This is a genomic window from Peribacillus sp. NPDC055009 (assembly GCF_053608705.1).
The window spans coordinates 1-57,671 of sequence record NZ_JBSGVZ010000003.1; the positions used below are offsets into that span (position 1 = coordinate 1).

General features: G+C 39.4%; 63 protein-coding genes, 1 tRNA gene and 1 pseudogene (1 of these 65 running past the window's edge). 17 read left to right on the top strand and 48 right to left on the bottom strand.

The annotated features are described in order from the left end of the window. Positions 1–359: 359 nt before the first annotated feature. From ACWF5P_RS06155 to ACWF5P_RS06170, 4 genes and pseudogenes are all read right to left on the bottom strand, one after another. On the bottom strand, positions 360–992 hold the full coding sequence (locus ACWF5P_RS06155) for a hypothetical protein (RefSeq protein WP_230177415.1): 633 nt from the start codon (positions 990–992) through the stop codon (positions 360–362). 1 nt (position 993) lies between these two features. Further along, positions 994–1,410, bottom strand: a complete 417-nt coding sequence (locus tag ACWF5P_RS06160) for a permease prefix domain 1-containing protein (RefSeq protein ID WP_230177413.1) — start codon at positions 1,408–1,410, stop codon at positions 994–996. Further along, entirely contained in the window at positions 1,407–1,736 is a 330-nt protein-coding gene (locus tag ACWF5P_RS06165; RefSeq protein WP_202315495.1) for a PadR family transcriptional regulator, read from the bottom strand. Before ACWF5P_RS06165 ends, ACWF5P_RS06160 begins: the two co-directional genes overlap by 4 nt. 972 nt (positions 1,737–2,708) lie before the next feature. Then, positions 2,709–2,934: pseudogene (locus ACWF5P_RS06170) on the bottom strand (flavodoxin-dependent (E)-4-hydroxy-3-methylbut-2-enyl-diphosphate synthase); the annotation flags it as partial. 155 nt (positions 2,935–3,089) lie between these two features. Here ACWF5P_RS06170 and ACWF5P_RS06175 point away from each other — a divergent pair. Beyond that, positions 3,090–4,226, top strand: coding sequence for a site-2 protease family protein (locus ACWF5P_RS06175; protein WP_230177411.1), 1,137 nt, complete (start codon positions 3,090–3,092; stop codon positions 4,224–4,226). Positions 4,227–4,699: 473 nt separating this feature from the next. Here the strand turns inward: ACWF5P_RS06175 and ACWF5P_RS06180 are convergent, their stop codons facing one another. The 9 genes from ACWF5P_RS06180 to ACWF5P_RS06220 all read right to left on the bottom strand — a co-directional run bounded on the left by ACWF5P_RS06180 (position 4,700) and on the right by ACWF5P_RS06220 (position 11,044). Next, the gene (locus ACWF5P_RS06180; protein ID WP_434168910.1) at positions 4,700–5,527 is read right to left on the bottom strand and encodes a hypothetical protein; all 828 of its coding nucleotides are present in this window, start codon (positions 5,525–5,527) and stop codon (positions 4,700–4,702) included. Between the two features lie 665 nt (positions 5,528–6,192). Then, positions 6,193–6,750, bottom strand: a complete 558-nt coding sequence (locus ACWF5P_RS06185) for a DUF5381 family protein (protein ID WP_434168908.1) — start codon at positions 6,748–6,750, stop codon at positions 6,193–6,195. A gap of 13 nt (positions 6,751–6,763) precedes the next feature. After that, positions 6,764–7,561, bottom strand: coding sequence for a hypothetical protein (locus tag ACWF5P_RS06190; protein WP_434168906.1), 798 nt, complete (start codon positions 7,559–7,561; stop codon positions 6,764–6,766). 9 nt (positions 7,562–7,570) lie between these two features. After that, positions 7,571–8,818, bottom strand: coding sequence for a glycine zipper domain-containing protein (locus tag ACWF5P_RS06195; RefSeq protein WP_434168904.1), 1,248 nt, complete (start codon positions 8,816–8,818; stop codon positions 7,571–7,573). 260 nt (positions 8,819–9,078) lie between these two features. Then, positions 9,079–9,246, bottom strand: coding sequence for a hypothetical protein (locus ACWF5P_RS06200; RefSeq protein WP_157831085.1), 168 nt, complete (start codon positions 9,244–9,246; stop codon positions 9,079–9,081). A 35-nt stretch (positions 9,247–9,281) separates the two neighbouring features. Continuing rightward, positions 9,282–9,584: a WXG100 family type VII secretion target gene (locus tag ACWF5P_RS06205; RefSeq protein ID WP_230177407.1), complete on the bottom strand. Its 303-nt coding sequence runs from the start codon at positions 9,582–9,584 to the stop codon at positions 9,282–9,284. A gap of 287 nt (positions 9,585–9,871) precedes the next feature. Then, on the bottom strand, positions 9,872–10,288 hold the full coding sequence (locus ACWF5P_RS06210; RefSeq protein WP_054397148.1) for a hypothetical protein: 417 nt from the start codon (positions 10,286–10,288) through the stop codon (positions 9,872–9,874). Positions 10,289–10,531: 243 nt separating this feature from the next. Then, complete coding sequence (locus tag ACWF5P_RS06215) at positions 10,532–10,795, bottom strand: hypothetical protein (protein WP_434168901.1); 264 nt, start codon at positions 10,793–10,795, stop codon at positions 10,532–10,534. Between the two features lie 177 nt (positions 10,796–10,972). Then, a tRNA-Val gene (locus ACWF5P_RS06220) sits at positions 10,973–11,044 on the bottom strand. 211 nt (positions 11,045–11,255) lie between these two features. Here ACWF5P_RS06220 and ACWF5P_RS06225 point away from each other — a divergent pair. Then, positions 11,256–11,477 carry a hypothetical protein gene (locus ACWF5P_RS06225; RefSeq protein ID WP_101224088.1) on the top strand — a complete coding sequence of 74 codons (222 nt, stop codon included), beginning with the start codon at positions 11,256–11,258 and terminating at the stop codon, positions 11,475–11,477. A gap of 17 nt (positions 11,478–11,494) precedes the next feature. Here the strand turns inward: ACWF5P_RS06225 and ACWF5P_RS06230 are convergent, their stop codons facing one another. After that, positions 11,495–12,052: a phosphatidylglycerophosphatase A family protein gene (locus tag ACWF5P_RS06230; protein WP_101224089.1), complete on the bottom strand. Its 558-nt coding sequence runs from the start codon at positions 12,050–12,052 to the stop codon at positions 11,495–11,497. 191 nt (positions 12,053–12,243) lie between these two features. Between ACWF5P_RS06230 and ACWF5P_RS06235 the strand changes: the two genes are divergently transcribed. The 5 genes from ACWF5P_RS06235 to ACWF5P_RS06255 all read left to right on the top strand — a co-directional run bounded on the left by ACWF5P_RS06235 (position 12,244) and on the right by ACWF5P_RS06255 (position 15,140). Next, positions 12,244–12,966, top strand: coding sequence for an alpha/beta hydrolase (locus tag ACWF5P_RS06235; protein WP_101224090.1), 723 nt, complete (start codon positions 12,244–12,246; stop codon positions 12,964–12,966). A gap of 80 nt (positions 12,967–13,046) precedes the next feature. Further along, entirely contained in the window at positions 13,047–13,562 is a 516-nt protein-coding gene (locus tag ACWF5P_RS06240; protein ID WP_101224091.1) for a YjcG family protein, read from the top strand. A gap of 4 nt (positions 13,563–13,566) precedes the next feature. Further along, the gene (locus ACWF5P_RS06245) at positions 13,567–13,995 is read left to right on the top strand and encodes a GNAT family N-acetyltransferase (protein ID WP_434168898.1); all 429 of its coding nucleotides are present in this window, start codon (positions 13,567–13,569) and stop codon (positions 13,993–13,995) included. Between the two features lie 159 nt (positions 13,996–14,154). Continuing rightward, positions 14,155–14,418, top strand: a complete 264-nt coding sequence (locus tag ACWF5P_RS06250; RefSeq protein WP_101224093.1) for a hypothetical protein — start codon at positions 14,155–14,157, stop codon at positions 14,416–14,418. A gap of 233 nt (positions 14,419–14,651) precedes the next feature. After that, positions 14,652–15,140, top strand: a complete 489-nt coding sequence (locus tag ACWF5P_RS06255) for a spore coat protein (RefSeq protein ID WP_101224094.1) — start codon at positions 14,652–14,654, stop codon at positions 15,138–15,140. 55 nt (positions 15,141–15,195) lie between these two features. Here the strand turns inward: ACWF5P_RS06255 and ACWF5P_RS06260 are convergent, their stop codons facing one another. After that, positions 15,196–15,492 (bottom strand): hypothetical protein, encoded by a 297-nt coding sequence (locus ACWF5P_RS06260; RefSeq protein WP_101224095.1) that lies wholly within the window; start codon positions 15,490–15,492, stop codon positions 15,196–15,198. 152 nt (positions 15,493–15,644) lie between these two features. On the opposite strand from ACWF5P_RS06260, the gene ACWF5P_RS06265 reads away from it, so the two are divergent. Continuing rightward, positions 15,645–17,918, top strand: a complete 2,274-nt coding sequence (locus ACWF5P_RS06265; RefSeq protein WP_434168895.1) for a UvrD-helicase domain-containing protein — start codon at positions 15,645–15,647, stop codon at positions 17,916–17,918. 138 nt (positions 17,919–18,056) lie between these two features. On the opposite strand, the gene ACWF5P_RS06270 is transcribed toward ACWF5P_RS06265, so the two are convergent. The 11 genes from ACWF5P_RS06270 to mgtE all read right to left on the bottom strand — a co-directional run bounded on the left by ACWF5P_RS06270 (position 18,057) and on the right by mgtE (position 25,221). Beyond that, a complete protein-coding gene (locus tag ACWF5P_RS06270) occupies positions 18,057–18,311 on the bottom strand; it encodes a stage VI sporulation protein F (protein ID WP_034314458.1) in 255 nt (84 codons plus the stop codon). A gap of 113 nt (positions 18,312–18,424) precedes the next feature. Next, on the bottom strand, positions 18,425–18,577 hold the full coding sequence (locus tag ACWF5P_RS06275; protein WP_072272578.1) for a YjcZ family sporulation protein: 153 nt from the start codon (positions 18,575–18,577) through the stop codon (positions 18,425–18,427). A 102-nt stretch (positions 18,578–18,679) separates the two neighbouring features. Beyond that, positions 18,680–19,036 carry a stage V sporulation protein AE gene (spoVAE, locus tag ACWF5P_RS06280; protein WP_063577046.1) on the bottom strand — a complete coding sequence of 119 codons (357 nt, stop codon included), beginning with the start codon at positions 19,034–19,036 and terminating at the stop codon, positions 18,680–18,682. A gap of 16 nt (positions 19,037–19,052) precedes the next feature. Then, a complete protein-coding gene (gene spoVAD, locus ACWF5P_RS06285; protein WP_230177402.1) occupies positions 19,053–20,078 on the bottom strand; it encodes a stage V sporulation protein AD in 1,026 nt (341 codons plus the stop codon). A gap of 3 nt (positions 20,079–20,081) precedes the next feature. Beyond that, positions 20,082–20,552, bottom strand: a complete 471-nt coding sequence (gene spoVAC / locus ACWF5P_RS06290) for a stage V sporulation protein AC (RefSeq protein ID WP_434168892.1) — start codon at positions 20,550–20,552, stop codon at positions 20,082–20,084. Between the two features lie 17 nt (positions 20,553–20,569). Then, a complete protein-coding gene (locus ACWF5P_RS06295) occupies positions 20,570–20,956 on the bottom strand; it encodes a YhcN/YlaJ family sporulation lipoprotein (protein WP_260356942.1) in 387 nt (128 codons plus the stop codon). Between the two features lie 402 nt (positions 20,957–21,358). Further along, positions 21,359–21,724: a DUF1360 domain-containing protein gene (locus tag ACWF5P_RS06300; protein ID WP_402941406.1), complete on the bottom strand. Its 366-nt coding sequence runs from the start codon at positions 21,722–21,724 to the stop codon at positions 21,359–21,361. A 14-nt stretch (positions 21,725–21,738) separates the two neighbouring features. Beyond that, positions 21,739–22,311, bottom strand: coding sequence for a hypothetical protein (locus tag ACWF5P_RS06305; protein ID WP_434168888.1), 573 nt, complete (start codon positions 22,309–22,311; stop codon positions 21,739–21,741). A gap of 11 nt (positions 22,312–22,322) precedes the next feature. Next, complete coding sequence (locus ACWF5P_RS06310) at positions 22,323–22,637, bottom strand: hypothetical protein (RefSeq protein WP_434168886.1); 315 nt, start codon at positions 22,635–22,637, stop codon at positions 22,323–22,325. Positions 22,638–22,943: 306 nt separating this feature from the next. After that, positions 22,944–23,717 carry an enoyl-ACP reductase FabI gene (gene fabI, locus ACWF5P_RS06315; protein WP_101224102.1) on the bottom strand — a complete coding sequence of 258 codons (774 nt, stop codon included), beginning with the start codon at positions 23,715–23,717 and terminating at the stop codon, positions 22,944–22,946. Positions 23,718–23,850: 133 nt separating this feature from the next. Continuing rightward, positions 23,851–25,221: a magnesium transporter gene (mgtE, locus tag ACWF5P_RS06320; protein WP_230177446.1), complete on the bottom strand. Its 1,371-nt coding sequence runs from the start codon at positions 25,219–25,221 to the stop codon at positions 23,851–23,853. 122 nt (positions 25,222–25,343) lie between these two features. Here mgtE and prpE point away from each other — a divergent pair, with 122 nt between their 5' ends. Beyond that, a complete protein-coding gene (gene prpE / locus ACWF5P_RS06325; RefSeq protein WP_137017228.1) occupies positions 25,344–26,087 on the top strand; it encodes a bis(5'-nucleosyl)-tetraphosphatase PrpE in 744 nt (247 codons plus the stop codon). Between the two features lie 95 nt (positions 26,088–26,182). Here the strand turns inward: prpE and ACWF5P_RS06330 are convergent, their stop codons facing one another. Genes ACWF5P_RS06330 through ACWF5P_RS06340 form a run of 3 tightly spaced genes read right to left on the bottom strand, consistent with a single transcriptional unit; the run spans position 26,183 to position 28,558 of the window. Then, positions 26,183–27,076 (bottom strand): RluA family pseudouridine synthase, encoded by an 894-nt coding sequence (locus ACWF5P_RS06330; protein ID WP_452444720.1) that lies wholly within the window; start codon positions 27,074–27,076, stop codon positions 26,183–26,185. Between the two features lie 17 nt (positions 27,077–27,093). Continuing rightward, entirely contained in the window at positions 27,094–27,888 is a 795-nt protein-coding gene (locus ACWF5P_RS06335) for an NAD kinase (RefSeq protein ID WP_053534153.1), read from the bottom strand. A gap of 49 nt (positions 27,889–27,937) precedes the next feature. Continuing rightward, positions 27,938–28,558, bottom strand: coding sequence for a GTP pyrophosphokinase (locus tag ACWF5P_RS06340; RefSeq protein WP_034314484.1), 621 nt, complete (start codon positions 28,556–28,558; stop codon positions 27,938–27,940). A 318-nt stretch (positions 28,559–28,876) separates the two neighbouring features. Between ACWF5P_RS06340 and ACWF5P_RS06345 the strand changes: the two genes are divergently transcribed. From ACWF5P_RS06345 to ACWF5P_RS06360, 4 genes are all read left to right on the top strand, one after another. Next, positions 28,877–29,455, top strand: coding sequence for a CYTH domain-containing protein (locus ACWF5P_RS06345; RefSeq protein ID WP_434168882.1), 579 nt, complete (start codon positions 28,877–28,879; stop codon positions 29,453–29,455). A 30-nt stretch (positions 29,456–29,485) separates the two neighbouring features. Beyond that, entirely contained in the window at positions 29,486–30,142 is a 657-nt protein-coding gene (locus tag ACWF5P_RS06350; RefSeq protein WP_311735920.1) for a lytic transglycosylase domain-containing protein, read from the top strand. 234 nt (positions 30,143–30,376) lie between these two features. Then, positions 30,377–30,781, top strand: a complete 405-nt coding sequence (locus ACWF5P_RS06355) for a globin domain-containing protein (RefSeq protein ID WP_048686552.1) — start codon at positions 30,377–30,379, stop codon at positions 30,779–30,781. Further along, positions 30,778–31,671: a ClpXP adapter SpxH family protein gene (locus tag ACWF5P_RS06360; RefSeq protein ID WP_434168879.1), complete on the top strand. Its 894-nt coding sequence runs from the start codon at positions 30,778–30,780 to the stop codon at positions 31,669–31,671. Before ACWF5P_RS06355 ends, ACWF5P_RS06360 begins: the two co-directional genes overlap by 4 nt. Before the next feature lie 928 nt (positions 31,672–32,599). Here the strand turns inward: ACWF5P_RS06360 and pepF are convergent. The 6 genes from pepF to ACWF5P_RS06390 form a co-directional block, all read right to left on the bottom strand. Then, a complete protein-coding gene (gene pepF / locus ACWF5P_RS06365; protein WP_101224107.1) occupies positions 32,600–34,417 on the bottom strand; it encodes an oligoendopeptidase F in 1,818 nt (605 codons plus the stop codon). 187 nt (positions 34,418–34,604) lie between these two features. Continuing rightward, on the bottom strand, positions 34,605–35,816 hold the full coding sequence (locus ACWF5P_RS06370) for a competence protein CoiA (RefSeq protein ID WP_452444721.1): 1,212 nt from the start codon (positions 35,814–35,816) through the stop codon (positions 34,605–34,607). Positions 35,817–35,914: 98 nt separating this feature from the next. Next, entirely contained in the window at positions 35,915–37,423 is a 1,509-nt protein-coding gene (gene cls / locus ACWF5P_RS06375) for a cardiolipin synthase (protein ID WP_434168877.1), read from the bottom strand. 113 nt (positions 37,424–37,536) lie between these two features. Next, positions 37,537–38,205, bottom strand: a complete 669-nt coding sequence (mecA, locus tag ACWF5P_RS06380) for an adaptor protein MecA (protein ID WP_034314498.1) — start codon at positions 38,203–38,205, stop codon at positions 37,537–37,539. 494 nt (positions 38,206–38,699) lie between these two features. After that, positions 38,700–39,095, bottom strand: a complete 396-nt coding sequence (spxA, locus tag ACWF5P_RS06385; RefSeq protein WP_034314502.1) for a transcriptional regulator SpxA — start codon at positions 39,093–39,095, stop codon at positions 38,700–38,702. 1,153 nt (positions 39,096–40,248) lie between these two features. Continuing rightward, positions 40,249–40,830 (bottom strand): GNAT family N-acetyltransferase, encoded by a 582-nt coding sequence (locus ACWF5P_RS06390; protein WP_402941375.1) that lies wholly within the window; start codon positions 40,828–40,830, stop codon positions 40,249–40,251. A gap of 96 nt (positions 40,831–40,926) precedes the next feature. Here ACWF5P_RS06390 and ACWF5P_RS06395 point away from each other — a divergent pair, with 96 nt between their 5' ends. Further along, positions 40,927–41,115 carry a hypothetical protein gene (locus ACWF5P_RS06395; RefSeq protein ID WP_101224111.1) on the top strand — a complete coding sequence of 63 codons (189 nt, stop codon included), beginning with the start codon at positions 40,927–40,929 and terminating at the stop codon, positions 41,113–41,115. Positions 41,116–41,165: 50 nt separating this feature from the next. Here ACWF5P_RS06395 and ACWF5P_RS06400 read toward each other — a convergent pair whose 3' ends face one another. Further along, on the bottom strand, positions 41,166–42,311 hold the full coding sequence (locus ACWF5P_RS06400) for a putative glycoside hydrolase (RefSeq protein WP_230177444.1): 1,146 nt from the start codon (positions 42,309–42,311) through the stop codon (positions 41,166–41,168). A gap of 565 nt (positions 42,312–42,876) precedes the next feature. Between ACWF5P_RS06400 and trpS the strand changes: the two genes are divergently transcribed. Continuing rightward, entirely contained in the window at positions 42,877–43,863 is a 987-nt protein-coding gene (gene trpS, locus ACWF5P_RS06405) for a tryptophan--tRNA ligase (protein WP_101224113.1), read from the top strand. A gap of 33 nt (positions 43,864–43,896) precedes the next feature. Here the strand turns inward: trpS and ACWF5P_RS06410 are convergent, their stop codons facing one another. The 4 genes from ACWF5P_RS06410 to ACWF5P_RS06425 all read right to left on the bottom strand — a co-directional run bounded on the left by ACWF5P_RS06410 (position 43,897) and on the right by ACWF5P_RS06425 (position 47,894). Further along, complete coding sequence (locus ACWF5P_RS06410) at positions 43,897–44,652, bottom strand: YjbA family protein (RefSeq protein WP_034314514.1); 756 nt, start codon at positions 44,650–44,652, stop codon at positions 43,897–43,899. Between the two features lie 108 nt (positions 44,653–44,760). Continuing rightward, on the bottom strand, positions 44,761–45,531 hold the full coding sequence (locus ACWF5P_RS06415) for a DUF2268 domain-containing protein (protein ID WP_260356932.1): 771 nt from the start codon (positions 45,529–45,531) through the stop codon (positions 44,761–44,763). Between the two features lie 137 nt (positions 45,532–45,668). Continuing rightward, positions 45,669–46,907: a beta-ketoacyl-ACP synthase II gene (gene fabF, locus ACWF5P_RS06420; RefSeq protein WP_101224115.1), complete on the bottom strand. Its 1,239-nt coding sequence runs from the start codon at positions 46,905–46,907 to the stop codon at positions 45,669–45,671. A 51-nt stretch (positions 46,908–46,958) separates the two neighbouring features. Beyond that, complete coding sequence (locus ACWF5P_RS06425) at positions 46,959–47,894, bottom strand: beta-ketoacyl-ACP synthase III (RefSeq protein ID WP_101224116.1); 936 nt, start codon at positions 47,892–47,894, stop codon at positions 46,959–46,961. A gap of 202 nt (positions 47,895–48,096) precedes the next feature. Here ACWF5P_RS06425 and ACWF5P_RS06430 point away from each other — a divergent pair, with 202 nt between their 5' ends. After that, positions 48,097–48,321 carry a hypothetical protein gene (locus ACWF5P_RS06430; protein WP_101224117.1) on the top strand — a complete coding sequence of 75 codons (225 nt, stop codon included), beginning with the start codon at positions 48,097–48,099 and terminating at the stop codon, positions 48,319–48,321. A 43-nt stretch (positions 48,322–48,364) separates the two neighbouring features. On the opposite strand, the gene ACWF5P_RS06435 is transcribed toward ACWF5P_RS06430, so the two are convergent. The 3 genes from ACWF5P_RS06435 to ACWF5P_RS06445 all read right to left on the bottom strand — a co-directional run bounded on the left by ACWF5P_RS06435 (position 48,365) and on the right by ACWF5P_RS06445 (position 50,423). Further along, entirely contained in the window at positions 48,365–48,547 is a 183-nt protein-coding gene (locus tag ACWF5P_RS06435; protein WP_034314525.1) for a ComZ family protein, read from the bottom strand. A 217-nt stretch (positions 48,548–48,764) separates the two neighbouring features. Then, on the bottom strand, positions 48,765–49,598 hold the full coding sequence (locus tag ACWF5P_RS06440) for a hypothetical protein (protein WP_452444722.1): 834 nt from the start codon (positions 49,596–49,598) through the stop codon (positions 48,765–48,767). A 102-nt stretch (positions 49,599–49,700) separates the two neighbouring features. Continuing rightward, positions 49,701–50,423 carry a hydrolase gene (locus ACWF5P_RS06445; protein WP_434168872.1) on the bottom strand — a complete coding sequence of 241 codons (723 nt, stop codon included), beginning with the start codon at positions 50,421–50,423 and terminating at the stop codon, positions 49,701–49,703. A gap of 295 nt (positions 50,424–50,718) precedes the next feature. Here ACWF5P_RS06445 and ACWF5P_RS06450 point away from each other — a divergent pair, with 295 nt between their 5' ends. Beyond that, positions 50,719–50,910, top strand: a complete 192-nt coding sequence (locus ACWF5P_RS06450; RefSeq protein WP_048686917.1) for a YjzD family protein — start codon at positions 50,719–50,721, stop codon at positions 50,908–50,910. Between the two features lie 82 nt (positions 50,911–50,992). On the opposite strand, the gene clpB is transcribed toward ACWF5P_RS06450, so the two are convergent. From clpB to ACWF5P_RS06475, 5 genes are all read right to left on the bottom strand, one after another. Next, entirely contained in the window at positions 50,993–53,581 is a 2,589-nt protein-coding gene (gene clpB, locus ACWF5P_RS06455; RefSeq protein ID WP_452444723.1) for an ATP-dependent chaperone ClpB, read from the bottom strand. A 331-nt stretch (positions 53,582–53,912) separates the two neighbouring features. Continuing rightward, positions 53,913–55,112 carry an FAD-dependent monooxygenase gene (locus ACWF5P_RS06460; protein ID WP_101224121.1) on the bottom strand — a complete coding sequence of 400 codons (1,200 nt, stop codon included), beginning with the start codon at positions 55,110–55,112 and terminating at the stop codon, positions 53,913–53,915. A 126-nt stretch (positions 55,113–55,238) separates the two neighbouring features. Beyond that, a complete protein-coding gene (locus tag ACWF5P_RS06465; RefSeq protein ID WP_452444724.1) occupies positions 55,239–56,351 on the bottom strand; it encodes a cupin domain-containing protein in 1,113 nt (370 codons plus the stop codon). 30 nt (positions 56,352–56,381) lie between these two features. After that, a complete protein-coding gene (locus ACWF5P_RS06470) occupies positions 56,382–56,873 on the bottom strand; it encodes a DinB family protein (protein WP_101224123.1) in 492 nt (163 codons plus the stop codon). Between the two features lies 1 nt (position 56,874). After that, positions 56,875–57,671, bottom strand: partial view of a fumarylacetoacetate hydrolase family protein gene (locus ACWF5P_RS06475; protein ID WP_101224124.1) — the 3' portion only. It continues 151 nt past the right edge of the window; the window shows 797 of its 948 coding nt (coding positions 152–948); its start codon lies beyond the right edge, outside the window; the stop codon is at positions 56,875–56,877.

Sequence of the window (57,671 nt, forward strand, 5' to 3'; positions counted from 1 at the left end):
AATGATAGTTTATTCGTTCTAATTTTCTTCTTCCACATGATTACTGTTCCCCTTAAAAATAGTAGAATGACGTTTATTATATGGTTATTAAACTAACTGTAAATTCGAATTTCCCAATACTTTATTACCAGGTTTATCTTCTAATACTTCGATAGACATGATTAATTTATACTTGATTATTTATAATCAAGCGAATAAATTCCTCCCTCGATTATGAGAAGGACCATTAAAACGAGTACCTCAGTATTTTCATACTAAAATGAATATTAGTGTGCTTGAACCGAAAAACTTGTCATGAGTTTTCTATTTATAGCCTTGGCGTTTTGGAATATTTAGTCTTTCAAAATACATTAAATGATTTATTTTTTTTGCCTGTAGCTAAAATAATACATGCTTAACGGCCACCAAAGCACCGCGAAGATTGGATAAACAGCCCAGACTTCCTGTGGTGAAAAGATAGCATTGACGCTGATAAAAAAGACACTGATAAACAAAGATGCGTAGATAGAGAATCCAAAATAGGATTTTTGTTGTACGTGGTAAAGTGAAAGCGGCCACCAAAGAATAACGAAAGCAGGAAAAATAATCCACGGAACTTGAGGGGCTAAAAAGATATTTAATAGTATGTAGTATAAAATAAATGAAATACTTCCAATGAGAGCTGTAGTCATGGTTTTAGCCCTCTGTCCTTGTATCACAAGAGCCGGCCACATGACGATGGGGGCCACCGTATAGGAAAACCACGGATAACCAGGTGTATTGATATAGTTCACTATAATAAGACAAAGCAAAAGCAGGAAACTTCCCAGCACGGAGAATAGTGTGTATTTCTTTGCGCGTACGCAGTATAGCCCCAGAGAAAACAGTAATACAGCCAAGACTGGATAAATAAACCAAGGATATTGAGCGCTTGTTAAAAAATTAATCAGGATTAAAAAGACAATCGTCATGACACTGCCTGTAACAACAAAACCAATTTCATATTTCTTCATATTACTCTCCCTTTTTCACTTTCTTCCACCTGAAATACATTGTTAACGGCCACCAAAGCACTGCAAAGGTAGGATAGACAAACCAAATCACATGGGGTGAATAATAGAAATTGATGAAGACGAGCAAGGAAATAATTAATACACTTCCCCAGATTGAATACTCTAGGTTTAATTTCGTATTATTTTTCTTGGTTGGCTTACCTAGCTGTTTGACTCCAAGCTCATTTTTTAAATCCTCTGCATCGCCAAATTCAATAATTGCTTTATTAATCGCATCTTCTTCGCCTTTCCCCTGCTCCATTAAGTCCCACACCTTTTCCTCGAGGTTTTGCAGCACTTCCTGTATAACCGTTTCTTTTTGCTCACTTTCCGGAACGTCTTTAAATAACTCGTTCACACGCTTCATTAATTGCTTCAATTGAATTCCTCCATAAATAGATTAATAATTTTCTTTGTTTCTTTCCATTCTTCAACTGTTTCTTTAAAAAATGCCTTCCCCAGCGTAGTTATTCGGTAATACTTTCTTTTTCCTCCCCTTGAAACACTCCCGTAATAAGACTCAATTAATTCCTTTTTCTCCAGCCTTTGAAATACGGCATATAATGTTGCCTCTTTGATTTGAAAGCTATTTTCAGTACGCAAACTAATCTCTTGCGATATTTCATAACCGTAGCGGTCCTTTTCCAGAATTAAGCGTAGGATAATCGCATCCAAATGTCCGCGTATAATATCACTTCTAATCAAATTGTCACTCCCTTGCCTGTAAACTATTCCATCTCATAGAGTAATCATAACGAAATGTACTCTATCTGTCAAAGTAATTTTTCAGCTTTTTTAGGAAAACAGAAAAAATAGGTAATTTATCCATTATAAAGATAAAATGGCTGTCCAATCATGTTCGCGATAGGTAAGTATTTTGAGTCATCTTCAACTTTTGTCGGGTAGGTCAGAAAATGGTTATTATACAATTTTCTTTTTTAAATCTTCAAATGGAATACTTTCTAATTCTTGGTTCACGGATTTACTAACATTTACTGTAGACAGCGAAAATTTGTAACACGATTAGTACTTTAGAATCTAAATTCATTTGTACTATTAAGTCATTTGCTGCACTGTTTCTTTTTACTTAAGTACAATAGTAGGATCATTAAAAAATTCATCAATGGTTTTTGTCCGCAGTCTTGATGTGTTTTTATTTTAAGTCCAGCCAATTCGGTCTCATGCTTATTCTTTCAGAAATAGTCAAGATTTTTTTAACCCTGTTACTGTTTAATGACTCACCTTCATATTATCGGTACATTTTTACATAAAAACAAATATAGGTATATTGTACTAATCACTTAATCCCATGTATATCTTAAGAGACTGAACTTACATTTTCTAAATAATAAATTTGAATAATATATTTTGACCGTAAAAGCTATGCTATTAACTTTTATTGCACATATAAGTAGAAAATTAATTTAAAGTTCAAGTACTTTAGGGCGGAAAATCAACTAATTAATATAAAAAAGTAGAAGTCTATCTTTTTACTTACACCTTATATTTTCATTGCTTAATTGAAATAACAGGAGATGAAAGTCCGAGAATCTTTTACCGATCCTCGAACCCAACTGCTTATTATTTAATTTATTCTACCAACGCACAGCACTCCATGTGTATGTATTGTATGGGGCAATACAAGGGATGATGGTGAGATTAAGAAATTGGCTAAGTCCCTGCTAAAGTAGAACCTAGCACAGCTACTTTTATCGGAACTTTAATCGTTTGAATATACTCTTCTTTTTCATTCGTAATACTAATGAGGTCAACTTCTATGCGCCCACAAGTTTGGACACGAAATCAGCGTAGTCGCATTCGATGATAATCCAAACGACTTCAATGATTCTCTTGCTACCTTCACTTCTACTACTGGGTCAGCACTTAAAGAAAAATGCGAAGTTAATATTCTAGAAAAACATTACTAAAATGATAAGAAATGGATTATCAAATACGATATAATAAGGATATTAGCAAAATGATAAATCAAGAAGACGCTCAGATTGACATAGTGTCACTGGGGTCATCTGTTTTCCCATTTACTCTAGGAGGTACATTTTGAAAGAATCTAAATTGAATAAAGGATGGTTAAGTTTGGGGGCAATCGGGTTATTTTTTCTAGGAAAAATAAAATGGTTGTTTGCGCTATTGAAAATAGCAAAAGTAGGTTCCCTGATTTCTATTTTCGTTTCATTAGGAGCGTATGCCTTGGTTTACGGTTGGAAATTTGCCGTGGCCCTAGTCTATCTAATTTACATCCATGAAATGGGGCATTTACTTGCTGCTAAGAGAAAAGGCATCAAAACATCCAATGCCATTTTCATCCCTTTTGTTGGAGCATTAATTGCCCTTAAAGAAGAGCCCAAGAATGCTAACCAAGAAGCTTATCTTGCCTTCGGAGGTCCTTTATTAGGTACATTAGCATTTCTACCAGCCATCCCCCTATTTATGATGACGGAAAATCCATTTTGGCTTTTAGTTATTACACTTGGAGCCATGATTAACCTATTAAATCTAATGCCTGTGCATCCTCTTGATGGAGGACGTATAGTGGGAGTCATCTCCACAAAGCTTTGGGTATTAGGGATTATCGGAATGGTTGTATATTTGTTTCTCCATCCAAATCCATTTTTAATTCTTTTCTTATTATTGGGTATTTCTAAGTGGTGGAAAGAATTTCGTAGCGAGACAACCAGAAATCAAAGAGACATCATCATCGAACTGAATCAATTTGGGTTAGGGCAACTCGAACAATATGCAGGTGCAACAGATGAAGAAAAAATTCGCCTGGTTAATATTTGGAATATGGAATTAAGCCAACTATATGAAAAGTTTAACAACATGAAGAGTTGGCATATCCCGCTATTTGATGATAATAAGCTAAAAGAAAAACAGCTGACCGAGGTAAAATTAAATATTTATAGATCCTTAATGGATGCTGCTAATTCGAATGAATACCAGAACGGACCGACCGATTTTGAAAATATAGGCACGTATGAACGAATAGTAGCAACGTTCTTTAAAGAAGTGCAAGAACAAACTGAAATTAGGGATAAAGAGAAATCCTATTACTCATCGAGTCTCAAAACAAAAGTCATCTGGTTCTCATTATACATTGGGCTTGCCATTTTCTTAATGATAACAAGCTTATATGCAGGTGATTTAATGGAACAATATAAAACTTCATTACCGTAATACATTATGAAAAAGGGAACTCAATTTATGAAGGTCCCCTCAAACTGTAGACAAACTCGATTTTCATCGAGTTTGTCTACAGTTTTTTTGCTTGTACAAATTTGGACGTTGATTTCCATTTCATGCACTCGCTCCAATCAACTATGTTTAAAAATTTAGATAGAACTCCTTTTTCCTACAGTCTTTTTTGTTTTAAAATAGATCTATTAAAACTTGAGGTGATGAGGATGCTTTCGAAACATAATTCTATTCAGTGAGATCAACCGGTGCCGGCGAACCATTTGGTTCGTAAAATGGAGGCTTCCATTGACTTCACCTTCATTTACGACTTGGTGAAAGCCTCCTTAATTAATGTTCCAAATAAGCCCTCGTTTGGATCATTTATGATTAAGTAAATACCCCTACAAGTAACCTTCTAATAATTTTTGGTTCTGTTAAGGGTTATGGTGTTAATTAGACAAGAAAAAGAGGACCTAAAACACGTATAATCTATCGACTTCATCCTGTAAACCTAATTTTATCATTTCATGTATGACCAATTCTTTTAACCCTATCTCATCTGCAATTAAGTAAGTAAATTGGACATCTCTGAAAAAAGCTATTTTACTTTCTGTTGTTGCAGAATTAAAAAAGGCCTTCACTTCTTCCATGTCAATCTTCATATCTTTTTCAAGTTTGTATGGGAGAAAATTGCTTGTAATGTTCTCTACAGGTATTATGCCTAACCCATCAAGAGTTGATAAAATAGTTTGTTTCTCTCTTTCTGTCCTTACTTTTCCTTCCACATAATGATAGACATCTTCTATTCGTTCGCTATTGAATGTGGCTATTATCTTTTCCACTACATAGTTTGCGTCCTCTTCAAATTCCTCATCTTCAGGTTCTACTTGTTTTAGTTCTTTGAGCAAACGAATATACTGTCGCTCTTCTTCCAGGATATTAAAGTTAGAAATAGTTAAGGCATCTTTCATCGTACAAACCAAGTTAAGAAACTCCCTTATATTCCTTGCTACAATCTTTATATGTGAATCAAAATCCATTGGACTAATACATACAACAAAAGCATTCTCTAAATCAGATACTGTTCCGAAGTCAGTTAGAAATCCGAAATGTATGCCGTCAACGCCTGTACTAGCAAATGTAATGACATCATAGGGAGTATTTTCATAAGGGGAGAAGTCAAATTCCAAATAAAGGGATAAATCACTTAAGGAGTGGCCTTCTTTTTCAATTTCCTTCTCAAATTTATGGAGCTTTTCAATTGTTGGTGGCATTTTCAAATACTTTCCGAGATAACTCACTATTTTCTCCTTTAATATTGTGCCTTGTTAGGTGATTTAAGAATAACTCATCTGTTAAATTTTTACAATATTAAACCATCGTAAGTATTATCGACCCTAATTCGGCTGATTTCATCAAACATTAATTTCACTCGGTACAGCTGATAATATTGAACACGAATAAACATAGACTGATTTAACAAATTCACAAATTCACCTATGTTTCGTTCAAAAAAGGAAGACAAATGGATTGCATTTATTGAATGTATGTTGAAGGGACTATCTCTTCGTTAAACAGCCGAAACACCGAATCGGTGATGGTCTTATTTTTAACCTCCATCATTAGCTGAATAAGCAATAAGCTTTACCTACAGTTCCTTGAAATATTAATTATTAAAAATAATTGACCTGTAGTACGTTTAAATCCTTCTCAATCCGCCACCGTTACGCCACCAATTGAGTAAATAATACAAAATGAACTATATTTTATAAACAAAAAAGGCCCAAATCCTTGTGATATCAAGAATTTGAGCCTTTGTCAGTTGATGACCTGTGAGGGATTCGAACCCACGACCCCTTCCCTGTCAGGAAGTGAAAGTAATCGGATTATAACAGATTTATAATGAAAAAGACAATTGGACGCGAATCACCAGCTTTGGACTGAGATCTTTTAATTTGTATGATCGTTAATCAATTTTCTGCTCTTGCCGCTCGTATTTGGCTACTCTTTGCAATTTATCTAAATCCACCTTGCGATCCCATACTTTTTTTGCATTTTCTGTAATATAGGGATAAAGATATTGATCAACGACCACCTGATAATCCAGGTCATCAAGTAAATTATACGTACGAATTTTTATGGTTTTGTCATCAAGGGTGTCAATGACTATATCATTGATTAAATTCAGTGGATTTCTTACTAAATCGATATTCCGGATATTCTTAATATAAACTGTACCTTTCTTCGACTTAATCGTACCATTTTCACCTTGGACAATCGTTAACAGGACCTTTCCTGGAATAAGACCTGGAAGTGACCAAAGCGTTAGGTAAAGGTAAAAAGGAGTAAAGATGAGACCACCACCAAGGTAAAATAAAGAATACTTGGACTCAAATTTCAAACCGTGTATGATTAAGAAAAAACAAGCAATAAAAAAACCTACAGTCGCAAGAAACATCCACCCGTACATGAACTTTGACCCTTTTATCTGAATGGCGTTATTTTCTTTCTTAACGTTTACCAAATAATGCACCTCCTTAATCTGGAAGAATCTTGTTGGTTAATAATAGTTGATTAATAGATGCCTCATTTGCTCTCTGAATACTCAGTTCAAGGTTGTTGTCCCTTGTAGCTAGCCAACATTCATTCTTTCCTGGAATCATAAAATAAAGATCTTTTAGGTCAGGGTTATTCTCTGAATCATACGTTAAGCTTACTAAACTATCCATTTTACCGTTTCTATTCGAAATATCATTTAAAAACTCTAAGATACTAGTAGACTCTCCCTTTTTACTTACCCATTTCTGAACAATTGACTCCGGTAAAGAATGAGATTGACTTACATCTTCTAAAAGTTCTTCAAATTCTTCACTTTTTAACTGAAGAATAACTTCACCTTGCTTTTCTAACGTATGGAAATGGAAAAAACCGCTTATAACTGAAAGGATTTCTTCTTTCGGCAGCTTAGAAATAGAGTGAACTTGATGATCGTACAATACTTTATGTAAATAAACCTCTCCTTTTTTAAAATGAAAGGAAATACTATCTTCTCCATTTAAGTCTGGCTGATGTTTAGAAGCCGTTACGGTACTTTCTGCATTATTCAATGTATGAATATAGGCAGCAAATTCATCTTTTAACTTATATTGATTATTTACTTCCTTTAACATATCTTTTGCTAACAAAGAGCGAGAGGCAATTTCTAGCATTAATTTCAACTCGGCATCTTGAAGCGTTTGAAAATAGGTTTCCTTAATCGACATTCCTTGTTCAAATAAACCTTCACTATAAAATGAAAAAAGTAACTCTTCAATACTTAATTGAACGGTATTCATATATCCTCCTTAAAAAAATGAAAATTTATCCTCAAAAAAATCTTTTGCTCCATCGGCAAGGGAACTCGCTGTTTCTTTTGCTTTAGATAATCCCTTACCAATTTCCCCCACCTTCCCTATTGGGTCAGCAATAGTATCCTTAATTTGATCATTTAAGAAATCAACACCTTTATTAACACCTTCAACAACTTTCCCAGCTTTCTCCAAACCACCTTTAATCAGTTCAAGCCCATCATGTATAGGTTCTTTAATGATAATCGCTGCTTTCTCTGCTATACCTGCCGTAAGCTTAGCCGCTTGCTCTCCAACAAGTCCTCCTACAAATGAACCTGCAGCGGCTCCTACAACCGTACCGACTGGGCCTACTAAACTTCCTAGAGCCCCTCCTACGAATGCTCCCGCAATGGAACCTCCAGAAATCGCTACGGTATTATTCACTGCATTTCCTACCGCTTTTGCATTTTCTCGCTTTAAGACCTCTGGATTATTTCCATATTTCGCATAGTTTTCGGAAATTTTCAGTCCCATTCCGCCTGCTTCCATTACTCCTGTTACCAGTACTGCACTAACAGCGTTGGTTTTGGCAAATTTCGCTCCCGACTGTAGAAATGATTTAAACGTTGTAGAGTCCAATGCTCGATGATTAATCCCTTCAAATAATGCCTTTGAACTATCTGTATACTTAACAACATCACCAGGAAGATATTTGGCAACCTTTTTGTGAACTAAATCAGCAAATGGAACATCTCTATATTTTTTCAATAAAAAGGTTGGATTTAAATAGGCTCTTGCTACATTACGAAATTTGGAATTATCGACTACATCTGTTAGTTTATTTAGGGCATTCATATGTTTATACATATAGACATCATCACTATTTTTGATAAATTGTGTAAAACCCAACCCATAAAATGCCAGCTGCTTTGATACTAAAGCACCCATCGCAGTGAGCGCTCCATATTTCTCATGCAGTTTATAAAGTTGACCGACTAAGTTATCAGCATCGGAAAATTTATTGGCGGTCATTCGAAGGTCGATCTCCATTTCACTGAGAAGGTCAACTATTTGATTTCCTGTTCCCCACGGATCTCCTACTTGATAAAAACAATGACTATACTCTGCTGGAGCACTGCTAATTAGGTTCACTAGTTCCAAATGAAGACTCTTGTATTCTTCTTCAATTTTTGACAAGTGCGAGACAAACTCATTTGCTAAATATTCTAAACGATCTGGGTCTACGGAAATTTTATTCCCCACTGTATCATCCTCTTTTCTTTTCCTTTATGAACTATTTCATCTATATACTATGAAAAAAGTGATGTCCTAATAGAATAATCTGTAAAGGCAGGATAAATGGGTCGACACAACCCGGTACCCAATTTTTATCCATTCCTTGCTTACCGCCATCTTCTTTTTTCTTTCCTTGTCTCTACTTATTACGAGCCATTTTAAACCTTTCAAAACGATTATCATATTGGCAAGTAAAGTTGTAAAACTTTAGCGGACATAAGGTAGACTTAAAAAAGAGTGATTATTTGATGTGCCAAAACACCAAATTGAATGAACAAAATAAAAAAACCGCCGCAGCCGGGGAGTAAACTACCATCTTTATTTTGCTTATTCTTATCCGGGAGGATCCAGCCTTCCTCTTCCAAACTTTTACGATCCCTATTCTTCGGTTTCATATGACACCTCTTTATATCCTTCATTCATTTTGTTTCTACTCATCCTTCATACAAGCTAGGCGCTCTAATTCTCTTTGTCTTTCAATCTCTTCTCTCACTCTGTCAACTTCATTTGCTGCGCTTTCTAATTCTCTACTTATTTGATAAAGATTGTCTGAATGTCTTTGAAATAGGACAGCTGCTTCATCTAGTATTGAATCAAATTTTTTCCGGGCTTCGCCAGCCCATGTCTCCGTATTTGTATGTATACTCTGCATTAATTTTGATTCATCTAATTTTAACTCCTCAGAAGATTCCTGAAACACTTTTGTTAATGCTCTGACTTTATCCGAATTCATCTTTTCACCTCATTATTGAGTCAACGTACTTTTTCTCTATTTATTCTCAAATACCATTTTAATACAACAATTCCCTATTTTAGATAAGTAAATGTTACTATAATTACTAAGTCACTTCCATAGGCCCCCAGTATTGAAATAAGAAATAGATATAGGAGGAATGTTTTATTTTATTAACATAACGAGTGTAGTTGAAAAGTATGCCATGATATAACGAGGAAAACTGCAATTTTCCTCATTCAGAGGAAGAAGGTTTATCCATTTCTGCACCATTTTCTTAGAGTACATTAATTTATTAGCATTTTATCTAATTCACGAACTTTATCATATGACTCCAATAGTTGTTCAGGTATTAATGTTCTCCCATAATCCCAAGCATTAGTTTCTATTTCAGATTTTAGCTTTTCTTTTTCTTCTTCGTGACCATACATTAAAATCCTTAAATCATGTTTGTTTTTCTTAAAATCTAAATAATAACCAATCATACGATAAAGAATAATTTTAACAAAGTCTTCCTCTGTCTCTTTAATTCTAATTTTCCCTTTATAACCGTTAACTTGAAGGTAATTGAATTTTATAGTATTGGTCGATACGTTATAACTCATAGGTGCACTTAGATTATTGTCAAATTCATAAATAATATCCAAATTGTGCTCATTTAATGTGTTATTAATTATCTTTTCGATATCGCTTATATAAAGCATTTAACTATCACTTCCCTTTTAAAGACTTACTTCATTATAGTAGTAGATTAAGTTATTCTTCATTTATCAATATGATAAACTGTTGAGATATTAAAATCACACAGTTAAAACCAGGAAATATTTACCATATAATACTGAAGTGGAGGGTAAGTCATACGAGAAGTATGATTAATCCCCTAATAGAACCCTTAATTGGAAAGGAATTTTACTTTTAATTACTCTTCTATACTTTCCTCCTTCTATTTATTTCACTTTAAAACTTTCTATCATTGGTTGTAATTCTTCTACCATCATTTCAAGTGAAGGGATTGTATTATACTTTTCAAGCCAAGAAACGTAATGAAGTGCTACATTAAGCGCAATATCAAAGTAGGGGACAGGTTCGTTGTAACCACACTTTCTGTGAGATGAAAATTTATCTCTGAAGTCTTTCATCGTTTGCCGATATTTTGCATAGTCTTCATGCGTCATCTTATTTTTAACATCCATCGTGAGCTGAATAAGCATAAGGCTTTACCTACAGTTCCTTGAAATATTAATTATTACAAATAATTGTCCTGTAATGCGTTTTAATCCTTCTCTATCCGCCACCAATTGAGTAAATAATACAAAATGAACTATATTTAAAAATAAAAAAAGGCCCAAATCCCTGTTATATCAAGGATTTGAGCCTTTGGTAGTTGATGACCTGTGAGGGATTCGAACCCACGACCCCTTCCCTGTCAAGGAAGTGCTCTCCCACTGAGCTAACAAGTCGTATGTAATGACTGACTGGTTACTTAAGTACATAATTTATTATAAGTTTTTTTGTTAAAAAGTCAACGCATTATATTAAAAAAGTTTTAATTTTTTCTTATTTTATTTCCCCACTCCGCAAAACACGAACGAACATTCCCTTTTCACTTGCATATAAAACGTACGTTCGCATATAATGATAGCAAGCAAGTCAGCAAAGGAGTGACAGGGAATGAAATATATACTTCGTAAACATATGGAAGGAAATGCTCCATTGGAGATAATTTATCTCTCCGAACAAGGTAAGATCACGCAGCGGAAAATACAGGTGCTTGAAATTTATCCAGGCCATATTCACGCATTCTGTTTTCTAAGGCAGACAAAACGGACATTTAAAGTGGCCAATATCCTTTCTGCCCGCCTCATTAAGGCTAGGTTTGATAGGTCTGGCTGAAGATTGTTAATCAAGGTTCAACCGATTAACTCTTCTTCTTCCTGGATGTCCTTTTCCTGTTCGGTTAACGATTCTTCTTCATCTCTCAGACGGTGAGCTAACCTTGAGGCGGCACTCGCGGCAATGCTAGCAACGATATCATCCAGGAAGGTATGCACGATTCCTTCTTGCTTCTTATCAAGTTCGTGTATGACGCCTATTTTATTTTTATCCAAATGGCCAAAGGTCGTTACAGCAATGCTTCCGTAACCGAGCACTGCACCAAAGGCAATCGTTTCATCCACTCCGAATAGCCCTTCATCAGACTCAACAATCGATTGCAGGGGTTCTGATAGTTTTTTTTGCTCGGCCAGTTTATCCAGCTCCACACCGACTAAAATGGCATGTTGAATTTCCCTTTTCAACAGGACACGCTCAACGCTGTGGATGCATTCCTCCAGCTTTAGATCAGCTTTATACGGGAACTGCAATTCATAAACGATTTTTGCAATTGCCTCCACACTGACACCACGCTCTAATAATGTTCGTTTAGCCGCCTTCGTTACTTCCCTGCTGTGTACTTGTACATCTGCCATTTTATTCGCCACCTTTTTTATTGTATTATTTTTCTATATCCTTTTATTATAGCACCTTATTATTCAAATTTTTAGAAAATACAATGAAAATTTTCTATTCTAAAATCTTGTCACGGGAAAAAGTCGCTAGGCTATGCTAAAATAATCAAGTAAGTTGTTTTTCATTATTATTTATCATGAGGTGCGGGAGAATGAGTTTACGCAAAGGCACAATTAAAGAGTACATGTTTAAAAGCGAAGCTTTAGCAGAAGAATTGGAACTGCTTGTTTACTTACCTGCTAATTTTTCGCCACTGTATAAATATTCGCTTGTGATTGCTCAGGATGGCCGTGATTATTTTCAAATGGGTCGAATTGGTCGGGTAGCAGATGAACTGTTAGGGAACGATGAGATTGAGAATATCATCATTGTCGGCATTCCCTATAAAGACCGCTTTGACCGCAGGCGCAAATATCATCCCGACGGGGAACAGCACATTGCATACATACGTTTTCTTGCCCATGAACTTGTCCCGTTTTTAGATGATGAATTCCCTACCTATCAAATGGGACATGGTCGAACTTTGATCGGTGACTCTCTTGGCGGTACAGTTTCTTTATTGGCCGCACTAAAGTATCCGCATACATTTGGGAAATGCATCATGCAGTCGCCACTTGCCAATGAGGCAGTAATGGATGCTGTACGTAATTTTGAGGATCCGCATCTTCTCGAACTTTACCATGTGATCGGGACTGGGGAAACGGATGTTCCGACGACGGATGGCAAGAAGGCAAACTTCATAGAGCCCAACAGGGAATTGCATAAATTAATAAATCAAAAAGGATTTCCTTACTTCTATGAAGAATTTGAAGGTAATCATACCTGGAAATACTGGCAGGCAGATTTAAAACGAGCACTATTGGAAATGTTCTAACCCTCTCCTTTTGTGAAGGGTTAAAGAAAAGCATGGCCAACTATAATACAACAATAAAAAAATATCAGGAGGTATTATTTATGAAATATGGTGTTGCAATTTTCCCTTCAAAAAAACTTCAAGATTTAGCTAACTCCTATCGCAAACGGTATGATACGAAATATGCTTTCATACCACCGCATCTGACGCTTAAACCAACGTTCGAAGCGACGGATATGGAAATTTCAACAATCGCCGATCAATTAAAAGACATTGCTCGTAAGTGCAGGCCTTTTACGATAAGCGTTACGAAAACGAAGTCTTTCCAACCTGTAAGCAATACCATTTATTTCAAAGTGGAATTATCCGAAGGGCTTCAAGAGCTGCATGATGCACTTAACAATGAGGACTTCATGAAAAGTGAAAGTGAACATGCATTTGTCCCGCATATTACCATCGCTCAAGATTTATCCGATAATGAGCACTCTGATGTTTTAGGCCAATTAAGCATGCTTGACATCAGCCATGAAGAAGAGGTGAAACGAGTTCACTTGCTGTATCAACTTGAAGATGGGGCATGGACCGTTTATGAAACATTTAGATTAGGAGCTGAATGATTTCGTGTTTGTAAAAATCGCAGAAAACAGCCAAGAGCTTGAAAATGCTTATATGATCAGAAAAAAAGTGTTCGTCCAAGAACAAAACGTCCCTCTTGAAGAAGAGATCGATGAATATGAACAAGAGTCTACACATTTCGTTTTATATGATAATCAGCATCAGCCAATCGGTGCCGGCCGTTTCAGGGTCATCGACAACATCGGTAAAGTCCAGCGCATTTGTGTACTATCATCTGGCCGTAAGAATGGTGCCGGTGCCATGATCATGAATGCAATTGAGGAATACGCCATCCAGCAGGAAGTACCTCAATTGAAGCTTGATTCCCAGGTCCATGCCATCCCTTTTTATTCGAAATTAGGGTATGAGGTCGTTTCCGACGAATTCATGGATGCCGGCATTCCTCATAAAACGATGAAGAAAACCGTTTTATAATATACAAAAGCTGTCCTTTCAGTTCTCTGATTGGACAGCTTTTTTTGTTCGTTCATGAACTTAAATTATCGTTTAATAAAAAAAACCATTTCCGTTCAATGGCAATCTCAGCAAAAATACATAGTCTATATATAGAAAGCAAGAAGGAGGGAAAATTTTATGGGTAACAATGATTTTAACCTGGAGGAGTCTCAAAAAAGACTGATGGAACTGCTGGTTTCGAGGACTATGAGAAAACATGGTTTCAAAAAGGAAAAAGTCGATCTGACTGAAAGAGAGAAAAACAACCTTAAAGAAACCATTCGCCATTTACAAGAGCAATCACAAAAAATCATAAACCAAGAAAAGAACATCACTGAACATGATGTTAATCCAGTTACAAATTCCATTCACAACAAATTCACGGATTCCAAAGATAAATGACACACCATATCACCTAATCAAACCTTACTTGCTGGCGAGAATTAAGTAAACCGAGTCATAGCAGCACTTACATTTCATTCCTAAAGCTCCAGCTTCTTTATTATTCATCCCCACACACTAATACTTTCTCTAAGTATTAAAAAATAGACGAATTAACTGATTTATTCGTCCAACCCGATTACCCATCAAAGCATATTTTAATAGGGAATAAAACCTAAGGAGGAAAAAACAACATGAACCAAAATGTATATCGTAGCAACTGTAACACACATGAAGACTCTGAAAGATCATGGTCGGCTCTAGATTCCGCTTCCAGACATCCCCTGTCAGGGTTCTGTAACGACGATGACACACGCATTGACCAAGAGGCAAGACAGGATAATAATCAAGTTCAGCTTTCTGAAGAACTTATTTACATTAAAGATTCTTGTAATGTAAATGTCACTTCAACGGATGTTAAAGCGGCCCTTTCTCTTCAAGCTGCTCTACAAGCTGCAATTGCGGTCATCGTAAGCATTTCAATCGCAGATTCTGATAATGCTGAAAAGATCACTCAAGAATTAATCCAATCTTCTAATGTTAAACAAATCACGCGCCAAAAAACAATTGTTGAAAACAGCCGTGATATCGACATTACAACAACTGATGCACAAATCGCTCTAAACATCCAATTATTATTACAACTATTGTTAGCTCTAATCGTAGAAATTGACATTCTCTAAGGAATCAACACAAAAAGGACACTTCGCGTGTCCTCTTTTGTTTTTGGTGGCATATCTAGACAACTTCGTTGAAGAACCTTCCTTTCCCTGTCATTTCCGCCGTTATTTCTTCACTGACCCTCATGCCCATTTGATATTTATATGTGCCTGCCCCATATGTACTTTCCCGATTATTATCTTTAATTTGATGTAATCCTTCAAAGCTTCCCCTTTCACTTTTAAGCACCTGATCAAAACGGACAGGTTGAATGGGTGTCGTCCCTTTAACAATTCTTACATTCTCTGCAGCTTCGATCGTCCGGTTGGCATATTGAATATAATCAAATTGTGTGACAGGTGCTATGTACCCCATAGTTTTCCCTCCTTATATTTACATAGTTATATTGTCATTTAATTACCCGTCCGAAACAATATTTAATCACGATTTTCCGCATTCTTTTTTCCTAATCTTCTGGTATGATGAGTATTGCCGATATTTTTAATAGATTAGAGGTATCCATTTATATGAATCAAGCAAAATCTGGCACTGAAATCGTACATTTACATACCGTTTCAGCTGGTGAGCTGCAGACACTTTTTGAAAAAGGAAAACGTGATCAGCTTTCTTGTATCATTTGTCATAAACCAGTGAAATTATTTATTGGAATCCATGAAACGCCTTATTTTTATCATAGTGATCCATCGCAGGTACCCTGTGACTTGCCAATTTCAGAAACAATAAATGAGGAAAAGCCATTAGAATATATGGAACAGAATGGATTTAGGATTCCTACATCACGAACCATTACGGAAACAAAAACCATTACAGAACCTTTCCTTAAAAGCCGGCCCATAACCGGCAACCCGAAATATTCAGATAAACCATCCTGTCTGGCACAATCAGAGGAACCATACTTTCAAGAATTATCCTCATCAGGGGTTGTTCTCGATGCAGAGCAACTCAAGGCGGTAACGACAATCGATGGACCAATTCTTGTCCTATCCGGAGCAGGCAGCGGGAAAACCCGCGTATTGACGGTACGTACAGCCTACATGCTTACAGTGAAAAAGATTGATCCTAAAAGTATCATGCTTGTAACATTTACGGCGAAATCAGCAAAGGAAATGCAGCAGCGTCTGCTCGGTTATCCATATATGACTCCTTCCCTTGTTTCTCAAATCGTGAGCGGGACCTTTCATAGCATCTTTTATAAAATCCTCATTTTCCATGAACCATCCAAATGGCAGCGTGATTTCCTATTGAAGTGGGAGTGGGAAAAAGAAAAGGTATTGAAACAGGCTGGCAGGGAATTGGAACTTGATGAAAAGGAATTTGCATATGATCAAGCCCTTCAACAAATTGGGCTTTGGAAAAACTCATTGGCTTTTCCAGAGGATATCCAACCTAAGGACGATTGGGAGAAATCGTGTTTATTTTTATATAAGAAATATGAAGAATATAAACAGCAAACAGGGAAGTATGATTTTGATGATATGCTTATAGGCTGTTATGTATTTTTAAAAAACCACCCCGATTTTTTAAAGAAATATCAGCAAAGGTTTAATTATTTTTTGGTAGATGAGTTTCAGGATATCAATAAAGTTCAATATGAATTGATAAAACTCCTCTCTGCTGAATCAAAAAATGTATGTGCAGTTGGCGATGATGATCAATCGATCTATTCATTCCGGGGAAGCGATCCGAAATATATTTTGAATTTCAATCATGATTTCCCTCGTTCCCAAGTTGTGAAGCTGACGGAGAATTACCGATCTTCCCATGAAATTGTCGCTACAGCGAACCGATTGATCAAGCGCAACCAGAACCGGATGGAGAAAAAGATGAGGGCACAGCATGATTCAGGAAATCCCCCTGTTTTATTTTATCCTTATGATGAGGAATTGGAAGCAACGATGATCGTATCCGATATCCAAGAGAAAATATCCAAGGGAGCAAACCCTGGGGATTTTGCGGTATTGTACAGGACACACACGATGTCCAGGGCCATTTTTGAACGGCTGGCCGCTTCCAACCTGCCATTCGTCATTGAAAAGGATGCGGATTCGTTTTATCAGCGCAAGGTCATTCGCGGCATGCTTGCCTTTATGCGTTTGAGTTTGTTCCCGCATGACAGCAAGGCAGCAGCTGATGTCCTTTCCTCCTTATTCTTAAAGCAAAGTATATTACAGGAATTAAAAGCAATGACAATATTGCAGGATTGTGATTTTATTGATGCATTTGCTTTTGTTAAGACAGGACATGCTTTTCAGGAACGAAGATTAAAAACGATTCCAGGACAGATCCGCTCTTTAAAAATAATGTCGCCTCTCGTAGCTTTAGAAATCATCGAAAAAGATTTAGGATACCAGGAATATGTAAAAAAACGCGGAAGTGATGCGAACCTGGAAAAAGGGTCCGATGACATCCGTGACTTAAAGGTTGCGGCAAATCGTTTTCCCACCGTCGCCGCTTTCCTAGAACATGTAGATCATATGACTGCGATGATCCAAGAGATCAAACAGCTATCGAAACATTTTAAGGATGCCATACAGCTTACCACCATACACCGTTCCAAAGGGCTTGAATACCCAACCGTTTATGTCCTTGCTGCTGTTGATGGCAGCATCCCTCATGATTTCGCACTTGAATCATACCGAAAAGGGGAACTAACCCCTCTTGAAGAGGAAAGACGATTGCTCTATGTAGCGGCAACCAGGGCCAAAAAGGATCTTTACCTTTCCATCCTGCAAACTAGACGCGGACGGACCGCCCATCCATCACGTTTCTTGAAGCTTTGACCAAAGCTCATGCTAACCATATATGGAAATCAAGCTTCAACTTTTTTTAAATAAAAAAACTGCCGGCAAACCCGCTTTCCTCGAGTTTGTCTGCAGTCTGAAGGCCTGCATGATAGCAGGCCTTTTTTCACTTTTTATTTACTTTTTATTTATCATATTGGATATCGTCCCGAAATCGAGTTTATTCCCTTCAGCTACGATGGAATGAACGATTTTATCTTCCGTTTCTTTATTGACCGGTTTATTCGCGATTTTTGAAACGCGCTTAATGACATTTCTAACAGTCGTTTCATCTTTGAAATTGGCTCCTTGGAGCGAGTTTGCCAATTCTAATACATCTTTCATATTTACGCCGGTTTTACCTTCTATGTTTTTAAAAAAGTTATTATCCATACCTAAGCCCCTCCCTTTTCTGTACCTATCTTATGGCATTATCAGAAAAATGGTGCTAGGCCCATACAAATAAAAAAAAATGGAATAGGCTTCTTCTGCCTATTCCATTTTCCTTAGCAGAAAGAAGCCCCTACAATGATCAATAGGATAAACAATACAACGATTATCGCGAAAGTGGAACCGCCGCCACCGTATCCTCCGCCATAACCGCCGCCGTATCCATAACCGCTGCCGCCACAACAACCGTAGCCACCAAAACCGAACATACATATCACCTCGCTCTCGCTAAAGCTTACTGATAACATATGTAGGTCTGGACAAATATGTATAGGCCATGTCCTAGTCCAGGCTGCCTATTTCCGCTTTTTTCATCCTTTTGGCCTGAAAACCAAAGCTCCGATGAAGCCAAAGACGATTGCTGCAGAGATACCGGAACTTGTAATTTCAAACATGCCTGTCAGTACGCCGACGAGACCATGTTTTTCCGATTCCATCATCGCCCCGTTCACCAGCGAGTTCCCGAACGAAACGATCGGTATGGTTGCTCCGGCACCGGCAAAGTCAACAAGCGGCTCATATAAATCAAATCCGCCTAGAACAGCTCCTATTACAACGAATAAGCTTAACGTATGCGCCGGTGTCAGCTTAGCAACATCGAAAAGTAGCTGGCCGACTACACAGATCAAGCCACCGATGACAAACGCCCAAAAAAACATTGCTAACATCGAAATCTCTCCTTTTTCATGAATTCATCCCATATTCAATGGCTACAGCATGGGCAATGCACGGAATCGTATCTTTTTGCTGGACGGAAAGTGGTGACAATAATGCTCCTGTTGCGACCAGCAGGATTTTTTTATATTTGCCGGAAATCATTTCATTCAGTATATGACCGTATAATACCACTGCCGAACATCCCGCACCGCTCCCGCCAGCCAAAACAGGCTGGTCCTTTTTGAAAATCATCAATCCGCAATCCTTGAATTTTTCCTGATTGATGTCACAGCCCTTTTGCTTTAATAAGTCAAGAGCTGTCTCATTCCCTATTTGACCTAAATCACCCGTTATGATGAAATCATAATCATCCGGGGTCAAACCAGTATCTTTGAAATGGGCAAGTATCGTATCGACTGCCGCCGGGGCCATCGCTCCCCCCATATTGAAGGGATCTTTCAATCCCATATCAATGACCTTACCGATAGTGGCGGAGACAATATGAGGAAATTCCCCTTGCTTGCTTCCATCAGGAGCAACAAGCGCCACCCCCGCTCCCGTTATCGTCCATTGAGCTGTAGGTGGTTTTTGCCCGCCATATTCAGTTGGATAGCGAAATTGTTTTTCAACAGCTGCATTGTGGCTCGAGGCGCCTGTCAACACATAATCAGCCCCGCCATAATTAGTGATGAACGCAGCTAGAGCAAGCCCTTCCATCGATGTGGAACAGGCTCCAAACAAGCCGAAATATGGAATTCCATTGGTTCTGGCCGCAAAGCTTGTAGGTGTAATCTGATTGATTAAATCACCCGCCAAGAAAAATTGCACCTGCTCCTTGTCGATCTTACCTTTTTCCAATGCAAGCTCAACCGCTTTTTCCATCAAATGCCGATGAGCTTTTTCATATGAATCCTGCTCCATCCACAAATCGTCGTATAGAATATCGAAATCACCAGCGATTTCTCCATTAGCTTCAAATGGCCCGCCTGTTACCCCCGTTTCCAAGATGACCGGTTTATTTGTGAAGATCCATGTTTGTTTTCCCTTTAACACCGCTTAGCCCCCAATCATTAGGTAAATCGTTTTTATCAACGCCACGACAAAGGCTGAAAATACTCCAAATAAAATGACCGATCCGGCCAATTTAAACATATTGGATCCAACTCCAAGTACAAAACCTTCCGTCCGATGTTCGATGGCTGCCGAAATTACTGCGTTACCGAACCCAGTGACAGGGACGGCACTTCCTGCCCCAGCAAACTGGCCAATGCGATCGTAAAATCCGAAACCGGTCATCAAAAGAGACAGGAACACCATGGTAGCAGTGGTCGGGCCTCCGGCTGTCTGTTCCGTAAAGTTGAAAAAATAAATATAGAAGTAGGAAATGGCTTGTCCCACTATGCAGAAAATGCCACCTACTAAAAAGGCCTTCAAACAATTCTTCACTATCGGTCTTTTAATTTCATGCTTCCCTTGGAGTTCCTGATACGCATCCTGCTGTGGGGTCGTTTTCTCCTTGCCGCTCATAGTGCTGAACCTCTCTTCTAAATTAATTCTTTTTGAAGTTCTTCAATTTCCTTGAACTTCTTCCTTGCCTTTTTTTCGGGTACATCCTTTTCCTTAAGTAACTCGTTCAATCTTACCGATTCCAAAAAGATTTTATAATCGCTAGATACGATAAAATCATTTTTGGGAAACTTCTCTTCCAGATGTTCAGTCACAGTCTTTTCAATTTTCTTCATATGAAAACGTTGTAAGTGCTTAACTTTATAAGCGACGATAATCTTTTTGTCGTTTTTCACGACGATCACGTCATAGATGGTGTCTTCATTAGCAACTGTTTCCTTGACCTTTGAGATCAGTCCTTTTTCATCCTTCTCATCCATCCCATTAATGATATCCATCGGTTCAGGATTCGTACGTTTAATCATTGCTAAATTCTCCGTTTTTCCATCATTCTTATTGCTGCATGCAGTAAGCACACACAAAACAACTATAAAAACCAGAAAGCTGGCCTTAAAATACCTTCCTTGTCTGAACATAGAATCACATCCTAATTTATCGTTCTCTTTTTATTTTCTTGTTTAACTGTTTTTTTATGAATGGTAGGATTAGGAAATAAAAAAAACCTTTCCGAATGGAAAGGTTTTTTTTACTTAATATCCTTTATTTTTATTGTTATTATTACAGCCACAGTCTTTCTTGATTTTGACCGTTTGATCTTTTTTGATCGGTTTGGCATAAGCCCATGGATTTTGTTTCTGATTCAATTTATGACTCCTCCTTTAACATCTATACCATACTATATGAACGAAGAGACAAGTTGTTTCCAATCAAATGTCCATAATTTTGCTGATTATGACTTCAATAATCGCTCCTACTGCTGCTACGGCAAGGATTAATATCAGTACATCACCTATAAACCAATGTTGGATATAAATAAAAACCAGAAAAAGGCTGACCCAGACACCCACGCACCAAAAACAGCTTAGCAATTGGCCAAACCAGCCAAGCAGGCCCTTTTCCTTGGGAATTAAAAATATTTCCACTTCTCCTGCTTCATTTTTTTCCTCTATCTCTTTAAAAAAGGGGCGGCGCAACGGCTCCATAATTTTATCGAAGACGATCAAACGTGTCAGCCTGAAGGAAGCCAAGCCTAATATGATAAATAAAGTAAATTCATTTTGTGGGGGAAACATTTAATATTGCTCCTTCACTTGGATTCTTCAATTATTTTGGCATCGATAATATCAGGCAAACCGACGAAACGGATCTGGTTCCCTCTTTTAATCTTCACTGATTCCCCCTTCATTCCCAACACATGAAATTTAAGCGTTTCTCCGTTAATAACAGCCTCACATAGTGGCTTTGGAAAACCTTGATGATTGGATAGGCGGGAAATGATGTCCCGGGAAGAATCTTTCTTCTCCACCTTTTTCCTTTTTCTCTTAACTGGCTTTTCATTTTCCTGTATTATTTGTTCAGGATGTTTCATTTCTTCAACCGACTTTTGCACAGGGACATATTGTTCGGTGATTTTCCTTAAACCCGTAATCTCCTTTTCAATTTCCTTCATGGCATCATAAACACCAAATTCGCGTTTGACCTGTTCGATTTTTTCCTCTTTATTCTCGTCTTCTTCCTGAAGTTCCGGCTCAACGCTGTCTTGAGGTTTAGCTTTTTTCGTTCGAAAATCACTTTGCATATTCCCACGCAGATCTGATATTTTTGCTTGATCGACATATATAAGTGGTTTCGATTCTTTATCGTCATTTTTCCCTGACATGAAAACCCTCCTTAATATTTCAGAATATCCACGGACTGCAGCTGTTCCATTTGGTATTGGACAACTTTTTTCCCGAATTTATGCCTTATGAACAAACTGGATTCTTTTTTTTGTTCCAATTTCCCGAATAGTGTACGGTCATTGATGATGAACTTACAAACAGGCTTAGGTGCAAAGGCTGGAAGTCGGGACAATAGCTCCACCAATTCCTCGGCGGTATATGAAGTGCTGATATTTTTTTCATGTAAATTGATATGTCTCTTCAGCGAATTTTGTATGGTTTGTTTTCCATCAGCACAAGGCAGACCAACTTTCTTCACGTCCATGATGCCCCTCCTTCTTTTTCACGAATAGGGTTGAAAGCAGGTTTATGCTGATTCACGCAAACAATGAATATCCGCTCTATGTATCATTTATATGAAATTCACCCTTCTTTATGCTGGAGATGTGACACTCCCCAAAAAAAGGACATCAACCAAGCTTAAGGATTTTGGGGATTAGCTGAAAAAACTAAAACATTCGAAGATGAAAAAATCGGAAAGATTTCAATTGAGGATGCAGTTACTAAAAATACCTGCAGAGTGGAGAATCAACAAAAAAAGGGGACCGATATCGGCCCCCCCCTCCTATTGTCATCCAATTATATGATAACCCGAATCCACATGGATATTTTCCCCGGTAATCCCGCGGGACATGTCACTTAATAAAAATACTGCCGTATCCCCTACTTCTTCAGGAGTCGTTGTACGACGAAGCGGTGCTTCTTCCTCAATCTTCTTTAAAATTGTATTGAAGTCACGAACACCTTTAGCGGATAAGGTACGGATAGGTCCAGCTGAAATTGCATTCACTCGAATGTTATCTTTGCCAAGATCACTTGACAGGTAACGGACATTGGCTTCAAGTGAGGCCTTGGCCACTCCCATTACATTATAATTAGGCATGACCCGTTCACCGCCAAGATACGTCATTGTGACAATGCTGCCACCTTCCGACATGATTTCCTTCGCCGCTTTAGCTACAGCCGTTAAAGAAAATGAACTGATATTATGGGCAAGCAAAAACCCTTCACGGCTCGTGTTGACGAATTCACCGTCCAACTCTTCCTTATTAGCGAATGCGACACTGTGTACCACGCCATGAATGATACCTGTTTCTTCCTTAATCGCCGCAAAACATTTTTCAATGCTTTCATCCTTCGTTACATCACATTGTAAAATGATGGAGGGCTCCCCTTCCAATGTAGAAGATAGTTCCCTAACGCTTTTTTCCGTACGGTCTTTTCCGTAAGTGAAGATCAGCTTTGCACCTGCTTTATGTAAGGAACGGGCAACTCCCCATGCAATACTTCTTTTATTCGCAACACCCATTAAGACAAACGTTTTTCCTTCTAATGAAAAAGTCATCGTATGTGACCTCCTATTTTTAATACAAGTTATTAGTACCTGCTACTAATGACAGTATATCAAATTTCCTATGATAAAAACACCGTTTTCTGAAGCCGCTAGGGAATAACACTTCAAAAAAGCCTTCTTTAGCTTATAGTAAATAACCCATGAATAAAGTAGCTAATCCGAAGTAAATCAGGATACTGATAATGTCATTGATGGTTGTGATGAATGGTCCGGAAGCTACTGCCGGGTCGATCTTCATTTTATGCATGAGTAGCGGTACAAGCGATCCCGCGAGTGTGGCGACTATCAATGTAATGAAAATAGATATGCCGACCAATAAACCGAGCATTAAATCCCCCTGCCAAATATATACGATTAAACTGATGGCTATTCCACATGTCAGGCCGGTGATGAGGCCTGTCCCAGCCTCTCGCAAAACTAGCTTCCACTTGCTATCCTGCTCCAAGTCCCCTGTTGCAATTCCCCGTACTGCAACAGCCAATGCTTGAGTTCCTGTGTTGCCAGCCATTCCGCCTATCAATGGAATAAATACAGCAAGAATCGCTTTTTGGCTAAGTGTCTCCTCAAAACGGCCAATCAGGCTGGCGGTCAATAAACCTAAAAACAAAAGGATGATCAACCAAGGCAGCCGTTTCTTGGCAGCAGAAAAGGGACTCTTATCAACATTGTCCAAATTTGATACACCCGCCAATTTGGAATAATCATCAGATGCCTCTTCATCCATGACATCAATGATATCATCAACGGTTATAATCCCTAACAAATGGTTTTGGAAATCGACGACAGGCACGGCAAGGAAGTTATAGTCCCTTATTTTTCGTGCCACCTCTTCCTGGTCTTCAGATACAGGTACGGAAACTACCCTGTCATCCATTAAATCACCGATTAAAGCATCTTCATCAGCTATGATCAATGTCCTGAGCGATAATACACCAAGCAGCTTCTTATCCTGATCGGTAACGAACACATAATATATCGTTTCCGCTTCCGGAGCTTCCCTTTTTAAGATCTGCATGGCTGATCGAGCCGTTTCGTTTGCTTCAATGGCAATGAACTCTGTCGTCATGATGCTTCCTGCCGTAGATTCCTCATAGTTCAGAAGCTCCTGGATTTCACTTGCCGCTTCATCATCCATGATGGTCAAATAGCTGACGGCCTGCTCATCGTTGATTTCATTCAGGACGTCAGCCGCATCATCCGCATACATATTGGAAAGCATATCGGCTGCATAAGAGGGATTCATTTCAGCCAGCAGGCTTTCGTAATCCTCTTCATCTATTTCTATATTTTCAAAAAGGTCCGCCATTTCTTCCGGTGACAAATATGTGTAAACGACGGATCTGATTTCATCTGACAAGCTTGTATAAAATTGAGCCTGATCATATGGATGCATTTCAAGGAACTCCGTACGAAACTGATCCAAATTTTCCGTTTTAAGTGCTTCAAGCAAAAGCTCGTTATTCATTTGACTGCTCTCCCGCTCCCGGTCCTTCATCTCCTCCATAACCATACACCTCCTAAAACATATTTTTTCATTTCCTCGTTTATATTTTATTTTTTTTAATAATACTATACTAATACCATAACCATAGACAAAACAAACAAAGGATGTGTCAAATGAACATCGATATCATCGGGGACATTCATGGATGTTTCGCTGAATTCAGGCAACTGACCGAAAAAATGGGCTATACGTGGGAGACTGGGTTTCCTGTACATCCCTCTGGAAGGATTCTCGGCTTTGTAGGTGATTTAACCGATCGCGGCCCAAATTCCCTTCAAGTAATCGAGATTGTCCATGAATTAGTCATTAACCAAAATATAGCAAGGTATGCCCCAGGTAACCACTGCAATAAATTATATCGTTACTTTTCAGGAAATAAAGTTCAAATATCACACGGTTTAGAGACTACTGTAGCTGAATATGAATCACTGAACATCCGGGAACAGAAGAAGATCCGAAAAAAATTCATGGATCTGTATGAACGATCCCCACTTTACCACCTGATTGATGAAGGGAGATTGATCATTGCCCATGCAGGAATTCGCAGTGACTATATTGGTCAATATAGCAGTAAAGTAAAAACCTTTGTCCTCTATGGTGATATCAATGGCTCCAAACATCCCGATGGGTCTCCCGTCAGGAAGGATTGGGCCCAAACATATAAAGGGGAAACATGGATCGTATATGGACATACACCAGTTCCTGAAGCTAGACGAGTCAATCATACATACAATATTGATACAGGCTGCGTCTTTGGTGGAAAACTGACCGCTGTCCGTTATCCCGAAATGGAGCTTCAAGAGGTGCCTTCAACCATGCCATATATTGCGGAAAAATTCAGGACATCTTTTGATTAACCAAAAAAACTCGCCATCTTGGTGAGTTTTTTTGCGTCTATGGATTTTTTCATAAGTTTGAATTCGTTACAATGCACCGGTTAAAAGGCTCAACTTCACTCGAGCAGACGGGCCATATCTTCTGGTAACCCTTCTTGAAACAACATCATCTTCTTGGTGAAAGGATGTAAAAATTTCAATTCAAAACAATGAAGGGCTTGGCGAGGGATTCCTTTCCTGTTCCCACCATATAAATCATCACCAGCCAGCGGGTGACCTATATGCGCCATATGGACCCTGATTTGATGTGTACGCCCTGTTTGGAGTTCCAAATTAAGGAATGTATGGGACTCTGTGTGTGCCAATACCTTAAATAGGGTACTGGCATACCGGCCATCCTCCCTGACTTCCCGTTCAATGATGCTGGTCGATTTTCGTCCGATTGGCGCCACTATCTCTCCTACAGGACCTTCAACGATTCCTTCAGCTATGGCTTGATATCTCCGTTTAACCTGTCCTGATTTTTGCTGTTCACTCAAAAGGTGATGGATATGCCGGTGCTTGGCAATTAAAACCAGACCGGATGTGTCCCGATCAAGACGTGTAACTATATGGATCGTTGCCTGTATTCCCGTCTTCCTATAATAGCCCGCCAAGCCATTCGCCAAACTGCCGTGGGGATGCTCGCGGGAAGGAATGGTATTCATGGAAGGGGGCTTTGCCACAACCAATACAAACTCATCTTCATACCTGATATTCAGGGGGATGGGTTCCGGCAAAAGGCCTTCGCTTGCCTGCTCCGGCGGAAATATGACGGTGACGATGTCGCCTGTCTCTATCCGTTCCCTTACGGTTACTTCTTCGCCGTTCAACTGGATATATCCACCTTTAAACTTAATATCCGTTAATGCTCGTTTTGAAATATCGCATTTGTTGAGAAACTCTCGCAATAAAGAGCCAGAATCCTCTTCAAAAACCGACCAGGTCAAAGAAAAGTTTTGATTTGACATGAGGTGAGTCTATCTCCTTAATTAGCAATAAATGAATCATGCACTCTTTTCCAGAAAGGAAAAGGGCGGAATCTGGCAAATCGGATCTTCTCATCTGCCACTCGGCACTGTATTGACTTTACATTTTCCTGAAGCAAGGACAAATGGTCGACGGTAATTTGAAAATTGACCGCATTGACCGGCCTGAACATACAAGTATGATGTGCCGGCAGCAGAAGTGGGGATCCTACCGTCCTAAACACCCGGTTATTAATGGATGCCAATTCGGTAATCTGGATGGCATCGATTGATGGATGGACGATGGCCCCTCCAAGCGCCTTATTATACGCCGTGCTTCCAGATGGCGTCGCAATGCATAAACCATCTCCACGGAACGTCTCGAAATGCTGGCCGCGAATTTCAACGTCCATGACGAGCGTCCCTTCAACACTTTTGACTGTCGATTCATTCAAAGCCAAAAATCTGGCTTCCCGTCCACCATGCTGATAACGGACAATCGTTTCGAGCAGTGGATATTCCACAATTTGAAATGGTGTTTTTGCTAAAGCAATCACCAATTTTTCAATTTCATCAGGGGTCCAATCTGCATAGAAACCAAGATGTCCTGTATGTACACCAACAAAGGCGGTTTTATCCAATCGATTCTTATAACGGTGAAAAGCATATAATAAAGTGCCATCACCACCGACAGAAATGACAATATCCGGCTGATCTTCGTCATATTCCAAATGAAAGTCCTGAAGATACGTTCGCATCCTTTGCATTAAAGTATTCGATTTCGCATCTCCTTTTGACGTAATCGCAAATTTCATGTAATCCCACCTTCAATATAGATTTCTTCTCGTTTACCCATTTATGCTTTCAAGAATCTTTCTTCCGGGAAAAAAGACGCTGTGCTTCCTGGATTTCCGTACGGATTTGCGACATCTCAGCATCAAGCAGGAAGGCAGCTTCAGCTGCACGTTTGAGTCGCAGTTGTATATCTTCCGGGAAAATGCCTTTATATTTATAATTTAAAGAATGTTCGATCGTCGCCCAAAAATTCATCGCAAGGGTCCTGATTTGAATTTCGGCAAGGATATTTTTTTCGCCATGGATCGTCTGGACCGGATAGCGGATTACAACATGATAAGAACGGTAGCCGCTTGCTTTTTTATGGGAAATATAATTTCTCTCCTCGACTATCTCGAAGTCATTGCGGCCTCGTAATAGTTCAACTACCTGTTCGATATCATCCACGAACTGGCACATCATCCGAAGCCCTGCAATATCCTGTATTTCCGTTCCCAATTTATCAATGGGAATATCCTTCAGGCTCGCCTTATCCAAAATGCTGACAATCGGCTTTACCCTGCCTGTTACAAATTCGATCGGTGAGTGAATATTCTCTCTCTCAAACTGTTTCCTTAATCCTTTAAGCTTAACCTTTAATTCTTCGACAGCCTGAGTATAAGGCGCCAAGAAATCGTCCCAACTCTCCATTGCCACACCACCTATATCTATCTAAAAAGCGCCTGTTCAACTCTGGTATGGGCAGAACGCTCTCCTAAATCCAGCAGTCACATGACCTTATGCCAATTCACCACTGGATCCTATTAAATCTTTCTAGCAAAAAGTATGTATTAAATTCCTATATATACGATATACCAATTTCTCATGCTCAACGTTTATATTTTATCATATCCTGCAATTGATTCCTAAATATTCAAGTACAATAGCAAAAAATTATTGCATTCAATTTGACAGCTCGAATGGTTCTTATATGATTAACCTAAGAATCAGCCAGAAAGGATGGAACACATGAACCAGCATATTGAAATTGAATTTAAAAACCTCTTAAGCGAAAAAGAATTTCATCAACTGATCGAACACTTTCATGTCGGGGCATCGAACTTTAAAACACAGAAAAATCATTACTTCGATACACTCGGATTCACTTTAAAAAATCAAGACTCTGCCCTTAGGATCCGCGAGAAAAACGGGCGTTACGAGCTGACTTTAAAACAGCCCGCTACAGAAGGATTATTGGAAACGAATCAAGATATCTCTGAAGAAACCGCATATGCGTTTCTGAATCATAACACATTCCCTGATGGCGAGATCCAACTTCTTATCCTTGAATGCGGAATTGATCCAAAAGACTTTACCTGCTTTGGGACATTAAAGACGGACCGTTTTGAATTTCCTTACAAAGAGGGCTTACTTGTTTTAGATCATAGTTCGTATTTGAATCAGGAAGACTTTGAGCTTGAATATGAAGTGACGGATGCAAACGCCGGGAAAAAAAATTTCCTGAACCTCCTTGAAACCCTTCAAATTCCAGTAAGGGAAACCGAAAATAAAGTGAAGAGGTTTTATCGCGCCAAATTCCAAAAATAATCCTGTTTGAACCCATTCGGAGGTGGAGAGTTGAAGATCCAAGATTTCAAAACGTTCATGGAATTGCAGGCAATCCAGCAATTCACAAATGGCAACAACACAAATGCAAATTCATCTCGATCCATTTTCCAGGACATGCTCTCGGAACTGGTTTCGGTTGATGCTCTTGAAGGCGCTTCACAGACATTGGGTTCCCTTTTATCACGCGTGGAAGCGGAAACGAAGTCCTTCCTTCAACCCGGCGGCATGACACCCATGAACATCAACCCGGTATCCATTGCCCCTGCTGACAATGAGAGCAGTGAAACAGCACCAAACTATGATCATATCATCAGCCAGGCGGCCAGCTTATATAATCTCCCGGAAAAACTGATTAAGTCCGTCATTAAACAAGAATCGAACTTTAACCCTGAAGCCACCAGTTATGCGGGTGCAACTGGCCTTATGCAGTTAATGCCAGCAACTGCAAAAAGCCTTGGGGTGGATGATGCAACCGATCCGCAACAAAACATCATGGGCGGGAGTAAATATTTAAGTCAAATGATGGCACGTTATGACGGGGACATCCAGATTGCCCTTGCTGCTTATAATGCAGGGCCTGGAAATGTAGATAAATATAACGGCATCCCTCCCTTTAAAGAAACTCAGAACTATGTTCAGAAAGTTTATGGCACATTTTCAAGCTAAAGCAAGCTGACCCTGTTTATTTGTGAAGGGTCAGTTTTTTCATGTCTATATATTCTTTTTCCACGAATTGTTAACAAATCGTAAAGCTCCCCAAAACCTGTCATTTCCGGATCATTCGCATGTGTCATACTACAGATGTAAAATTTTCTTTAAGCTATATATTTGTTATATCATGACGTCATTGATAAAATATGAATAAATATCAACCATCTTTCTTTAAAAGGAGTAATCAACATGATGCAAGGGAACCCTACACCATATGAATTAATTGGAGAAGGGCAATTACACAAGTTAATTGATGTGTTTTACTCCAACGTTAGTCAACACCCGGATCTGCAGCCAATATTCCCTGACGATTTAACAGAAACGGTCCGTAAACAAAAACAATTTATGACTCAATATTTAGGCGGTCCCTCTTTATATACAGAAGAGCATGGCCATCCTATGTTGCGGGCTCGACATATACCTTTCGAAATTACACCAGAACGTGCGAAAGCATGGCTCTCATGCATGTATCAAGCTATGGACGAAGTTGGCCTTGAGGGTGAGATTAGGGAGTTTTTCTATCACCGCCTCTATTTGACGGCGCAGCATATGATCAATACATCCGGAACTGACGGGAAAGGAGAAGGCAGTTGAGCGCACAAAAACCAGTTTTCAATATTTCCGATTGGATCAAGACGCAGCATTGCTATGATATAGGAAAAAAGCCAATTGAAATTTATGTTTTTGTTGATCCGCTTTGTCCCGAATGCTGGGGCTTAGAACCAATTATTAGGAAATTACAGATAGAATATGGCCAATTGTTCAGTTTACGCCATGTTTTAAGCGGTAAAATCGATTCTCTTAATATGGGGAAAAATAAAAATTATGAAAACATTGCTCAAGTTTGGGAAAAGACAGCCAGCCGCTCGGGAATGTCCTGCGACGGAAGCCTTTGGTCTGAAAACCCAATCTCTTCTCCATATACAGCTTCCATCGCAATAAAAGCAGCGGAATTGCAGGGCCGTAAATTGGCCATTCGCTTTTTAAGGCAGCTTCAAGAATATGTATTCATAGGAAAAAAGGATATATCCAATATCGATGTCTTGACCGAATGTGCCAAGATGGTTGGATTGGATGTGGAAGAATTCCTTTATGACATCAATTCCTCCAGTGCAGCCAAAGGCTTTCAATGTGACATGAAAATCACGAGCGAAATGGAAGTGACTGAAATACCTTCCCTTGTCTTTTTCAATCAAAATATTGAAGAAGAGGGAATAAAAGTTTCAGGTGTCTATTCTTACGAGGTATATGTTCAAATTTTAGAAGATATGCTGAATGGTCTTCCAGCCCCTGCAACCCCCCCCTCTCTCGAAGAGTTTTTAAGCTGTTTCAAACTAGTGGCCACGAAGGAAATTGAAACCGTTTATAATATGAATAAGAATAACGTCGAGTTGGAAATGAAAAAGCTTGTTTTAAAACAGGTTGCAGAGAAGATACCTGCTAAATACGGAACGTTTTGGAGATATACAAAGAAGCAGTCATGAATTTGACTGCTTCTTTGTTATTTTAAAGGAAAAACCATGCAATCAAAAGATTGCATGGCTTTTTATAAGAAAATAAGGGGATGGGAGAAATTTTTCACGATCAAACAAAGGGGTATAAGTTTGTTTGTGATTCACTTCACAATAAATAATATAACAGATAACCCATTTGCGTTTCAACTATATGTGTAACTTTTCACAAATTGTTCACAATATATATTTTGGTCATTTTTTATTATCCATTCCGATATATAGCTAAATATGAGCCCTTTTTATTTAAAGCTATAAGAGTTTTAGATATCCTCTTAATATCTAATTTAAAATGGAATATATCTATTTGTGAAACGAATCACATTATCCTTTTTGTATTGCCTAAGCCTTTTTTAACTTCCGTTAAAGCCGATCATTTAATTCTTTTTACTTTTCATGCAAATGAAAAACCCCGGCAAACCGCTAAATTTGCTGGGGTTTTCATCTATTTATACGAATAAGGGGATGGGAGAAATTTCACGACGAACAAACAAAGGGGTATATGTTTGGGATGTGATAACTTCTATATCTGTACTATAGCAGATTTCATACCTTAATTGCAAGAACTTTGTGCGCAACTTCACATTATTGTCATATTCTTAGAATACTGCTTATTCTAAAACATACTATCTAATAAAGAGCAGATGAGCTTTTTCTGCTACCAGGTTGGAGGTGACCAAATTGAAAGTCTTTATTCTTCTCATACTCTTGATAGGGTCGCTATTTGTCCAGCTACTCGGTATCATGAACCTCATTCCTCTGTATTTTACCTCCCCTATTTTATTTTTTGTTTTCTTTATAATTCTTCATAGCTTAAATCAGAGAAATCGTTTTAAAGGATTATGACGGACATCATATATGATGAAAAGGACCCGGCAGTGCTCGGGTCCCTTTTCACATCCTATTTATTCAAAAGCTCTTCCAACTCATTTAATTTTTCTTCGAATACATTCATGGCTTCTTGTACAGGCTCGGCTTTTGTCATATCGACACCAGCCTTTTTGAGTACTTCAATCGGATAATCGGAACTTCCTGACTTCAAGAACTCCAGATACCTTTTGACAGCAGGCTCTCCTTCTTCAAGGATTTGCTTGCTCAATGCTGTTGCTGCACTGATTCCAGTCGCATATTGATAAACATAGTAATTATAGTAGAAGTGTGGAATACGCGCCCATTCCAAACCGATTTCTTCATCGATGGTCACGTTCTCGCCAAAGTATTTCTTGTTCAGCTCATAATATTCCTTAGTAAGCATATCCGCTGTCAACGCTTCCCCATTTTGAGCCTTTAAATGTATGGTATGTTCAAACTCTGCAAACATCGTTTGCCGGAACAATGTGCCACGGAAACCTTCCAGGTAATGATTCAATAAATAAATGCGTTTCTTTTCATCTTCGATTGAATTCAGTAAATAATCATTCAACAGGTTTTCATTACAAGTCGATGCAACTTCCGCTACAAATATTGAATAATTTCCGTATGGATATGGCTGATATTTACGTGTATAGTAGCTATGGACCGAATGTCCAAACTCATGAACGAGCGTGAATAAGTTATTGACGTTATTTTGCCAGTTCATTAAAATATAAGGATTCGTCCCGTATGTACCAGAAGAATAGGCACCGCTTCGTTTCCCTTTGTTTTCATGCACATCGACCCACCGGTTTTCAAACCCCTCTTTCAAAACATTCAAATAATCCTCCCCAAGCGGAGCAAGTCCTTTAAGGACATAATCCTTGGCCTCATCATAAGTCACTTCCATCTTCACTTCCTTAACTAGAGGAGTGAATAGATCATACATATGAAGTTCATCTAATTGCAGTACTTTTTTACGTAAATCAAGATAACGGTGAAGTAAAGGCAAATTGTCATTGACCGTTTTAACGAGATTATCGTATACAGTCTCCGGAATGTTGTTATTACTTAATGCCGCTTGGCGTGCTGAATCATATTTTCGAACAGTGGCATTGAAGTTATGGTTTTTCACCTCACCAGACAGTGTTGAAGCAAATGTATTGCGGAACTCCCCATACTTGCTGTATACCCCCTTAAATGCCTCCTCACGTACACGGCGATCTTCACTCTCAAGAAAACTGATATATCTTCCGTGAGTTATTTCCACTTCATCTCCCTTTTCATCCTTGATGGTCGGGAATTTCAAATCGGCATTGTTAAGCATACCGAAAGTATTGCCCGATGCATCGAGTACTTCTGATGCCTGCGCCAATAATTCTTCCTGCTCTGCAGATAAGATATGTGGTCTCTGAAGATTGATTTCCTCTAAAGAATGCTTGTACAATTTCAATTCTTCTTTTTCTTCCAAAAACCCTTCCACTTTGCTTTCGTCAATACTCAATAGTTCAGGAACCATAAATGAAAACGCAGCCGCTGCCTGGGCATATAAAGCTTTTGCCCGATCCTCCATCCCTTGATAAAAAGGATTGGTTGTATCTTGATCATTGCGCATATGTGAATAAGAATAAACTTTCCCTAGCTTCTCGAATACTTCATCTTGGAGTTGAAGCGCCGCGAATAATTTCTCTGCGCTTTCGCCCAATGTGCCTTTATGTGCCTCTGCCTTCTTGAGGTCTTCCTTTACCGCTTTGAAGGCAGCTTCCCAATCTTCCTCGGTTGCGAAGATATCTTCCAGTCTCCAAGTATCTTCAGGAGCTATTTCACTTCTTGAGGGTAATGTATTCGTTTTTGTTTCCTGTGCCATAAAAAAATTCCTCCTCATTCTATAGAAACTTGCCATTGGGCTTACTCGTAAACCGGATAGACGCCGCAATGCTTCATTCGGCGTTCATTCTTTTTAAAGCTTTTAATTCCCAGTTCTTATTACTATTTCTCCATTAACAAAAATAATCCTGCCATTTCATCTGAATTCAAGATAAATAGAGATGTTATCACTGATTATACTGGATATTCCCCTTTTCCATCATCAATTTATGCTTATCATAGAAATTTTTTTCCAAAATTTGAGCTTGATCACTGGTGGAGGGCAGGGTAAATTCCCTTTCAACTTTAAAAACCCCTTTTTCCAGCTTTGATAGATAACCCAATTGCTCCAAAATCATGATATATTGACCTACAGGATACTCGATTGGTTTTTCATGAAGCAATGGCAATGGTCTGAACTTTATTTCCCCTTTTTTTGAGCGCTTTCTAAAAATGCAGATAATATCAGCCATAGAAATCTTTTCCCCTGTTCTTTTCTCTTGAAACACATCCATGTATAACCATGCCTGCCATTCGATCGAGGCAGTATCGATCAACAGCATCCCCCTGACGGGAACACCCACTTCAACGGGAAGTGTCGCTGGTGTAATATGATGTGAATAAAGCTCTTCGAAAAAAGGATCGCATCTGCGTGCTGTTTTCACTCGATGCAGGGACCAGCCATTTCGTTTATATCTCCACGCAGACAGAAAAGGGAAAACAAAGCAATTTCGGGGCAATGCCCGACTAGGGGGAAGGAGCTTTAAAGAAGCTGTTGTCAATTCGGCTAAGACGGTTCTAGAGGTAAACGGAGTGAGGTTCTTCAATACTGATAAATGATCAGTTTCCGGACAGTACATCCAAAGAAACGGATGATGGAAGCTGCCGGTGACGAAGAGCCATTGGAAGCGGGTTAAACTGAATTCATACAAGCTTTTCCTTTTTAAGCGTTTTGCAGCGAGGATCCAGATTGGCTTGATGCCTATGCTTTGGTAGGCTCTTGTCCTTTCCATGAATTCCACCTCGGGGATAACTGAGCATTGAAATTCTATTGCATAGCGATTGCCTCCTATCACAGCTAAAATATCAGCCCTTTTCTTAATTTCAGGAAGGTAGGCTTCTAGATCCACTTGGTAACCATGTGATAATAACCACTGAAACAATTTTCTTTTTCCCATTAAATGATAGGCGGATTCCGGTTCTGAAGAAGCACGGCATGAAGAATTATTTTTATGCGCGAAATGAGGAATCCTGACGTTTCCCGCTTTGATGGTCATTTCCATCTTGCAGCATGGACAGTAATAATCTGCCGCCGATTTTCTCCATTCATCAATCTCGTTTGCCGGTATCTTTTCAGGGAGGGTAATCCAAGTTCCATCTTTCTTTATCGCGGTTAGCATACATCTCCTCCTCATCCACTACATTCGCCTGCTTCGCTTAGGATTCCTTTTAATCCGCAAAAAAAAAATGCCTCATCGGCATAAAGTAAAGTTGCTATCTAAAGAAGGGGTGAAAGCAATCGGCATGTGGACTCCAATACTTTCAAACCGAAATTCCGTTTGGAAAACGCATCAATCTCCACTTCTTGAGATACCTTTATATCTTCCAAAAAATCATTCACCAACTGCCGAGTACTTTCCGTCCTGTAGAGAAAAGCATTGACTTCGAAATTCAGGTGAAAGCTTCTCATATCCATATTGGTTGTCCCAATTGACGCCAATTGGTCATCAACGATGATGATTTTACTATGCATGAAGCCATCATTATATTGGAATATACGAACTCCGGAAGCGAGCAATTCGGGAAAATAAGTTCTCGAAGCATGAAATACGATACGTTTATCGGGGTTCTTCGGTACGAGCAGCCTGACATCCAAACCACTTAAGGCAGCTACCTTCAACGCTTGAAAGATATCGTCATCAGGAACGAAATACGGAGAGGCAATCCAAACTGACTTTTCTGCCGAAGCGATCATTTTAAAAAAAATGCTTTTAATGATCGTCCACTCACTATCCGGCCCGCCGCCAATCAATTGAACTCCGCCATGTCCATGATGGTTCGGCAGGCCAACCATGAGATATTCATCACTTAAAAAACTATTATTGGTGCTATAATACCAATCCTGCAGAAATATGAGCTGTAAAGTCCTGACCGCTTCCCCCTTTATGATAAGATGCGTATCCCGCCAAGAACCGAATTTCTGATCTTGTCCCAAATATTCATCCCCAATATTGAGACCGCCGATGAAACCGACAGAGCCATCTATCACAATTATTTTACGATGGTTGCGAAAGTTGAATGTATTATTTAATAAAGGGAGATGCAACGGACCAAAAGCAACCATTTCAGCTCCCGCACTCCTCAGTTCATCGATATATGAACGAGCTAACTTCCAGGAACCAACCGCATCATAGAGAAACCTGACCTCTACCCCTTCTTTTACTTTCTGTATCAAGATGTCCTTTAGCAGACCGCCAATGCGGTCATCCCTAACAATATAATATTCCAAATGAATATGATGTGTGGCTTTTTTTAATTCTTCGATGATATTGGAAAATGTCTCATCACCATTCCTTAAAACCCGGGTTTCAGTCGTAAATGAAATAGGGCTATTCCCCAGCCTATTTGCAAGAGTGATTAACTGCTGAGGGTTCTCGCCCATTTCCTTAATTCGGTCATTATACTCCGCCTCGCCGCCTATTTTAACGAAACTCTGTTTATCCAAAAAGTACTTCTTGCGAAATATCCTTTCTTTCCGAAAATGACGGCCAAACAAAAAGTAAAAAATGAAACCGATGAATGGGAAAGCGCAAAAAATAACCAGCCATGTTATGGTCTCGATGGGATCTCTGTTTTCCAGGAAAATGTTGAATCCAATTATCACCAAGAAAAGGGTCAATATAAGGCTGGAATAAAAAATCACCCTGCCATCGACGCCATTTATTAGAAAATACCAAGAGCCGACCAACAAGAGAATTAGCAGACCGATGCCAACTATATTCTTCACCTAGACTACCTCCAATTAACAAACACAGGCACATGATAAATACCTCCCTGCTGAGGTAAAACACTCATTCTTGGACGAAAAGGCCGATTTCTACTGAAATCGGCCTCAACAGTCTATGCGAAATATTTATCGACCGTTGTGAATACATCATTTTCGATAACTATCTTCCCGTACTCTTCAAGCATGTGCACCGTTATAGGTGACTCCTGACTATATTCCAATAAAAGACTTAGAACATTATCGATTTCTTCCTCATCAATTTCTGCCTCGGAAAATTCGATATAAAGATAATATTTATTCTGATAAACATAAAGTTTAGTCGTCCAGTCATCCAAGCCATGACGCTTGCTTAATGAAATGACATCTTCAAAATCCTCGAAAGTCGTGATGAATTCAATCATACCATCTTCGAATGTCATACCGCTTTCTTCATCTTTCCCATGAAAATGTTGATCAAGAAGCGTATCCATCTTGTCTGATACATTCAAATCCCTTAACTTATCATCTGAAAGAGGCAGCTCGAGTTTCTGACCATCTTTGGCAAGCTGGGCTTTTGTGACCAAAACTTCCAAGCCTTTTTCAAGGGCTTGAACTTGAATCCATAAAGGTCCTTCAATCATGAATTCTTCTTCTTGATGCACTTCATCCATCATTTCCCAAAAAAGTTCCTCACTTCGCTCACGGCTGTACCAAATTTCTTCGCGATCAAAGCCTCTTTCCTCAATATCTATATAGGAAATATAAAATTTAACTGTATCATCATTAATGCGTTCGATTTCCATGATTCCCCTCTCCCTTCCTATCTCATTTTGAAGGGATAATAACCCCCAAGCGAAAATTGCTCTTAAAAGCTCTTTACCCGTAAGTGAATACTGTAAATCATGATAGCCATTAAAACAGACTATTTTACATCATTTTATGACAAAACCTTGAAGAAGGGAAATAAAAAACATTACTTATCTAAAAAACAATTGTTTGCCTAATATTCCATTCATTCTATAAAAAAATTCATCCGCATGCAACTATCATAATGCTTTCTTCAATTTTAAACTTCCTGCCATTTATGCCTTATTATATACACGGCATGATGGTGTGCATTCTTATTTTTTCTTTAAATGATGACCGGTTCAAGGAACCTGCTGCAAATCCGAAACGTCTGCTGTCCCCTATGAATCCTGTTATGTTACCCGTCATTAAGTAAAAAAAATCAGCGGAAAATCGGTTATGTATAAAGAAAAAGCCCTGCACATTTCCTGGCAGAGCTTGAAAGACCTTATTAGTTGACCATACGTTGTGCTTCCCGTAACTGGAAGGTACGAACTTTACGTGGTAAAAAGCGTCTTATCTCATCTTCGTTATAACCAACTTGAAGCCGTTTCTCGTCAAGGATAATTGGACGTCTCAACAGACCTGGATTTTCCTTGATCAATTTATATAGTTCTTGAAGAGGCAGGCTCTCTAAATTTACGTTTAACTTTTGGAAAGTTTTTGACCGTGTTGAAATGATTTCATCGGTTCCATCTTCAGTCATTCGAAGAATTTCTTTAATCTCATCAATCGTTAACGGTTCTGAAAAAATGTTTCTTTCTTTATATCCAATCTCATGTTCCTCTAACCATGCTTTTGCTTTCCTGCATGAAGTACAACTAGGTGATGTATATAATGTTACCATGTTTACTCACACTCCCTAAATATAGAATCGGTGATCTATGAGGGGAAATCTACTATTAGTATTCATAAGTACCACTCTAATTTGAAATAATTTTAATTAAGTATTTCATTTTCTTTATTATACACTAAATTATTTAAAATGAATACCCTTTTTGATATTTGGAAAAATCCTTATAAACTTCTAGTTTAGCCTGTACTATAGCTTTTTCTGTTTTTTATGTAATACATTAAAACCGCTTTTTCTAATTGAAAATACCTACCTGCCATTCTCAGTTAACTCTCAATTCGGCCCTCATGATTTTTTTATTAGCTCGTTACTTTTATTTACCCCCCTATCTTTGTCAATAAACAAGAACATGTTAATATATTTTCTTTAACAAAAAGCAAATTCCTCCTTTTACAAGAAAAACCATTCTTTTAGCACATATATTTCCAAAAGTAAAAAAGTAATTCGAAAAAATCGGAGATAAGTGAGTAATCTACCATCCGAGAAGTTATAGATATTCATTTGCCTGCAAAAAATGCACAATAAGAAAAGACAGTTTGGCTGCACTCGAAAAAACCATAACAGTTGTTTTCAGAAATCCGCTCCCTTTCCCGCCGACTGTCTGCAATCCGCATCAAAGCACGCGACTCCTGGGTCCCGGCTAGCCAGTTTTTCGGCAGAAGTGTCGCAATTTTCTTCAATCTATTGGGGGTTTTCATAGAATAGTAAAAAGCCCTAAACGATAACCTTTTATAATCGAGGTTGGGGTGGGACCTATTCCGACCTCCTTTATGGACAAATTTTAAGAAAGAACAGTTTGCCTCAATTTTTCTTTAAAAAACGTTCCAGATGTTTTCTGCTGGAGCACTTTTTTCGGCCCTTACTGTTCTTTTTCGACGTACTGAGCTGTTTTTTCAGCCGTTCACGAATTTTTTCTTCCATCACTGCACTTTTTTCAGCCGTTCACGAATTTTTTCGACCTACACCATACTTTATTCGACCTACACCGCACTTTATTCGACCTACACTACACTTTATTCGACCTACACCGTACTTTATTCGACCTTCCCCGTACTTTATTCGACCAACACCACACTTTATTCGACCTCTATACCGTACTTTTTCCGACAAACTAAAAAGGGCCGGTTAAGCGCCCGGCCCCTTTTTTCTAAATTTCCATCTCTTTAAAAATATCCGTTTCCTGACTTGCATTCAAGCTTAGTACATCCTCTACATCTTGATAAGATTTCCCATATAGGTCATCATCTTTGTAGGTATGGATTTCAGAATAAATCTCTTTCATGAAATCAAATACGTCTTCTTCATCAACCGATGGGTTTGCTGGCCAATATAGGATTTCCATAGGCGTATTCTCCTTGGTGGCAAGGGATTTTCTGCTGTAGGTAATTGAAGAGGCATGCTGGAATCCTTCCCTTTTATAAAATTTCAGCCTTTTCAATGTATCGTCATCATTTTCTTGTACTGGTTCTACTTCCAGCAAGATCGTTTTCTGCTTTTTTTGCAATTTTTGAATTAATTTCCTTCCTAGTCCCTGACCCCTTGAATTCTTTGATACAAAAAGGTAATCAACGAATATAAACTCTTCTCCTTCCACATATAATAAAACATGGTCGGGACCTTCATCCTTTTTATATATTTCCTGCTTATCTTCTAAAAGAACTTCTATATGTTCTTTGGACTTCATTTCTTCAATAGGGAAATACTGGTTCAACTTATCATACCAATTCATAAATTAATCTCCTCATTTGCTAGATTATACTTTCCAGATTTTTTCTTATCCACTACAATGGAACTTGAATAGCTTGAAAATATTAGGAGGGTTTTGATGATCAGTTACTTTTTGGACTTTTTTTTAGTCGCTGCTTGCGTTATTGGCATTACAGCTGTGAATGGCGTTGTGACGAATGGCATCGGCGAAAAATGGTTTGGCGGGAAACGTCACTCTCATATTTTCGATCAATCGAAACGAATTCAGTCAGGGTGGAGTAAAGTTGGCGGGAATAAAAAGCGGTAATTCAGAGAGAAATTGGATGACCGGAAGTTCTTCCAAGGTCATCCTTTTTTTCATGGGGTATAGTCTACTCCCTTTGTATATCGATTTGCCGCATTCCATAATAAGTATTCATCAATACCATTATCGTTCAATGCTTTTATTTGGGCTTCCACTTCTTCCTTTCCGTACCTTTGGTAATTCCCTTCACCTAAATATGAGGCAGTAAAATCTTGTAGCCAAGGTCTTGAAGTAGGTGGGGTTTTTAATTCCTTCAGCTTCCCGTTCTCCAATTTCGCATATTCCTTAACGAGATTATAAGGCTCCAAATCAGGCTTATCGATACCAAAATAAGATGTCCAGTGACTCGGATAGATCATCGAGGAAATTACATCGACATTCTCAGAGATTTTTGTGAAGTTTTGCCCTATTCCGGGAGCTTCAGGCAATGTAGCTGCATATCCAAAAATATCCACAGATACTTCCACATCATATGGCTCCAGTTGTTTCCTCGCATAACTTACGAAATCTGTCACTGCCTGAACCCTTTTGGCTGTATGACTCACTTTCGCTTCATCATATTCACCGACATCATATTTCAAATCATCTTCTTTATTTTCGAATCCTTCGGGAAAACGGACATAGTCAAATTGAATTTCTTTAAACCCCATCTTTGCCGCTTCAATGGCAATACCGACATTATAATCCCACACCTCTTTTAAGAATGGGTTAACGAAGGCTTCCCCTCGACCATTCCTCCAAACCTTTTCGCCATCTAAAAAAGATAATTCAGGCTTCTCTTTGGCCAAAAGTGAATCTTTAAAGACGACTACCCTCGCAATCGGATAAATCTGTTTATCCTCCATTTTTTTCAGCATTGCCCTTGGATTTTTTATGTAGTCTTTACCAATCCCAGCATATGGAGAATCTGGATCTTCGGTTTTAAACGTAACGTTCCCCTTGTCATCCTTAATGTCAATGACCATTGCATTCAAGTCGGTTTCATCTACATATCTAATAAGTTCATTCAATTTATTGCCGCCCGCTGCAGGCCCTGTCACATATATTCCTCGCACAGCATCCGGATAGTCGAATTTCAACCCCGAATCAAAAACAAAACGCGGTACGCTCGCAGGCAATTCTTTATTTTCTAATGCCACCTGCCTGGTTTCGTTCATGCCTTCTGCATGAACTGGCTGTTGAATCAGGAATATGCACATTCCTGTCATCAACCATTTACACATTGGTTTCATTTTCTCCACCTCATTCGCCATCAGTCATCAATATTCAACAAATATAATAAACCCCTTTCTTTAATACCACAAACAATAAACTTTACTCCTATATATTATAAATAATTAAAAAAACTGACTTACAAAATGAGAATACGTTCAACAACGCGGTTATTCCCTTGTGAGTATCCTTCCCTAAAATGGTCCGCTCATTGTGAAATATGTTAAACGGATTGATTTTCCTTGAACCCTTCATTTCTTCCATATCTAAAAAAAGAAGCGGAAAATCCGTTCTATTGGCTTGTTTGCCGTTTCGATTATACATTTAATATGAATAAATGCTAAAATACAGTATAGTGGACATTTCGTATTCTTAAAAATGGCATCGATACAGGACAAAACGGCCCTCCACAAGATTTAAATGAGCATTTCCCCATCACAGGAATATGCACATTTCTTTCAAAGAAAGTGGATTCATTTTCTATTTATCCTTACAATAATGAAGAGCGAATATCCATTTATCAATAAACGCATTTAGAGGAGTGACTAGCAGTTGAAAAGGATTTTCTCCGGCATTCAGCCATCCGGTTCCGTTACTTTAGGAAATTACATCGGAGCAATGAAACAATTCGTTAACTTACAAAATGAATATGAATGTTTCTTTTGTATTGTTGACCAGCATGCAATTACAGTTCCACAGGATCGCATTAAGTTAAGGAAGAACATTAAAACATTGGCCGCTTTATATTTGGCCATTGGCTTAGATCCTGAAAAGAATACCATCTTCATTCAATCAGAAGTACCAGCACATGCCCAGGCAGGCTGGATTTTACAGAGTATATCCTATATTGGGGAACTTGAGAGAATGACGCAATTTAAAGACAAATCAACTGGCAAAGAAGGGGTTTCCGCAGCACTGCTTACTTACCCGCCGTTGATGGCTGCCGATATCCTCCTTTATGGTACAGATGTGGTTCCTGTCGGGGAGGATCAAAGACAGCATCTTGAATTGACACGCGATTTGGCTGAACGGTTCAATAAAAAGCATAATGATATATTTAAAATCCCGGAAATCAGCCTCCCTACAGAAGGGGCCCGTATCATGTCCCTTCAAGAACCAACCAAGAAAATGAGCAAATCCGATCCTAATAAAAAGGCAACGATAGCCTTATTGGATGATCCTAAGCAAATCGAAAAAAACATCAAGAGCGCAGTTACCGATTCGGAAGGAATTGTCCGTTACGATAAGGAAAACAAAGCGGGTGTTTCCAACCTTATGTCCATATATTCCATCTTCAGTGGAAAAACCTATACAGAAATTGAAGAGATGTATGAGGGCAAAGGTTATGGTGACTTTAAAAGTGATTTGGCTGAGGTGGTTCTTGGAGAAATCCTGCCAATTCAGGAACGCTATAATGAATTGATCGATTCGCCTGAATTGGATGAAATTCTGGACCGCGGTGCAGAAAAGGCGAACATTGAAGCCAATAAAATGATCAGAAAAATGTATAATGGCATGGGACTTGGCAGAAAGAGATAAAAAAAAGACGATCCTCAACGGATCGTCTTTTTTTCATAATATCGATGGGCTATCGCCAGCCTCCACTTGCCACAGCTTTTCAAAAAAAGGCTGCCCCTTCACAAGGTTTTCACAAAGTTGAAGATGCTTCTCTGACCAGCCTTCCTTCATTTCTTCATATAATTCAAGCCAAGCTATCTGAAAATCCATTTCTTGAATGCTTTCATATTTCTCAGGAGCCCATTCTGTATACCAATAGCGGATTTCAGCAGTGTTTTTCGCCGTGAATAATTGGTCCATGGCCATGAATAGCAATTGCTTAAGCTGTCTTTCTTTTCTTGTCAAACCGTTCATGAATAAGGGAGACGGCGACAAAATATGATATTCTTTCTCAGATGTAGGTTTTTCAGTAAAGGTGTAATCCATCTCATCATGGTTTTCTATCATGTCATAAACAATTTGTTCCTGCCGAGGAATTATTCTGCTTTTCCTAATCGGAATATGATACCCTATCGTATCAACAGCTAAGATTCCATTTCCGTCAGTCACGATAAAACAATAGTCGAGCTGAATTCGTTCATGATTTTTCCTTGCATATGCTTTTTGATATACATCATTCAGCAGTGGCTTAGGTAATTCTGACAAGTCGTTTTCTATGTAGTGGAACAATGTTGATGACACTTTCAACAAAGGAACTTGATCTAGTAGTTCGATCCCGTCATCCTTCCTCCATTCATGAAAATGACAAATATTATAGCCGTTTTCTTCTCCTTCAAACCAGTTAACCCATACATCATGAAGATATAGCATCATTCATCCCTCACTTAAACAAATTTCTGTTTGTCAATCAGTATAGGCAGGAACCATACAATTTATTCCTATTCTAGAAAACAGATTAAGAAAAAAAGAACGTATATATTAACTCTTTTTAGATAGGAATTCTTCAGATTGAATAATGAACGATTTTTTCACAGAGAGTTTCTCAGAATTTTTCACCAGGTAATAGCCACTACAGTATCCAAGCATATATGGATATCCTTTCATCCCGAGCAGAAGTGTATCATGAAGAGGATCTGTACGTTTTATCGTGTGCTTTTCCTCTAAATGCTTGCTCCAAAATTCTCTTAGTTTATCTTCCTGATATAACTTAGTCCAATTTGCTAAAAATTTTGTTCCTAAATATTTCCCCACCGTTCTTTCCGCCAGTCCTTCCATGATCATCGTATCCAGGAGAGTGAATTCTTTTTGGTCCTTTTTCAAATGATGCAGACGGCAAACATGATGATATTCATGAATCAACAGCGCCTCCATTTCCTTTTCGGCTATCCCCTTTCCGTAAAAAAGGAATAGTTTATCTTTAAATGCCAGCCCTGACTTCGTTTCAACTTTTTTATTCCATATCCCTGAAGACATCAGCGGAAAAATATATATGGGAACATCAGGCCCACCCCATAGCTTCTTATAAGCTGTAAACAAGCTTTGTGTTTTTTCCCAGACATTATTTTCGTTTAAGTCTTCCCATGTTTGTTTTGTTTTTTGATTCGGCGAATACATGCCATGCTTCAATAAATGATGATAAATCATGTCCGCATCAAGGGTATTGTTGAATGTACTTTTAACTCTTTCCATCATCTGGACCGGGCGGTTGAAATCCTTCTTCATCCATTCATTGGTTGAAATGACTCCCATTTCCCATACACCTCCGCTTCTATTGACTATCGTATGATTTAAAGAAGGCGGTTGACACATTTTATATCCCTTGTATTGGCAATTTTCCCTTCAACATAAAAAGAGCAAATCCCTAAAGATCTGCTCTTCCTTCAAACTTATTGATATTTTTTGAAAAGGATAGTTGCGTTATGCCCACCGAATCCAAGTGAATTACTGATGGCTGCACTGATTTCGCCCTTCCTTGCTTGATTCGGGACATAGTCCAAATCACACTCAGGGTCTGGTGTTTCAATATTGATGGTTGGAGGCAAAATGCTGTCCCTGATTGCCTGAATCGTGAAAATCGCTTCCACACCGCCTGCTGCCCCTAACATATGGCCCGTCATCGATTTAGTGGAACTTATTGCAAGTTTATTAGCATGGTCGCCAAAGACTTCTTTGACTGCCATCGTTTCGTATTTGTCATTGTAAGGCGTACTCGTTCCGTGGGCATTCACATATTGGATGTCTTCCGGATTCAAACCTGCATCCTCGATTGCAATTTTCATCGCTCTTGCCCCGCCTTCTCCACCTGGTGCCGGAGCGGTAATATGGAAGGCATCTCCAGTTGAGCCATAGCCAGCTATTTCAGCATAAATCTTGGCTCCTCTATTCAATGCATGTTCAAGATCTTCCAGAACGATGATTCCAGCTCCTTCGCCTATTACGAAACCATCACGGTTAAGATCAAAAGGACGGCTAGCCGTTTGTGGATCAGGGTTTGTCGATAAAGCCGTATTTGCACAGAAGCCTGCAACCGACATTTTTGTGATTGGCGCTTCGGCCCCGCCTGTAATCATCACATCGGCATCGCCCCGCTGAATGGCTTTAAACGCATCACCAATTGAATTAGTTCCTGTAGCACAGGCTGTTACCGTACATGAATTGATTCCTTTTGCACCCAGTAAGATAGAAACCTGGCCAGCTGCCATATCCGGAATCATCATTGGTACGAAAAATGGGCTTACCCGTTTGTATCCTCTGTTTAAAAAGTTTTCATGCTGTGTCTCAAGTGTCTCCAGCCCGCCAATACCCGAACCGATCCAGACCCCGACACGTGCAGCATTTTCATCGGTTATTTCCAGCTTGCTATCATTATATGCCATAACGGAAGCTGCAATTGCATAATGGGTAAAACGGTCCATTTTGCGTGCTTCTTTACGATTTATATATGTTTCTATATCAAAATCCTTGATTTCAGCAGCCACTTTAACGGGATATTCTTCAGCATTCAAACGAGTTAAAGGTCCTATCCCCGATTTCCCCTCGATTATATTTTTCCATCCAGTTTCTGCATCATTACCAACTGGAGAGATTGCTCCAATACCAGTTACAACTACACGGCGATTAGTCATTTAAAAATGGCTCCTTCCTATTTTTAAAGCTCTTACGTTTTGCTTCTTCTTTTATTTACCCCACCTAAGAGCGATCGCTCCCCATGTAAGGCCACCACCAAAACCGACCATGACGATTAAGTCATTGTCCTTGATTCTTCCTGCTTCCATTTCTTCCACAAGGGCCATTGGAATGGACGCTGAAGAAGTATTTCCATATTTATGAATCGTTTTTGTCATTTTTTCAAGCGGGAGATCCAAGCGTTCCCTAGAGGCTTCCATAATTCGTATATTAGCTTGATGCGGGACAAGCAGATCCACATCTTCTTTAGTCAAACCAGCTTTGTCCAAGACACCCAGGCTGGATTCACCCATCTGACGGACAGCAAATTTAAATACTTCACGGCCATTCATATGAATGAAATCTCCTTCTTGTAATAAGTGCTTCCCACCGGTTCCATCTGCGCCTAATTCAAAGGAAAGGACTCCTTTGCCTTCAGATACAGGTCCAAGTACAACTGCACCAGCTCCGTCACCAAAAAGTACAGCAGTATTGCGGTCTTCCCAATTGGTTACTTTCGAAAGTTTTTCAACACCGACAATCAGCACATGCTTATATGCACCTGTCTTAATAAATTGCTGTGCCGTGATCATTGCATACATAAAACCGGCGCATGCAGCACTTACATCCATTGCTGCTGCCTTCATCGCTCCCAATTTCTCCTGAATCATGCAAGCGACTGAAGGAAACGACTGATCCGGTGTAACAGTGGCTACAAGAATTAAATCTATCTCTTCAGCCAAAATTTCCGCATTTTTCAATGCAGCTTTTGCGGCTTCATAGGCCATATCTGATGTATCAATATCATCTTTGGCAATTCTTCTTTCCTCAATACCCGTCCTAGTCCGAATCCACTCATCGGAAGTGTCCATAATTTTCTCTAGGTCCGCATTTGTAACGATTTTGTCGGGTAAGTAGCGGCCAAGCCCTAGTATTCCAGCATTCATCTTGCCATCCCCTTATATTTTAATGAGTTATTATAATCATCTATTATTACCTGGTACTAATTTTATATAAAAAAAGACTTCCTTGCAAGAGTTAACAATTTGAAAAGCTAAAGAAATCTCTTTCGGAAGTCGGACAAGCGCCTATGCCAAGGGAAATTTGGGACATACATTATAAATAAAAGGAGAATAGGAGGAATTCATTTTGGACATCTTCAATCGCAACCGGGAGAGAAACACGGATGATCATTTTTCTAATTTGATGTTTGGCAGGAAAAATGAACCGGAGCAAGAGGAGGAAGCGCAGGTTGATTACATGCAATTGATGGCGAGCGTTGAAACATTGATGGGCTTATACAGTCAATACAAACCGACCATTGATAAAATCAATCTGAGCCCCTTGATCGCCAAGTTCTTGAAAAAAGAATAAAAAAATTCAAAGGCTGCCCTTTTAACGGACAGCCTGCCTTTAATTAACGCTGAGCATCTTGTTTACCAAGCTCATAAGCTTCTTGCATAACGCTTTTAAAGAGCTCCATGAATGGCTCTGCCATCTCCATTGAGAATGGAATCCCGCTTGCTTCAAGCTTCGCTTTAGCCTCTGGGAAGTATTTCATGGCGATTCCCATAAATTCAAGAGTTTTATCTGAACTCATTCGCATTTCCCCCTATCTTTTGAATATTCATCAATTGATCATTTTGATGCCAAAATAAGCTCAATATTATCATAATTCCACTGAACCCTTTCGTAAAGGGCGTACATATAAAATCATGAATATCTTTTGATGTAATTCCTATCCTTGAACATTATAGTACAAGACATATAGATTAGAGGCAAATATACAGTTTTGTCCTTCCCGAATAACAAAAATGTCAATCACGCTTTCTCCACGTTTTAAGTAAGTTTAATCGTTTATTATGTTTTCTCTGTAATGCAATGCCTTCTTCCGGTTCCATTTTGCATTGCACTTCAAATAATGTTCCTTTATTGATTTTCGTTGTTGATTGGGAAGTGAATGAATCCATACTTTCACCAAATATTAACTTGGCACATTTATCCCAATGATCGTCGATACTGCTGCACAATTGGATGTCCCTATCGGAACTTGTGGCAAGCACCGCTTCCAAAGCATTTACAAAATCAGTGATGTAGAGAGCATCTCCGTTATATTCGGCAGCAATTGCCGCTTTGATATCAGACTGTCCAAGCTGATTGATTCCAGCTTCAAAACTCATGCCTTCCGATTGCCAAGGTCCATAAATCGTCGGTAAAAATATGATTTTTGCAGAATCCATTTCACGAATCGAGCTTAATATCGACTGAAATATACCGACCTCTTTTTCAATGGGCATGAAAAGAACGAAATTTGGCGTTTCATTCTTGCCATTTTTTTTGCATTTCTCGATGAAGGAAACGATTTCTCCTATTACAAAATCGATTTGGTCCATTTTTCCGCTTTTAATATCGTAACAAGATATGAACACCGTGTCCTGCTGTGAAATATCCAATAATTTAAGTTTATTTATCGGAAAGTATAAATAATTTGAATTCCTGCCTATTTCAAGTTCCTTTTCTTCCTTAATATATTGACTTGCTTCGGAATCATCCCAATCGATTCCGATTACTTCTTCACCTTGGTTCAAAAAGAATTGAGTCACATAGAATCCCACGAATCGATAAGTGCCAATGACAATGTTTGTTTGCATAAATACAGCCTCCTCGTATGCCATCAAGCCCACTTTACCCGGCACGTCTAGTTTTTTTAGATGCTGTATCGTATGCAAACCATTGTAAAAATATATCTCTTCTCATAAAGTCTCTTCATTCTCATTGAAAAACTTCTGTATTTGATAGGGGATTTTATAACGTTTTTCGGGCAATATATACGTCAGCTGCAAGTCTGCTTTTCTAGCCAGCTGGATTTGCCGATAAAGGGAGGCTTGCTCTTTCCGTAAGCTTCCAAAAACCTGAATCACTTTCATGGGGATATTCTCTGCGATCATTGAATCTTCAGTATCCAGTATATGCTGTTCACATTCTGCCGGATCGAGCTCATATGCAGCAGCGACCTCGGACAGCCACTTTTTATAGAAGAACTTATTTTCCTTTTCTTTCTCCAGTTGTGCTTTCAAGGAAAAAACCGGATCTATCAAAACGACGGACCGTATTTTATTACCAAGTTGATTCATTAACTTTAAGGCAAGGAGTGCGCCTGTCCCCTCTGCCAATATATGAACCCTTTGATTGACTATTTCTTTTTTCATGAACAGAATATATAGGTTAAGGGAAAGCTCGAGTGCTTTAGGACTGCCCCAGTTGGCTCCATAAAAATTGGATGAAAATAGGGTGTATCCGTATTCCTTTAAATATTCCAATATCTGCAGCCTGCCAGGATGCTGCAGCCAAAAGCTGCTGTCTTTTTCGACAAAATGACTACGGTCTCCAATTACCATTACGGAAAAACCACTGGGCCGCTCTGGATAATAGATGATATTCCATTGGTCATCAATTTGAAAAGTTCGTTGTTCCATCGTTCAAACTCCTTTAAGGAATATTACTACTACTATATTAATTTATGACGAAAAATAGAAAGGGTCAGTGGAAACGCCTAACTTCTTATCTTAAATTAACCAAGCACGGAGGTTTTGCTTTTATTTTTTCCTTATGATTTCCCCTTTGAAGTTTGAAACCAACTAGTCTGCCTGAAAAAGTTCTCTTATGATTTAATGTATTGAATTATTTAAAGGTTATTATTAAAAACACGTTTTAACTGTATATTAATTATGGTAAGATAAAAATGAATGTAGTGGAATGAGGTGAAATTCGATGCGTTATGCTTGGACAATTTTTTGGACATTCTTATTAGTGCATATGACTGTATATGTTGTTTCTTCCATGATCGGAGTTTCATACGATGCTGCGCAGGGAACGATTTTAGGATTAGCTGCTGCTATCCTGATTTGCATCATCCCTGCTATCATGCCTGCTGGGCCAGCTAAAGACTCTCATCAACATTAAGAAGCAAAAGAGGACATCCTTTATAGGATGTCCTTTTTGTTATACCGTACTTCGCTTACGGGTAAACTACATTTCAACGTTTTTATATGAGAACCAATTCATCATGATCATAATCAATCGTTATTCCTTCTTTAATCTCAACAGTCCCGGCAATGATTTTACGGGCGATTTTCGTTTCCAGATGCTTTTGGATGAATCGCTTCAGCGGTCTTGCCCCATATACCGGATCATATCCTTGTTCCGCAATGAATTCCTTAGCCGCTTCAGTAACATTCAGGTCTATATTTTGTTCAGTTAACCTTACTTGTAATTGATGAACCATTTTATCTACGATTTCCACGATTTCTTGTTTCGTCAGAGGTTTGAATAAAACAATGTCATCAACGCGATTCAAAAATTCCGGACGGAAATGCCCTCTTAACTCTTTAAAGACCTGATCTTTTATTTCTTCTTCAATGCCGCCATCCACCCGGTTGGACTGCAATAAGAAATGGGATCCGATATTGGAAGTCATGATGATAACCGTATTTTTACAGTTGATTGTTCTTCCTTGGGAGTCTGTTATCCTTCCATCATCCAGCATTTGCAGCAAAATATTGAAGACTTCCGGATGCGCCTTTTCAATCTCATCCAATAATATGACTGAATATGGGTTTCTCCTAACAGCCTCCGTAAGTTGGCCGCCTTCCTCAAATCCAACATATCCAGGAGGTGCACCAACAAGGCGGGACACGGAATGTTTCTCCATATATTCCGACATATCGATTCGAATCATATGTTCCTCACTATCGAATAACGTTTCTGCCAAAGCTTTTACCAATTCGGTTTTACCTACACCCGTTGGCCCAAGAAAAATGAATGAGCCGATTGGTCTGTTTGGATCTTTAATTCCAGCCCTTGCTCTTAAAACAGCATCGGATACGAGTTCCACCGCTTCTCCTTGACCTATTACGCGTTCATGAAGGATATCAGATAGGCGAAGCAGCTTCTCCCTTTCACTTTCCACCAGCTTGCTAATCGGAATCCCCGTCCACCTTGCAACAATCGAGGCAATTTCCTCCTCCGTCACTTCCTGGCGAAGCAATCGTGATTCCTGTTTTTCCTTTTCCAATTCGTCTTCCATTGCGTCCAATTCTTTTTGAAGCTGCGGAATCCTTCCATGCCGAAGTTCAGCTGCCCGGTTAAGGTCATAGTCATTCTCTGCTTGTTCCAGTTCATGACGCAATTTCTCAAGCTCTTCACGTTGATCCTGCACCTTTTGAAGCACTGATTTCTCCATTTGCCACTTCGATTTCATGCTATTCGCTTGATCCTGAAGTTCTGATAGTTCTTTTTGAAGCACTTCCAGTCTCGCCCTGCTTTGAGGGTCCTCCTCATTCTTCAAGGCGGCCTCTTCAATTTCAAGTTGCATGACTTTTCTCGTGATTTCATCCAACTCGGATGGCATTGAGTCGATTTCCATTCGGATCATCGCACATGCTTCATCCACAAGATCTATTGCTTTATCCGGTAAAAATCGCTCCGTTATATATCGGTTCGAAAGGACAGAGGCCGCAACGATCGCCCGATCGTGTATCCTGACGCCATGGTGAATTTCAAACCGTTCCTTTAATCCCCGCAAAATTGAAATCGTATCTTCAACATCCGGTTCGGGAACCAGAACCTGTTGGAAACGGCGTTCTAGAGCCGGATCCTTTTCAATATATTGCCGATATTCATCAAGGGTCGTTGCACCGATACAATGCAGCTCACCGCGTGCAAGCATCGGCTTTAACATATTTCCGGCATCAAGGGCGCCATCCGTTCTTCCTGCACCGACAATTGTGTGCAATTCATCAATGAATAATAGAATTTTACCGTCACTCTTCTTGATCTCATTCAAGACCGCTTTTAGGCGTTCCTCAAATTCACCGCGGAATTTGGCGCCAGCGACAAGCGCACTCATATCCAGTGAAAAAACGGTCTTGTCCTTTAATCCCTCAGGCACATCCTTCCTGACGATCCTTTGTGCCAGCCCCTCGACGATGGCTGTTTTACCTACTCCGGGTTCTCCTATTAATACAGGATTATTTTTCGTTTTACGTGAAAGGATCCTGATGACGTTACGGATTTCCGTATCACGGCCGATTACGGGGTCGACATTCCCCGATTTAACCTCAGCAACGAGATCTCTCCCGTATTTTTTCAGTACTTCATAAGTGCTTTCAGGATTTTGACTAGTCACTCGCTGATTCCCCCTTATATCGTTTATTACCTGTTTTGCTTTATCATAATCAATTCCATATGATGAAAAAAGCCTGTTCACATTCGTTTTATTGTCCTGCAGCGACGCAAGGAGTATATGTTCGACAGATAAGTATTCATCCTCCCACATCTGCATTTCCTTTTCGGCAGCCGTCAACATTTGCTGCAGGGAGGATGACATGTAAACCTGGGAAACACTCCCGCTCACTTCCGGTAATCGATCCAGTTCCTTATTTAGCTCTATATCAAATAGATTCATCGGTTTACCAGATTCCGATAAAATCCTGATTAATAAACTTTCATCCTGTTCCATTAATGTTTTTAATAAATGAAGCTCCGTCAGCTCGGGATTCCCTCTATCTTTGGCTAGCTCCTGGCCGCCGATGAACGCCTGTTGGGTTCTCTCCGTCATTTTATTAATATCCATCTTAAAACCTCCCATTCATCTATATCATGAACGAATTCCCACTCGGTTTGACCAAATTTGACCTTTATATTTTCATTATACTTCTAATTTTCCCCATGTAAAGAAAAGTTACTAAAAATGCAGGAGTATGGAAGATAAACGGAAAAAGCCTTTCTTCATATAGAAGAAAGGCTTTTTCCGTTTGTACAATTTGGTTGATTTCCTATCCAGGCACTCGCTTTCCGCGGGCGGTCCGGGAGCCCCCTCGGCGCCTTTACGCCTGCGGGGTCTCGTACACCCGCTCCAATCATCTTTGTTTTAACTTTTAGATGCATGGATGAAACAAAACGGATTATGCTTTCACGGCCGTTTTATTATAACCATGAAATTCATCGATGAATTGGAAATCCTTATCCGTCCGACCTGCAAGGATCGTATCTCGGAGCAGAATGCCTGCATCGGTCGTGTTGTGGATGATTTCCCCCCACATTCTTGCGCTCGATTGAACATTAGCCGTGCGCGGTATGCGTTCCTCTTGATATTCCAAAAATGCCTGTTCAATGTCATTCCCATGCTTATGAAGCATATCCGACAAATAAGCTGCATCTTCTAAAGCCTGGCAAGCTCCTTGTGCCAAGTATTGAAGCATCGGATGTGCCGCATCTCCCATAAGCGTAATTCTTCCTTTTGTCCAATTATCAATTGGTAAACGGTCATACATTGGCCAACGGCGTTGCCTTTGAATGAATGAAATCGCATTCTGAACAAGCTCACAAGTTCCGGCAAACACACGGTCCATTTCTTCCGGGGTTCCCCATTGATCTGTTTTTTCGTTTTCTTCCGTATATTGAGAACTTTTGAAGACCACTACTTGGTTGTACAGTTCTCCCCTTCTAACCGGATATTGAACAAGATGAAGGTCTGGGCCAATCCACATATAAACATCATCTAAATCTCCATGGCTCGTAACCTCTTCCATCGGGATCGCTCCCCTGTATGCAACATATTGTGAGCAGACCGGCTGATCTTCCACAAAAAGTTTCCGTGCCTTGGACCATAATCCATCGGCTCCAATGACAGCAGTTCCTGAATGTTGGGACCCGTTGGCAGAAGTAACCGTCACTTCACCTTCATTTTCTACTGTCTCAATAATGGTTTGATTCGTAACCAGTTCGATATACGGGTTCTTTTCACATGCTTCAGCCAGTACTTTATGCAAATCGGACCGATGCAAAACAACATATGGAGCTCCATATCTTTCTTTATAAACATCACCTAAATCCAAAGCGGAAAGTTCTTTTCCGGAAAATGCATCCATCAGCACCAACCTTTTTGGAAATACTGCAATTTCATTGATTTTATCCATGACGCCTAAACGCTGCAAGACGTTGGTGGCATTTGCTGCGAGCTGAATGCCTGCACCGATTTCGCCAAACTCGGGAGCTTGTTCAAGGACTTTTACATACTGTTTTGTTTCTGCGATTCCTAAAGCAGTTGCCAATCCGCCAATTCCCCCACCGATAACGATGAATGGTTTATTTTCTGTGTACATCATAAATTCCCCCTATATTAGTTGCTATTAGCCAATGTTGCGGACCACACACAGTAAGCGTTTTCATTCGACTGGCATTCCATATATTCATCAGGACCTAAGCTGAAGATTCCAAACAGATTATTTTCAAACCAAAACAGGCTTGAATTCACTTTCAACCTTTTGGTAACCATCGTTTGCGTCTAATGCCTGTTGCTGCTCCAAATCGAATCTCTCCATTATTGGTAGGTCGTTTACCGAGAATAAGTAAGAATCCGCTTCTGCAACGTGCTCATGCCATGCCCAATTTGGAACGACGAAATAATCTCCCTTGGACCAGTCAAAGCGCACTCCATTAATGACCGTATAGCCTGATCCTTGGTGCACTTGATATATTGTGGAATGGGTATGGCGATGTGCTTTCGTATGGAAACCTTTCGGAAGCTTCTGCATCCATGCCCCCATCGTCGGATTGGCCGTTTGGCCATTTGATGGATTGATATATTCAACGGCGAAACCATCATATGGGTCCGGTTCGAAATTCATTAATCCTTCTATCGCTGCTTTGGTCCCTTTCCACTTGTAGTTGGCAAGCGGTGCCACTTGTGAATAACGGTCGGATACTGGACGAACCATTCCGCCTTGATAACGGAGCTCTGAAAAATTATCGGGCCGTTTAGGCGTTTCAATCCGATCAGGATATGGTTCAAAGAAAGTGCCGCCTATGGAGTAGATGGTTGGGATATCAAGGGCATCCATCCAAATCATCGGTTTATCGCCAACATGTCCATGACCATGCCATAGGTTTTTAGGCGTGATCAAGAAATCTCCTTCTTCCATGAAGATCCTTTCTCCCTGCACGATGGAGTAGGCACCTTCACCATTCGTGATGAAACGAAGTGCACTTTGGGAGTGACGGTGGGAAGGGGCCACTTCACCTGGCAGCAATAGCTGGACCGCTGCATATAGCGTTTGTGTTGTCGAAGCCCATCCCCAAGGCTGACGATAAGTGAGTCCAGGATTCTGAAAATAAATGGCCCTGCGCTCCCCACCTCGGTCAGGTGTGAATATTTCAGCTGCTTCCATCAATTTTTTTGTCAAAAGCTCTTCTTTCCATAAATAAGCATGCGCATGAGGTTTAGGTTCATGGTCCATCAGAGCGGGAATGGCTTCCCACAGCGGCCCAAGGTTATACTGCTGAATATCCTTTGTAAAATCTTTTACGATTGTACTATTCATGTATTCCGATTTTTCAGCCATATTAATCCCTACTTTCTTTTTTATCTTGCCTCACTGGATTTTAGAAAGATTTCGCTTTATTTGATCATAGTGTCCTGAAACATGCTCATCGATGAAGTGATCGACAATATAAGAAACTGGTTTGTTTCCGAATTTAGCGAAATTCCGGTGTGGCGATTCTTTGGATAGTGTTTCTTCATCTAAATTCCCGAGACTGCTCTCCACTTTATATTTAAGCTCCTCCACTTGCTTCATGACATCTTCGACAGCAAGTTTGTCTGTATCGGTGACTGCTGCCAAACGGGCTGGATCTTGCAATCCACGCCCCCATTCGGCTCCTGGCATCGCTATTACAGTTTCCACTTCACCTAACCAATAAGGAATGGCTTCAGCTAAATGGGAAAGTATCTGCATGATTGACCATTCATCCTCTGCTGGTTTAAATCGAATCGTTTCTTCCGGTAGGTTTGCCGCTGTCTCAAGAATGTGGTCGATTGATTGTTGAACCGATTGGATTGATGTCCCGATTTCCTGATAAGCCATTTTATTTTCCCTCCCCGACACGTCGCACACGGTTTTCAAGATAACCTATTTTGTCTATTTCGATTTTGACAACGTCACCATCTTTTAAGAACACTTGTGGATCACGTGCTACTCCTACCCCACCCGGTGTTCCTGTGAGGACGATGTCACCTGGTTCAAGAGTCATTAAGTTCGATAAGAATTCAACTAGATACTTCACATCGAATACGAAGTTGGATGTATTCGTTTTTTGGCGTTCTTCACCATTTACCGTTAATCGGACATTTAAGCCAGATGGATCGGAAAGTTCATCGGAAGTGACTAACCAAGGCCCCATCGGAGCGCTTCCTTCAACCGTTTTCCCTTGTAGCCACTCAAGTGTGCGCCGCTGGATATCACGGTAAGTGACATCATTCGCAATTGTATAACCAGCTACATAATCAAGAGCATCTTCTTTAGAAACATTACGTGCCCTTTGTCCGACTACAAAAGCGAATTCCGCTTCATAATCCAGTTGTTCAGAGATTGGGAAAAACGGTATATCATCCTGGGGACCGATTACTGTATTGGCGAACTTTGCGAATACCACAGGGAATGGCGGCAGTTCACGCCCCATTTCAGCAATGTGCTCACGGTAGTTATGTCCGACACAAATAATTTTGCTTGGCTTTTGGACAGGGGCCTCAAGCTTTATATTTTCAATTTCATGTACCAATTTATGTCTGAAGGAATCACGATTGTTAATAGCGTAGTCCGCAGCCTTTCGCGCTATGGAAAGGCTTTCATTCCCTCCCTGTAAAAACTCCTCCATTGTTGCAG

What these genes read in the sequence shown, in the direction of transcription:
- ACWF5P_RS06155 (WP_230177415.1), bottom strand. Translation starts at nt 992, where the DNA reads ATGAAGAAATATGAAATTGGTTTTGTTGTTACAGGCAGTGTCATGACG.
- ACWF5P_RS06190 (WP_434168906.1), bottom strand. Translation starts at nt 7,561, where the DNA reads ATGAATACCGTTCAATTAAGTATTGAAGAGTTACTTTTTTCATTTTAT.
- ACWF5P_RS06200 (WP_157831085.1), bottom strand. Translation starts at nt 9,246, where the DNA reads ATGAAACCGAAGAATAGGGATCGTAAAAGTTTGGAAGAGGAAGGCTGG.
- ACWF5P_RS06205 (WP_230177407.1), bottom strand. Translation starts at nt 9,584, where the DNA reads ATGAATTCGGATAAAGTCAGAGCATTAACAAAAGTGTTTCAGGAATCT.
- ACWF5P_RS06210 (WP_054397148.1), bottom strand. Translation starts at nt 10,288, where the DNA reads ATGCTTTATATAAGCGATATCGAAAAGATAATTAATAACACATTAAAT.
- ACWF5P_RS06215 (WP_434168901.1), bottom strand. Translation starts at nt 10,795, where the DNA reads ATGCTTATTCAGCTCACGATGGATGTTAAAAATAAGATGACGCATGAA.
- ACWF5P_RS06225 (WP_101224088.1), top strand. Translation starts at nt 11,256, where the DNA reads ATGAAATATATACTTCGTAAACATATGGAAGGAAATGCTCCATTGGAG.
- ACWF5P_RS06230 (WP_101224089.1), bottom strand. Translation starts at nt 12,052, where the DNA reads ATGGCAGATGTACAAGTACACAGCAGGGAAGTAACGAAGGCGGCTAAA.
- ACWF5P_RS06235 (WP_101224090.1), top strand. Translation starts at nt 12,244, where the DNA reads ATGAGTTTACGCAAAGGCACAATTAAAGAGTACATGTTTAAAAGCGAA.
- ACWF5P_RS06240 (WP_101224091.1), top strand. Translation starts at nt 13,047, where the DNA reads ATGAAATATGGTGTTGCAATTTTCCCTTCAAAAAAACTTCAAGATTTA.
- ACWF5P_RS06250 (WP_101224093.1), top strand. Translation starts at nt 14,155, where the DNA reads ATGGGTAACAATGATTTTAACCTGGAGGAGTCTCAAAAAAGACTGATG.
- ACWF5P_RS06255 (WP_101224094.1), top strand. Translation starts at nt 14,652, where the DNA reads ATGAACCAAAATGTATATCGTAGCAACTGTAACACACATGAAGACTCT.
- ACWF5P_RS06260 (WP_101224095.1), bottom strand. Translation starts at nt 15,492, where the DNA reads ATGGGGTACATAGCACCTGTCACACAATTTGATTATATTCAATATGCC.
- ACWF5P_RS06265 (WP_434168895.1), top strand. Translation starts at nt 15,645, where the DNA reads ATGAATCAAGCAAAATCTGGCACTGAAATCGTACATTTACATACCGTT.
- ACWF5P_RS06270 (WP_034314458.1), bottom strand. Translation starts at nt 18,311, where the DNA reads ATGGATAATAACTTTTTTAAAAACATAGAAGGTAAAACCGGCGTAAAT.
- ACWF5P_RS06275 (WP_072272578.1), bottom strand. Translation starts at nt 18,577, where the DNA reads ATGTTCGGTTTTGGTGGCTACGGTTGTTGTGGCGGCAGCGGTTATGGA.
- spoVAE (WP_063577046.1), bottom strand. Translation starts at nt 19,036, where the DNA reads ATGTTAGCAATGTTTTTTTGGGCGTTTGTCATCGGTGGCTTGATCTGT.
- spoVAC (WP_434168892.1), bottom strand. Translation starts at nt 20,552, where the DNA reads ATGAGCGGCAAGGAGAAAACGACCCCACAGCAGGATGCGTATCAGGAA.
- ACWF5P_RS06295 (WP_260356942.1), bottom strand. Translation starts at nt 20,956, where the DNA reads ATGATTAAACGTACGAATCCTGAACCGATGGATATCATTAATGGGATG.
- ACWF5P_RS06300 (WP_402941406.1), bottom strand. Translation starts at nt 21,724, where the DNA reads ATGTTTCCCCCACAAAATGAATTTACTTTATTTATCATATTAGGCTTG.
- ACWF5P_RS06305 (WP_434168888.1), bottom strand. Translation starts at nt 22,311, where the DNA reads ATGTCAGGGAAAAATGACGATAAAGAATCGAAACCACTTATATATGTC.
- ACWF5P_RS06310 (WP_434168886.1), bottom strand. Translation starts at nt 22,637, where the DNA reads ATGGACGTGAAGAAAGTTGGTCTGCCTTGTGCTGATGGAAAACAAACC.
- fabI (WP_101224102.1), bottom strand. Translation starts at nt 23,717, where the DNA reads ATGACTTTTTCATTAGAAGGAAAAACGTTTGTCTTAATGGGTGTTGCG.
- mgtE (WP_230177446.1), bottom strand. Translation starts at nt 25,221, where the DNA reads ATGAAGGACCGGGAGCGGGAGAGCAGTCAAATGAATAACGAGCTTTTG.
- prpE (WP_137017228.1), top strand. Translation starts at nt 25,344, where the DNA reads ATGAACATCGATATCATCGGGGACATTCATGGATGTTTCGCTGAATTC.
- ACWF5P_RS06330 (WP_452444720.1), bottom strand. Translation starts at nt 27,076, where the DNA reads ATGTCAAATCAAAACTTTTCTTTGACCTGGTCGGTTTTTGAAGAGGAT.
- ACWF5P_RS06335 (WP_053534153.1), bottom strand. Translation starts at nt 27,888, where the DNA reads ATGAAATTTGCGATTACGTCAAAAGGAGATGCGAAATCGAATACTTTA.
- ACWF5P_RS06340 (WP_034314484.1), bottom strand. Translation starts at nt 28,558, where the DNA reads ATGGAGAGTTGGGACGATTTCTTGGCGCCTTATACTCAGGCTGTCGAA.
- ACWF5P_RS06345 (WP_434168882.1), top strand. Translation starts at nt 28,877, where the DNA reads ATGAACCAGCATATTGAAATTGAATTTAAAAACCTCTTAAGCGAAAAA.
- ACWF5P_RS06355 (WP_048686552.1), top strand. Translation starts at nt 30,377, where the DNA reads ATGATGCAAGGGAACCCTACACCATATGAATTAATTGGAGAAGGGCAA.
- pepF (WP_101224107.1), bottom strand. Translation starts at nt 34,417, where the DNA reads ATGGCACAGGAAACAAAAACGAATACATTACCCTCAAGAAGTGAAATA.
- ACWF5P_RS06370 (WP_452444721.1), bottom strand. Translation starts at nt 35,816, where the DNA reads ATGCTAACCGCGATAAAGAAAGATGGAACTTGGATTACCCTCCCTGAA.
- mecA (WP_034314498.1), bottom strand. Translation starts at nt 38,205, where the DNA reads ATGGAAATCGAACGCATTAATGATGATACAGTTAAATTTTATATTTCC.
- spxA (WP_034314502.1), bottom strand. Translation starts at nt 39,095, where the DNA reads ATGGTAACATTATATACATCACCTAGTTGTACTTCATGCAGGAAAGCA.
- ACWF5P_RS06390 (WP_402941375.1), bottom strand. Translation starts at nt 40,830, where the DNA reads ATGAATTGGTATGATAAGTTGAACCAGTATTTCCCTATTGAAGAAATG.
- ACWF5P_RS06395 (WP_101224111.1), top strand. Translation starts at nt 40,927, where the DNA reads ATGATCAGTTACTTTTTGGACTTTTTTTTAGTCGCTGCTTGCGTTATT.
- ACWF5P_RS06400 (WP_230177444.1), bottom strand. Translation starts at nt 42,311, where the DNA reads ATGTGCATATTCCTGATTCAACAGCCAGTTCATGCAGAAGGCATGAAC.
- ACWF5P_RS06410 (WP_034314514.1), bottom strand. Translation starts at nt 44,652, where the DNA reads ATGCTATATCTTCATGATGTATGGGTTAACTGGTTTGAAGGAGAAGAA.
- ACWF5P_RS06415 (WP_260356932.1), bottom strand. Translation starts at nt 45,531, where the DNA reads ATGGGAGTCATTTCAACCAATGAATGGATGAAGAAGGATTTCAACCGC.
- fabF (WP_101224115.1), bottom strand. Translation starts at nt 46,907, where the DNA reads ATGACTAATCGCCGTGTAGTTGTAACTGGTATTGGAGCAATCTCTCCA.
- ACWF5P_RS06425 (WP_101224116.1), bottom strand. Translation starts at nt 47,894, where the DNA reads ATGAATGCTGGAATACTAGGGCTTGGCCGCTACTTACCCGACAAAATC.
- ACWF5P_RS06435 (WP_034314525.1), bottom strand. Translation starts at nt 48,547, where the DNA reads ATGAGTTCAGATAAAACTCTTGAATTTATGGGAATCGCCATGAAATAC.
- ACWF5P_RS06440 (WP_452444722.1), bottom strand. Translation starts at nt 49,598, where the DNA reads ATGCAAACAAACATTGTCATTGGCACTTATCGATTCGTGGGATTCTAT.
- ACWF5P_RS06445 (WP_434168872.1), bottom strand. Translation starts at nt 50,423, where the DNA reads ATGGAACAACGAACTTTTCAAATTGATGACCAATGGAATATCATCTAT.
- ACWF5P_RS06450 (WP_048686917.1), top strand. Translation starts at nt 50,719, where the DNA reads ATGCGTTATGCTTGGACAATTTTTTGGACATTCTTATTAGTGCATATG.
- clpB (WP_452444723.1), bottom strand. Translation starts at nt 53,581, where the DNA reads ATGGATATTAATAAAATGACGGAGAGAACCCAACAGGCGTTCATCGGC.
- ACWF5P_RS06460 (WP_101224121.1), bottom strand. Translation starts at nt 55,112, where the DNA reads ATGTACACAGAAAATAAACCATTCATCGTTATCGGTGGGGGAATTGGC.
- ACWF5P_RS06465 (WP_452444724.1), bottom strand. Translation starts at nt 56,351, where the DNA reads ATGGCTGAAAAATCGGAATACATGAATAGTACAATCGTAAAAGATTTT.
- ACWF5P_RS06470 (WP_101224123.1), bottom strand. Translation starts at nt 56,873, where the DNA reads ATGGCTTATCAGGAAATCGGGACATCAATCCAATCGGTTCAACAATCA.